The organism is Micromonospora sp. NPDC005257, from assembly GCF_042872445.1.
Taxonomy (GTDB): Bacteria; Actinomycetota; Actinomycetes; order Mycobacteriales; family Micromonosporaceae; genus Micromonospora.
The window spans coordinates 168234-222896 of sequence record NZ_JBIAKL010000002.1 but is presented as its reverse complement, the minus strand read 5'-3'; the positions used below and the strand labels follow the sequence as shown (position 1 = coordinate 222896).

Below are 54663 nucleotides of genomic sequence, written 5' to 3'. Positions count from 1 at the left end.
CGGTGCGCTGCTGATCGGCCTGGCGGCCGCCCTGATCGGAGTCACCTCATGACGTTCGGGCAGGTCCTGCTGGTCGCCGTGGTAGCGATCCCGGCGCTCGGCGCGCTGGCCACCGCCGCCGTGCCGGGTGACCGGGCCGGCCGGGTGGTCGGCACCGTCGCCGCCGCGCTGACGCTGCTGGCGACGCTGCCGCTGGTGGGCGGCGAGCACGGCTGGTTCGGGTACGGTCCCCGCCCGGCGGTGCAGCCGTGGCACCAGGTCGACCGGCAGTGGGTGCCCGGGCTCGACCTGCGCTTCCACCTCGGCGTGGACGGCATCTCCTGGCCGCTGGTGGTGCTGACCGCGCTGCTCACGCTTCTCTGCTGCGCGTACACGCTGTGGCGGGTGCCGCCCGGCGGCGGCAGCGGGCGGGCGCTCGTGGCGCTGCTGCTGGTGGTCGAGGTGGGCATCCTCGGCACGTTCCTCGCGCTCGACCTGGTGCTGTTCTTCCTGTTCTTCGAGGTCGTCCTGTTGCCGATGTACGCGGTGATCGCCGGCTGGGGCGGAGCGGACCGGCGGCGGGCGGCCCGCAAGTTCGCGCTCTACACGCTGTTCGGCTCGGTGCTGCTGCTCGTCGGCGTCTACGTGGTGGTGGCCGCCGCGGGCACCGCCGACCTGGTCGCGCTGACCGGCGGCGCCGGGCTGTCCCGGGGCACCCAGCTCGCCGCGTTCACGCTGCTGGCGCTCGCGTTCGCGGTGAAGAGCCCGCTCTGGCCGCTGCACTCGTGGCTGCCCGACGCGCACACCCAGGCGCCCACTGTCGGCAGCGTGATCCTCGCCGGGGTGCTGCTCAAGATGGGCACGTACGGGCTGATCCGGGTGGCCGTGGGGGTGGCCCCGGAGGGTGCCCGCTGGGCCGCGCCGGCGCTCGGCGTGCTCGCCGTCGCCGCGATCGGAATCGGCGGCCTGGTCTGCCTGGCGCAGGACGACCTGAAGCGGCTGATCGCCTATTCGAGCGTCGGGCACATGGGCTTCGTGCTGCTCGGGGTCGCCACGCTCACCGCCACCGGGCTCCAGGCCGCGCTGATCGGCAACATCGCCCACGGGGTCATCACCGGCCTGCTGTTCTTCCTGGCCGGAGCGGTGAAGGACCGCGCGCACACCGGGTCGCTGGCCGAACTGTCCGGGCTGCGGGAGACCGCGCCCCGGCTTGCCGGGCTGCTCGGCTTCGCGGCCGTCGCCTCGCTGGGGCTGCCCGGCCTGGCCGGCTTCTGGGGCGAGGCGTTCGCCGTGGTGGCCGCCGTGCAGCGGGGCGGCCCGCTCTGGCTCACGCTCGCCGTGCTGGCCGCGCTGGGCGGGGCGCTGACCGCCGCGTACTTCCTGCGGTTGCTGCGCCGGGTCACCCACGGGCGGCCCAGCCCGGCCGTGGCCGGGCTCGCACCCGGGCTGGCCGGGGCGGAACTGACCGCGTGGGCGCCGCTGGTGCTGCTCGCGCTCGCGGTCGGCCTGGCCCCGGCGCTGGTCCTGTCCTACGCCTCCGGCCCGGTGGAGGCGCTGCTGGGGGTCGTCCCATGAGCCTGGTGCAGCCTGTCGACAACCTGGCGATGCTGCCCGCGTACCTGGCCGCCGGCACGGCCGTGCTGGTGCTCCTGTTCGACCTGCTGGTGGCCCGGCCCGCCGTCACGGTGGCGGTGGCGGCGCTCGGCGCGGCCGGCACCGCGGCCGGCGCGGCACTGGTCGGGGCGGCCGGTGAGCGGCGCACGTTCTGCGTGGGCGCGGACTGCTCCTGGGTGTGGAACGGGCGTGCGGCACTGGTCGGGGCGGTGATCGCCCTGCTCACGCTCGGCGTGCTGGCGCTGTCCGGCCCGCTGCTGCGCGCCGGCCGTACCCCGGTCGGCGAGTACTGCTTCCTGCTCGCCTGCGCGATGACCGGTGGCGTGGTGCTCGGCGCCGCGGGTGACCTGATCACGCTGATCGTGGCGCTGGAGACGCTGACGCTGCCGCTGTACGTGCTGGTCGGCCTGCGCCGGGGCAGCCTCGCCGGCGCCGAGGCGGCGGTGACGTTCTTCGTGGTGAGCGTGGTCGCCACCACTGTGACGCTGCTCGGCGCGGCGCTGCTCTACGCGGTCACCGGCACGCTGCACCTGGACCGGCTCGGCGCCACCCTGGCCGCCCGCGCCGACCTGACCGATCTGCCGCTGACCGGCGTCGCGGTGGCGCTCGTGGTGGCCGGGCTGGCGTTCAAGGTCGCCGCCGTGCCGTTCCACGCCTGGGCCCCCGCCACGTACGACGGCGCGCCGCTGCCGGTGGCCGCGTACCTGTCCACCGCCTCGAAGCTCGGTGGCGTGGTGGCGCTGCTGGCGGTGGTGCAGCGGGCGCTGCCGGGCGACGTGACCGGCCCGGTGCTGGCCGTGCTGGCGGTGCTGACCATGACCGTCGGCAACCTGGTGGCGCTGCGTCAACGGCGTACCGTGCGGTTGCTGGCCTGGTCGTCGGTGGCCCAGGCGGGGTACATCCTGGCGCCGCTGGGCGCGCTGGCGCTGGCCGCGGGCCGCACCGGCGACGCGCGGGCGGGCGCGTACGCGGCAGCCGTCGCGTACGCGATCTTCTTCGTGCTGCTGGAGCTGGCCGCGTTCGCCGCTGTGGTGGCGTTGCGTCCGGCGGACGGCGACGGCGGCACGCTGGCCGACCTGCGCGGCGCGGCGCGGCGGCACCCGTGGGTGGGCGGCGCGTTCGCGCTGGCGCTGATCGGGCTGGCCGGGCTGCCGCCGGGCCTGGCCGGGCTGTTCGCCAAGGTGACAGTGGTACGCGCGCTGCTGGCCGGGCACGCGGGCTGGCTGGCACTCGTGGTGGCGCTGAACGCGGTGGTCGGCCTGGCCTACTACCTGCGGGTCACCGCCTCGCTCTACGCGACGCCGACCGGCGCGGCGGCGGTCCGGCCCGCCCGGGCCGTGGCGCTGGCGCTCGGCGTGGTCACCGTGGCGGCGGTAGTGATCGGTTTCGCACCCCAGCTCGTGCTGGACGTCGCGGCGCGCTGACCGGTTCCTGCCCGGATGGGCGACCGCTTCAGCCTGCGCACAGCCACATCCAGCCAACTCTCAGCCATGAGCCGGATGGTTGACGGGTACCGGTGTGTTGAACCGGTCAGCGGGCTCCCGCAAGGGCCCGTGCACCGAAGGAGAGATCGTGCATTCCAACCGTCTCAAGACCGCAGCGCTGCTCGGCCTGTTGACCTCGCTGATCCTCGCGGTCGGCTACTGGTTCGGCGGTAGCGGCGGTCTCGTCATCGCCGTCGTCGTCTCGCTGCTGATGAACGGCGTCACCTACTTCTACTCCGACAAGCTCGCACTGCGCTCGATGAAGGCGCAACCGGTCACCGAGGCACAGTTCCCCGAGCTGTACCAGATGGTGCGGGAGCTCTCCACGCTGGCCGGCAAGCCGATGCCCCGGCTCTACGTGAGCCCGACCTCGCAGCCCAACGCGTTCGCCACCGGTCGTAACCCGCAGAACGCGGCGGTCTGCGTCACCCAGGGCATCGTGGAGGTCCTGGACTACCGGGAGTTGCGTGGCGTGATCGGCCACGAGCTGTCCCACGTCTACAACCGGGACATCCTGATCTCCAGCGTGGCCGCCGGCCTGGCCGGCATCATCACCATGCTGGCGAACCTCGCCTGGTTCATCCCGCTCGGCTCCTCGGACGACGAGGACGGCCCGAACCCGGCCGTGCTGCTGCTCACGCTGATCCTCGGCCCGATCGCCGCCACGGTGATCCAGCTCGCGATCAGCCGGAGCCGGGAGTTCCAGGCCGACAAGTCCGGCGCCGAGCTGAGCCGCGACCCGCTGGCCCTGGCCAGCGCCCTCCGCAAGATCCACCTGGGTACGCAGGCGCGTCCGCTGGCGCCGCAGGGCCAGCTCACCAGCACCGCCCACCTGATGATCGACAACCCGTTCAAGCGGGGCGGCGGCATCGCTGCGATGTTCGCCACCCACCCGCCGATGGAGCAGCGGGTGGCCCGCCTGGAGCAGATGGCCCGCAACTCCGGGCCGGTGCGGTTCCAGCGCTGACCCGCCGTACGCCCGCACCGCGCCCGCGTCCTCGACGCGGGCGCGGTGGTGTGTCCGGGCACAATTGTTTCCCCCCGATCAGGCCGCGCCGTTAGGGTCGAAACGTCTCCCACTCATTACCCTCCTGGAGGTCGACCGTGGCCGCACTGCGCCAGTACCAGGGCGTCTGGCGGATCCCCGGCGGCCCGATGCTGCTGGTCCTCGGCGTCGTCGGGCGGCTCGGGATCGGCATGACCCCGCTGGCGCTGCTGCTCGTCGTCGAGCAGGTCACCGGCCGGTACTCCCTGGCCGCCGTCGCCGGCGGCATCTACGCGCTCTCCGGCGCCGCGCTCAGCCCGGTCGCCGGCCGGATCGCCGACCGGGTCGGACCCGCCCCCGTCCTGCTGGCCACCGCGCTGGCCCACCCGTTCGCGCTGATCGGGCTGCTCGTCGCCACCCGCTCCGACAGCGGCAACCTCGCGCTGATCTACCTGGCCGCGGGCCTCGCCGGCGCCACGTACCCGCCGCTGACCGCCGCGATCCGGGGCGCCTGGAACGACCTCACCGCCCCCGCCACCGGCCGGGCGCACCTGCGCAACACCGCGCTCGCCGCCGAGACCACCCTCTTCGAGGTCGTGTTCGTGATCGGCCCGCTGCTGGTGGCGGGCTTCGTGCTGTTCGCCGACGCCTCCGCCGCGCTCGTCGGCGCCGCGGTGGTCACGCTGGTCGGCACCGGCGCGGTCGCGCTCGGCCGGGTCATGCGCGGCTGGCGCCCGCACGCGCGCGAGCACCACGCCCGGGGCCTCGGCCCGCTGCGCCTCGGCGGCTTCCCCGCGCTGCTGCTCTGCGTGGCCAGCCTCGGCATCGCCTTCGGCGCCTCCGGCGTCATCGTCCCGGCCTTCGCCGGGAACTCCGGCGCCGACGACCCGGAGAGCCTGGCCGGCGTGCTGCTCGCCGTCTGGGGCGTCGGCAGCGCCATCGGTGGTTTCTGGTTCGGCGTACGCAAGCCCGCCGCCAACATGACCCGCCAGTTCGCCTGGCTGCTCGGCACCGTCGCGGCCAGCTTCGCCGTCTTCGCGGTGATGCCCGGCCCGGCCGCGCTCGGCGTCGCGCTGGTGCTCGGCGGCGCGGCCATCGCCCCCGCCCTCACCCTGGAGAACACACTCGTCGGGCGGATCACCCCGGCCGGCATGCTGAACGAGGCGTACACCTGGGTGGTGACCATGTCGATCGCGGCGAGCGCCGCCGGCGGCTCGATCGCGGGCCTGATCATCGACCTCGCCGGCGGCGTCTCCTGGGCGTTCGTCTTCGCCGGGGTGGCGGTCGCCGTCGGGGCCGCGGTCGCCGCGCTGCCCGGCGGCCCGATCGCCCGGGCCGAGGCCACAGCGGTACGCGCCGAGCAGACGCTCGTCGCCTGACCGCTCACCCGCCGACGGTCACCACCCGCTCCACCCCGGGCAGCTTCTCCACGGCGGCCCGGATCGGCGCCGGGTCCTCACCCTGCGCCAGCAGCACCGACAGGACGACCCGGCCGTCGCCGTCCGGCCGGGCCGCGACCGTGTTGCCGCCGCAGCGCAGCCCGGTGTCGCCGCGCGCCTGCCCCATCCGGTAGTCGACCTCCCCGATCTGCCGCGCGCCGGCTCCCGGCCGGAAGACGACGTCCAGCCGTGCGGGCGGGTCGGCCTGACACGCGGCGGCCGGGGTGGCCGTGCTGCCGGCGGCCGGCACCGGCCCGGACAGCGTCGCCATGGTCGCCGCGCCGCCGGTCACCGTCACCGCGGCCACCCCCGCACGACCGCGGCCCGTCGCCGGCTCCGGGCACGCCCCGTGCGCGCACCTCGGCCGCCGGGCTCAGCCGCAGCCCGGTCATGTCCTGCTCCAGCTCCCGCAAGGCCTCACCAATGCGTGCCGACATCGACTTCCTCCTTCTCGTCGGTCAGTAGAACGGCGAGCGCGGCACGTCCCCGGGACAGGTGGTCCCTGCCCGGCGGTGGCCAGGAGATCGGCGAGCCGGTGGCAGAGACGGCAGTCCGGGAGACCCAGGAGGAGACCGGCGTCAGGGTCGAGGTCACCGGGATGGTCGGGGTTTACTCGGACCCTGATCACGTCATCTCGGCCACGTATCCGGGAGATCGGACCGCTGGTCCAATCCATCCCCTGACAGTGGCTGCCACCGCGGCCCGTGGCGGTTTGACTGGGACGATGTGGCGGCCCTTCGACCAGACCAGCAGCATTCCTTCAGTGGTGCTGATCCTGGTGGTGACCATGGTGATTCGTCGGCCCTTCTGATCCCAGGTGTGCCACAACGCCCACCCCTGCGGCCGTGCCTCAACGCCCAGCCGCTCGCAGATGTCGATGTACTCCTGCTCGCTCGTAACGGTCGTGGGACGGACCAGGAGTGCTCCGGCCAGGCCGACGAGCGGGGCGTCCGGATCGACACAGCCGTCATGTTCGAAGTGGTAGTCCTGGAGCTGGCGTCCCAGCGCGTTGACGGCACGCTGCAAGGGCGTTGCATCGTCAGGATCGGGATCAAAGCTTAGCCAGCCCTCGTCCAGCGCCCGATTGACGACGTCATTGGCAAGGAGCTCTATCTCGCGGAGGTACTCCGCCTCAGTGGGGTCGATATCCGGCACCAGCTCACACTGCCAGGCCTTGCCTACGGTCGTCCTCTGCATTACGTGAACAGGCGCAGTGTCGCGCCCGTCCTGATGCCGAGGAGCTGGGGGATGCGGGGGCGGCTCGGCCGTTGGTTGAGCGGGCGTTGGCCATCGGCGAGGCGGTGTACGGGCCGGACCACCCGGTCGTCGCGACCAGGCTGAACAAACTCGGCTTGATCATGCAGGATCTGGAGTAGCCCGGTCCAGATGCCTCGATCAATGACTCCGAGCATGGTCGACGAGGACCAGCACCAGGCCGTCACCAGGCCGTCGAAGGCCGATTGTCGGCGACCAACGACGACCACTGGTGACGACGTCTGCCCAGGTAACAAGGCGTGGCAAGCCCGATCTGCAGGTCGGACGAACTTTGCTTACCTGTAGTTGGTGAACTGGAGCGCCAGTCCGAAGTCCTCGCCCTTGAGCAGCGCGATGACGGCCTGGAGGTCGTCCTTCTTCTTGCCGGTGACGCGGAGCTGGTCGCCCTGGATCTGCGCCTGCACGCCCTTCGGGCCCTCGTCGCGGATCTTCTTGCTGATCGCCTTGGCCTTGTCCGAGTCGATGCCCTGCACCACCTTGGCGTCGATCTTGAAGATCTTGCCCGACTGCCGGGGCTCACCGGCGTCGAGCGACTTCAGCGAGATGTTCCGCTTGACCAGCTTCTCCTTGAAGACGTCCAGCGCGGCCCGGAGCCGCTCCTCGGTCTCCGCCTGGAGGCTGATCGCCTCCTCACCCGACCAGGAGATCTCGGCGCCGGTGCCGCGGAAGTCGAACCGCGTCGAGAGCTCCTTCTCCGACTGGCGGACGGCGTTGTCGACCTCCTGCCGGTCGACCTTGCTCACGATGTCGAACGACGGGTTCGCTGCCATGCTCATGCTCCTGCTGTCCGGCGGTCTGTCCTGGTCCGTCCCGCACTGACCAGCGTGGGACCTCCTGACGGTACCCGGTTGCGGTAGGGCCGGGGACAACCGCTATCCTTGCTTCCGCTGCCGCGTTGCGACGCGGTGGTGTGCCCTGGCGGGTTGCCCGAGCGGCCAATGGGAGCGGACTGTAAATCCGTCGCGAAAGCTTCAGAGGTTCGAATCCTCTACCCGCCACCAGGCGCAAAAGGCCCCTGACCAGCGAGAACGCCGGCCAGGGGCCTTTTCGCGTGAGTGGGGGTCCTGCTCCAGCCCGCTCGATGTCGCCGGCCGTGTCACCGAGAACATCGGTGCCGGAAGCCGCCGGGCGGGTCACGTCAGCGGCGGGGGCCGGTAGACCGGCTCGGCTGCGACCAGCTTGGACGGCGCCTGTCGGCATGCGAGGAGATCGGTGTCATGGCCGAGCCGGAGGGCCGCTGACTGATGATTGACATGGTTCGCCCGACATGAAACCTTGCCTCAGGTATCGATGATGGTAGAGGCTGTCCGGGGAGCGGGAGGCCGAGGCGCGTGAGCCGTCACTGTGGCTGCGCGTGAGCGGTGGAGGGCCCTGATGAGGGAATCAGACGATACGGTGCGCTTTACGCTGGAAGTCGCTGTGCGCGCCTTTCGGGGTGGCGGCCAGGCTGATCGTGACCTCATCCTGGGCCGGAGGGTCGAGGCACGCCTGACGAACGGATGATTCCTCTGTTCGAGGCGTCACGGAGACACGCGCACCGCTTTTGCGGGTGCGCGCCGTGTGGCACGATCGTGGAACCTCCACCCTCTCTGAAATTCTCTCGACAGGAGCAATCATGTCTGGTCGAAGGCTGGGCCGGCTGCTTGGCTCACTTCTTGTGCTCGCCGCTCTCATGGGCGGCGGTGTCGGTGGCGTCGATTTCGACGGCATCAACGGGGGCCTCCAGACCCTGGACATCATCTGGCAGTGACCGGCTTCTCCGGTCTGCCGTCAGGCACGACTTCCACGCATCAGTCGGGCGACTGTCGGGGTCGATGACGGGGGCGGCACGCCGCCAATCCGAAGGAGCGGCATGATCCGTCGCGATCAGTCACGACGCAGGTCCTCCGAGGACGCCTGGATCATCACGGCGCCGATGGCGCTCGTCGCGGTGGCGTGCGCCACGATGACCGGCCTGCTCGCCGACGATCCCTTCGGTCGCTGGCCGCAGGCCGGGCTCTTTCTCATCCTCATGATCGGCGCCGGGCTGCCGCTGCTGAGCCTGGTGGTCCGCCGCCAGACGCTCGGCGTCACCCTCACCGAGCTTCCGCTGGTCCTTGCCCTCTACTTCCTGCCGCCGCTCACGGTGGTGGTCATCTACACGCTGACGGCTCTCATCACGCACATCCGGCACCGGTTGTCGTCGCCGAAGGTCTGGTTCAACGTCGCGCGGGCCGCCGCCGGCACCTCGCTCGGGGTGCTGGTCCTCCAGGCGTTGCCGCCCATTCAGGGGGTCGGGCCACGCACCTGGGTGAGCATCGCCGCGGCGATCAGCATGGTGCTGTTGGTGAGCATCGTCAGCGTGGTCGCGGTCCACACCCTCCTGCACGGCTGGCAGACCGGGCGGGGCGCGCTGCGCAGCGCCAAGGCGGGTCTGCTGACGGCGGCGATCAACGTGTCCGTCGGCTTGATCGTGCTGATCCTGGTCCGCAGCAACTGGTGGTCGCTGCTGCTGCTGTCCGCGCTCGGCGCGGGGCTGGTCCTGGTCTACCGGTCGTACGCCCAGTTCTTCCGGCAGCACCGCACCCTGAGTGACCTCTACGAGCTGACCCGCGCGGTGGTGGAGAGCGGGCAGAGCGGAACGCTCGCCGACGCACTGCTCGGCCGGGTGCGGTCCCTCATGCAGGCCGAGTACGCCACACTCTGGCTCCCGGCCCAGGGCCGGCACCCGGAGACGCTGCTGACCGCACGGGTCGACGACCCCGGCCTGCTGGACGAGGCGCGTACGCCGCAGGCGTTGCGGGAGAAGGTGCGGTCGGCCCGGCGTACGGTGGCTGTCGGGCACGGCGTGACGACGGACGACGAGTTCCGCGCGGACCTCGCGGAGCGGCGGATCAAGGACGCGGTGGCCGTGCCGCTGCGGTCCGGGCCGGTGGTGATCGGCACGCTGGAGGTGGCCAACCGCCTCGGCGACGGCAACCACTTCACACCGGCCGACATCGCGGTCTTCGAGACGGTGGCCGCACACGCCGCGGTGGCCCTGGAGAACACCCGCCTGGTCGACCGGCTGCGGCACGACGCCGAGCACGACCTGCTCACCAAGTTGCCCAACCGCCGGCGGATGACGGCGGCGGTGGCGGAGGCGGTCCGGATCGCGGCGCCCGGCGAGGTGGTGGCGCTGCTGCTCTTCGACGTCGACCGGCTCCGCCAGGTGAACGAGTCGCTGGGCCACGCCGCGGGAGACAAGGTGCTGGTCGAGGTGGCCGAGCGGCTGCGCGCCTGCGCGCCTTCCTCGGCGCTCGTCGGCCGGGCCGGCGGGGACGAGTTCCTGGTGACGCTCCGGCTGGAGAGCACCGAGGCGGCCCTGGAACTGGCGGCCCAGCTCCGGGAGCAGACCCGCGACGAGATGGTCTTCGACGCGCTCACCCTGGACGTGGACACCGTCGTCGGCGTGGCCGTCCACCCCGACCACGGCAGTGACGCGGTGGCGCTGCTGCAACGCGTCGACCTGGCCGCCACGGCGGCCAAGTCGGTGCCGGGCAGCGTGCAGCTCTACAGCCCCGCGCTGGAGTCCCGGTCGCTGCGCCGGCTCGGCCTCGCCGGCGACCTGCAACGGGCGCTGGACGGGGGCGAGCTGGAGGTCTACTTCCAGCCCAAGGTCACGCTGCGGGACCGCCGCCTGGTGGGTGTGGAGTGCCTGGCCCGCTGGGAGCACCCGGCGCACGGCTCGGTGGCGCCGGACGACTTCGTGGCGGTGGCCGAGCACACCGGCCAGCTCGGCCGGCTCACCGAGTTCGTGCTCCGGGAGAGCCTGCGGCGCAGCCGCGACTGGAGCCACGGCGACCAGCCGCTGTCCGTCGCGGTCAACCTCGCCGGGCGTACGCTCACCGACCAGCACTTCCCGGCGCTGGTACGCGACCTGCTGACCGAGTACGGCGTACCGCCGCAGCGGCTGACGCTTGAGGTCACCGAGGCGGGCGTCCTGGACGGCACCGAACGTCCCATCCCCATCCTGCGCAGCCTGCGTGACCTCGGTGTCCGACTCTCCGTGGACGACTTCGGCACCGGTAACTCGTCGCTGGCGCAACTGCGCCGGCTGCCGGTGCACGAGGTGAAGGTGGACCGGTCGTTCGTGCAGGGCATGGCGACCGATCCGGGCGACCTGGCGATCGTCAACGCGGTGGTGACGCTCTCCCAGCAGTTCGGCCTGGCCGTGGTGGCCGAGGGTGTGGAGAGCGAGCTGACGCTGGAGCTGCTCCAGGACATCGGCTGCGAGATCGGCCAGGGCTTCCTGTTCAGCCGCCCTCTGCCGTACGAGCGGCTGGAGGCCTGGTTCGGCGCCCAGGTCGACCCGGAGACGGTGGTCGCGGGGGAGCTGCCGCGCCTGCGAGTGGTGCCCTGACCAGGGCGGACACTCACCTGGGGGATCCGATTTCACCTGCGCGACGCGGTCGTGTACTGTTTCCCCTGCGCGACACCCCCCGGGGGTGATCGGGCAGGCCCCCTTAGCTCAGTCGGCAGAGCGTCTCCATGGTAAGGAGAAGGTCTACGGTTCGATTCCGTAAGGGGGCTCAGAGGGTCCGGCTGGACCCACACGGCGGTGTAGCTCAGATGGTAGAGCAAGCGGCTCATAATCGCTGTGTCGCCGGTTCAAGTCCGGCCACCGCTACTCTCGTCCTCCGGGCTTCAGCCCGGTGGCCGGTGGGATGGGCGCCACAGGCGCCCACTTTGCATGTCCGCGTCGTCAGTGCGTAGGCTGACACGCCGTAGTTGTTATCCGTGAGCAGGAAGGCACTCCGCCGTGGCGAAGGCGACCGATGTCCGGCCGAAGATCACTTTGGCGTGTGTGGAGTGCAAGGAGCGCAACTACATCACGCGCAAGAACCGTCGTAACGACCCGGACCGCATCGAGCTGAAGAAGTTCTGTCCCCGGGACGGCAAGCACACCGCCCACCGCGAGACCCGCTGACCGCGGCCGGCGCAGCCGGCACCGCAGCAGCTTCTCGAACGCCGATCCACCTGACGGGTGGCCTCCGGGCTGCCCGACCGGGCGGATCGGCGTTCGTGCTTTCCGTGTAGGTTCGGCGGCATGTCCCTGGACCCGTCCTTCGTCGGCCGGACGTACCCGCCGACCGCCCCCTACCAGGTGGGCCGAGAAAAGATCCGCGAGTTCGCCGCCGCTGTCGGCGCGACCGAGCCGGCCCATCACGACCCGGAGGCGGCCCGCGCGCTCGGCCACCCCGACGTGGTGGCGCCGCCGACGTTCCCGGTGGTCGTCACCATGGCGGCCAGCCGGCAGATCGTCGAGGACCCGGCGCTCGGCGTCGACTACAGCCGCGTGGTGCACGGCGACCAGCGCTTCGCGTACACCCGGCCGGTGGTGGCCGGGGACGAGCTGGTGTGCGTGAGCACCATCGAGGAGGTCACCAGCCGGGGCGGGCACGGCTTCCTGACCACCCGCACGGATGTGAGCACTGTGGAGGGCGAACCGGTGGTCGCTGTCTGGTCCAAGATCGTCGTACGCGGGGAGGCCTGAGGACATGGAGCTGCCCACCCAGACGTACCGGGTGACCCGCGCGGATCTGGTCCGCTACGCGGGCGCCTCGGGCGACTTCAACCCGATCCACTGGAACGACCGCACCGCCACCGGCGTCGGGCTGCCGGGCGTCATCGCCCACGGCATGTTCACCATGGCCCTGGTCGGCCGGGCGGTGGCCGGCTGGGCCGGCGCGCCGGACGCGGTGGTCGACTTCGGCGTCCGGTTCACCCGCCCGGTGGTCGTCCCGGACACCGACGAGGGCACCGAGATCGAAGTGTCCGCGGTGGTCAAGGAGGTCACCGAAGAGGGCCTGACCAGGCTCGACATCACCGCCACCTGCCAGGGTGACAAGGTGTTGTCGCAGGCCCGGGCACTGGTCCGCGCGATGCGCTGACGGTCCGCCCGACGCGCGAGGGGCAGACCGGTTGGGAAAGTCGCACGACTACCCGTACACTGGTCCGCCGTGGGGCAAGTGACCCCCGCTCGGCACAGCGTGCCCGGGTGGAGGTGAGTTGCCGCACAGGGGTGTAGCTCAATTGGCAGAGCAGCGGTCTCCAAAACCGCAGGCTGCAGGTTCAAGTCCTGTCACCCCTGCGCCTCAGGCCTGACCGTTCCGTGGGTCGCGCCGCCCTCACCGGCGGCGCTCGGCCCGTGGTGGTGGCATCGGTGGGGTGGCTCCGAGGCGTTCGGGACCTCCCGGCCGTTCCGCCGGCCGCGGCCCGTCGCGGGACGGTTGGTCCGGCCGGCGTGACCAACACGCTGCGCACGCCGCCCGGCGTGCGACCCCATATCCCGCACGGAGGGCGAAGTGGCCAAGAGCAAGCGCCGCGGCGAGGACGACGGCGACGAGCGTCTGAACGAGGACGCGACCGTCGACGGCGTGGCCGACGACGACGTGGCCGACGACGACGCCACCGACGCGGACGAGCCGGTATCCCGGGGTGGCACCGCGACCCGTAAGCGGGCGCAGGCCGAGCCGGCCGAGGGCCGGAAGACCCGCAAGGACACCGAGCGGATCGGGCTGTTCGCCCGCATCGCGCGGTTCTTCCGCGAGGTCGTGGCAGAGCTGCGTAAGGTCATCTGGCCGACCCGCAAGGAGCTGCTGACCTACACGGCCGTGGTGGTCACGTTCGTCGCGGTGATGCTGGCGATCGTGGCCGGCCTGGACTACGGCTTCGCCAAGGCGGTGCTGTGGGTCTTCGGCGAGCCAAGCTGACCTGCGGACAGCGATACTGACGGAAGTGAGCGAGCGTGCCTGAGTACGACGAGACCGCCGGAACCCCGGACGAGCAGTCCACGGTGGCGACGGCGGCCAACAACGAGTCGGTCGAGGCCGCCAGCGAGCCGGAGTTCCCGACCACCGAGCCGGCCCCGGACGAGGACTTCGACCCGGTCGCCGAGCTGCGCCAGAAGCTGCGCTACGCGCCCGGCGACTGGTACGTGGTGCACTCGTACGCCGGCTACGAGAACAAGGTCAAGACCAACCTCGAGACCCGGATCACCTCCCTCGACATGGAGGACTTCATCTACCAGGTCGAGGTGCCGACCCGGGAAGAGATCGAGGTCAAGAACGGCAAGCGGTCGCAGGTCCAGGCGAAGGTCTTCCCGGGCTACATCCTGGTCCGGATGGAGCTGACTGCCGAGTCCTACTCCTGCGTCCGGAACACCCCGGGGGTCACCGGCTTCGTCGGCGCGACCGACCGGGCCGACCGGCCGGCGCCGCTGAGCCTCGACGAGGTGCTCAAGTGGCTGGCGCCGGCGATCGAGACCGAGCAGAAGAAGGCCAAGCCCGAGGTCAAGGTCCTCGACTTCGAGGTCGGCGACTCGGTCACCGTCACCGACGGCGCGTTCGCGTCGCTGCCGGCGACGATCAGCGAGATCAACGCCGATCAGCAGAAGCTCAAGGTGCTGGTGTCGATCTTCGGCCGGGAGACGCCGGTCGAGCTGAACTTCAACCAGGTCGCCAAGATCTGACGTACGTCGGCACCGGCGGCCCGCCCTCCCGAGGGTGGCCGCCGGTGCGCCGTTTCGCCGCCGGCCGACCTCGGCGCGGAGGGCGGGCCGCGGCTGCGCTACCCTAGAACGTCGGCTTGTCCGCACCGTGCTGACCGTGCGCGCCCGCGGACCGGCGAGAATCCCAGTTCCAAGCCCCAGGAAGAGACATGCCTCCGAAGAAGAAGCTCGTCAAGACGTTCACGCTTCAGCTCCCGGCGGGCCAGGCCACCCCGGCGCCGCCGGTCGGCCCCGCGCTCGGCCAGCACGGCGTGAACATCATGGAGTTCTGCAAGTCCTACAACGCGCAGACCGAGTCCCAGCGGGGCGACGTCGTCCCCGCCGAGATCAGCGTCTACGAGGACCGCACGTTCACCTTCGTGCTGAAGACCCCGCCCGCCGCCCGGCTGCTGATCAAGGCTGCCGGTGTGCAGAAGGGCTCGGGCGTCCCGCACAAGGAGAAGGTCGGCTCGGTCACCCGCGCCCAGCTGCGCGAGATCGCCGAGAAGAAGATGGCGGACCTCAACGCCAACGACATCGACCAGGCCGAGAAGATCATCGCCGGCACCGCCCGGTCGATGGGCCTGACCGTCGCCGACTGATCTCGCTCCACCGCTCCACCCGATCTTTCTGTTCGTGGGAGGGCCGCGAATGCCGCGTGCCCGCCAGAGACCACAGGAGTCACCAGAAATGCAGCGCAGCAAGAGCTACCGCAAGGCCGCCGATGTCATCGACCGGTCGAAGCTCTACACCCCGGTCGAGGCCGTCAAGCTGGCCAAGGACACCACCAACACCAAGTTCGACGCCACGGTCGAGGTCGCGATGCGCCTCGGCGTCGACCCCCGCAAGGCGGACCAGATGGTCCGCGGCACGGTCAACCTGCCGCACGGCACCGGTAAGACCGCCCGCGTGATCGTCTTCGCCGCCGGCGCGAAGGCCGAGGAGGCCGTCGCCGCGGGTGCGGACGAGGTGGGCACCGACGAGCTGGTCGCCCGTATCCAGGGTGGTTGGCTGGACTTCGACGCGGCGATCGCCACGCCCGACCAGATGGCCAAGATCGGCCGGATCGCGCGGATCCTGGGCCCGCGCGGTCTGATGCCGAACCCGAAGACCGGCACCGTGACCATGGACGTCACCAAGGCCGTCTCGGACATCAAGGGCGGCAAGATCACCTTCCGGGTGGACAAGCACTCCAACCTGCACCTGATCATCGGCAAGGCCTCCTTCTCCGAGAACCAGCTGGTGGACAACTACGCCGCGGTGCTGGACGAGGTGCTGAGGGCCAAGCCGTCCGCGGCCAAGGGCACGTACCTCAGGAAGGTCACCCTCACGACCACCATGGGCCCGGGCGTCCCGGTCGACCCGAAGGTCGTGAAGAACTTCCAGGAGGCCTCGGCCGAGGGCTGAGCACGCGAACTCCCGAACGGGGCCCCGCCACCACGCTGTGGCGGGGCCCCGTTCGTCCGTCCGGTGTGGCACTGTCGGCCGCATGAGGTTCGATGGCGTCTGGCTCCGCTACCACCGGCGGGGTCCGTGGGTGCTGCGGCAGGTCGACGTCGCGATCGGCCCGGGTGAGGCGGCGGTGGTGCTGGGCCGCAACGGCGCCGGCAAGTCCACGTTCCTCCAGCTCGCCGCCGGGGTGCTGCGCCCGGGCCGGGGCCGGGTCACCGACCGGCCGGCGGTGGTCGGCTGGGTGCCGGAGCGCTTCCCCGCCGACCAGCCGTTCACCGTCGGGGCCTACCTGTCCGGGATGGGCCGCGTCGCCGGCCTGCCCGGCCCCGCCGCCGACCGGGCGGTGCGCCACTGGGTCGAGCGGCTGGGCCTGACCCGCTTCCACGACGTGCGCCTGCCGCGGCTCTCCAAGGGCACCGCGCAGAAGGTCGGCCTGGCGCAGGCGCTGCTGCGCCCGCCCGGCCTGCTGGTGCTCGACGAGCCGTGGGAGGGGCTGGACGCCACCGCCCGCGAGTCGGTCCCCGAGATCATCGGCGAGGTGCTGGCCGGCGGCGGCACGGTGCTGGTCAGCGATCACCGCGGCGAGACGGTCCGGCTGCCCGGCGCCCGGCACCTGTCGGTCGCCGACGGCACGGTGGCCGAGGAGGCTTCGTCGGGCGGCGCGGCCGTCGCCGTGGTCGAGCTGGCGGTGCCGGCCGCCGGGCTGGCCGCCGCCGTCGCCCGCCTGCGCGCCGACGGCCACCAGATCCTTCGGGTACGCGAACACGCCGTCCCGCCTCCGGCCACGCCCCCGGTGCCCGCCTCCGCCGGCCCGCCGGGCACCGGCCGTCCGGCCCCGGCGCCGGAGGTGGACCGGTGATCGCGCTGGCCCGGCTGCGGCTGACCGGCTTCGTGCGTACCGGACGGGCGCTGGCGCCGGTGCTGGCCGGCCTGCTCGTCCTCGCCGTCCTCTACGGCGGCGGCCGGTCCAAGCCGGCGGAGGCGTACGGCGTCTCCGCAGTCGTGCTGTTCCCGGTGCTGGCGTGGCAGACCAAGATCCTGCTGGACGTGGAACCCGACGTGCAGCGCCGGTTGGCCCGGGTGGTGGCCGGGCCGACCCGGGAACGGGCCGCCGGGCTGCTCGCGTCGCTGGTGGCGGGGCTCGTGGTGGTGTTCGTCGCGCTGGTGCTGCCGTGGCCGCTCGGTGGCGTGACCGCGGCAGTCGAGCCGGGGGAGCGGCCGGTGCTCGTCGGGGTGGCACTCGGGCTCTGGGCGCACCTGCTCGCGCTGCCGGCGGCGGTGGCGCTCGGCGCGCTCGCCAGCCGGGCCGTGACCCGCAGCGCCGGCTACGGGGTGGCCGTGCTGGTCACCGGCGCGGTCGGGGTAGTGGTGCTGGGGCTCTCCGGCTCGGTCGCGCCGTGGCTGGTCCCGCCGGTCATGGCGACCGCGCGGGCGGTCACCGGGCCGGTAGCGGCCGGCGAGGGCCTGCTGCTCACCGGTTGGGCGGTGATCTGGGCGGCGGTGGCGCTGACCGGCTACGCCTGGGCGCGGCGCACCCGCGCCTGAGCCGGGGTGACCGGGAGCACGCCGGGCGATTTGGTGCTGCGGCGCACGTCGCGTAATCTGATGCGGTAGTTCCACCCAAAGACCGCTGGTCACCGTGCTCCGGCACGGTCGAAGGTCCCGCGACGACGGGCGACCCGCGCAGGGCGGTAAGCGAAATTCGGTGTCACGCACGGTCCGCCGACTGTGCCAGTGCTGCCAGCCCTCGCCCCGCGCGCCCTGCGCCGGGGCTTTTTCGTTGTCGTGATGCCTCCGCCGCCGTCGTCGAGCCCCGGCTCGCCGTCGGCGTACCAGCTCCGAGCAACGAGAGAGGAGGGACATGGCGGACAAGCCGATCCGGGCCGACAAGGCCACGGCCGTCGCCGAGCTGACCGAGAGCTTCCGTAACGCGGGAGCGACCGTGCTGACCGAGTACCGCGGGCTCACGGTCTCGCAGCTCACCCAGTTGCGGCGCTCGCTCGGCAAGGAGACCAGCTACACGGTCGCGAAGAACACGCTGGCGAAGCGTGCCGCGGCCGATGCGGGCATCTCCGGCCTCGACGAGCTGTTCTCCGGTCCTACCGCGCTGACTTTCGTTTCGGGCGACGTCGTCGAGGCGGCGAAGGGGCTTCGCGACTTCGCGAAGGCCAACCCGAAGCTCGTCATCAAGGGCGGTGTCTTCGAGGGCAGGGCCATTTCCGCGGCCGAGGTCACGAAGCTCGCCGACCTGGAGTCCCGCGAGGTGCTGCTGGCCAAGCTGGCCGGCGCCATGAAGGGCAACCTGAGCAAGGCCGCGGCCCTGTTCCAGGCTCCGCTCTCCAAGGCCGCCCGCGCGGCGGCCGCCCTGGCGGACAAGAAGCGCGAGCAGGAGGGCGCCGAGGCGGCCTGAGGCCCTCCCGGCGCACCACGTCTTAGTTTTCATTGCGAGAAAGGACGCCAGACATGGCGAAGCTCAGCACCGACGAGCTGCTCGACGCGTTCAAGGAGATGACGCTGATCGAGCTCTCCGAGTTCGTGAAGCAGTTCGAGGAGACCTTCGAGGTCACCGCCGCCGCTCCGGTGGCCATGGCCGCGGCCGGCCCGGCCGCCGGCGGTGCCGCCGCCCCGGCCGAGGAGGAGAAGGACGAGTTCGACGTCATCCTCGACGCCGACGGTGGCAAGAAGATCCAGGTCATCAAGGTCGTGCGTGAGCTGACCGGCCTGGGCCTCAAGGAGGCCAAGGACCTGGTCGAGGCCGCGCCGAAGGCCATCCTGGAGAAGGTCAACAAGGAGGCCGCCGAGAAGGCCAAGGCCAAGCTCGAGGGCGAGGGCGCCAAGGTCACCATGAAGTGACCTTGCTCCACCTGACGCGCGTCCGGCTCACGTGAGCCGGGGCACACCGCGTCGCGGCGGGCGGTGATCCGGGAGACCGGGTCGCCGCCCGTCGTGTTGGTGCCACCTGTCGGCGGGCGGCGTGAGCAGGACGTACAGCTTCCTCCCATGGGCCGGTCAGCGACGTCTGTCGGTAGCCCGTCGGTGGGAAAGACACCCCGAGCGGCAACCGGCCCTTGACGCGGCACCGGCCAGGCAGGCACGCTGAACATCAGCAAGACCTTCCGCGCTTGCAACGGCCGCCTCTCGGGTAAGGGCAACGGCAGCACCACCGCCGCGGCACCCGAGCGGACCGGCAGGAGCGTCGCGTTCCGAGCGGCCCGGTCGACCCGGTTTTCCGAGGTCCCAGGGCTTGTTCCGCGACGACCTGCGGGTTGGGCTGGACAGCGGTTAGCCTCTCGGCTACACTGCTAGTTTGCGCTGCCTTCCGACTTGACCCCTGCTCGGAAATGTCCGATTGCGGATATTTCTGGTGGGGTCATTGGAGTGCACGCGTACCAGCCGTTCTGCAGCACCGGTCCTCGGAAGGACGCATCTTGGCAGCTTCCCGCCCTGCGAAGACCAGTCGTACGTCGAGCGCTTTCGCGCCCCGCCGAGTTTCTTTCGGTCGGATCACCGAACACCTCGAGGTCCCCAACCTCCTCGCCATTCAGAACGAGTCCTTCGACTGGCTCGTCGGCAACGAGGCTTGGCAGGGCCGGTCGGCGGACGACCCGCACGCACGCTCGGGTCTCGCGGAGATCCTCGAAGAGATCAGTCCCATTGAGGACTTCTCCGGCACCATGTCGCTCTCCTTCTCGGCTCCGCGCTTCGACGAGGTCAAGGCCTCGATCGAGGAGTGCAAGGAGAAGGACCTGACCTACTGCGCGCCGCTGTTCGTGACCGCGGAGTTCACCAACAACACCACTGGCGAGATCAAGAGCCAGACGGTGTTCATGGGTGACTTCCCGATGATGACGCCGAAGGGCACCTTCATCATCAACGGCACCGAGCGCGTCGTGGTCAGTCAGCTCGTCCGCTCGCCGGGCGTGTACTTCGACAAGCAGCCGGACAAGACCTCCGACCGCGACCTCTCCAGCGTCAAGGTCATCCCGAGTCGGGGTGCCTGGCTGGAGTTCGACATCGACAAGCGCGACACGGTCGGCGTTCGCATCGACCGCAAGCGCCGGCAGGCCGTCACCGTCCTGCTCAAGGCCATCGGATGGTCCGCGGAGCGCATCCGCGAGAAGTTCGGCTGGTCCGAGCTGATGATGACCACGCTCGAGAAGGACCACATCGCCGGGCAGGACGAGGCCCTGCTCGACATCTACCGGAAGCTCCGCCCTGGCGAGCCGCCGACCCGTGAGAACGCCCAGACCCTGCTCGACAACCTCTTCTTCAACCCGAAGCGGTACGACGTCGCCAAGGTCGGGCGCTACAAGTTCAACAAGAAGCTCGAAGTGGACGTGCCGATCACCACCGGCACGCTCACCGAGGACGACATCGTCGCCACCGTGGAGTACCTCTGCCGGCTGCACGCCGGTGAGGAGGGCTACGAGGCCGACGACATCGACCACTTCGGCAACCGTCGCCTGCGTACCGTGGGCGAGCTGATCCAGAACCAGGTCCGGGTGGGTCTCTCCCGGATGGAGCGGGTCGTCCGCGAGCGGATGACCACCCAGGACGTCGAGGCGATCACGCCGCAGACCCTGATCAACATCCGCCCGGTGGTGGCGGCGATCAAGGAGTTCTTCGGTACGTCGCAGCTGTCCCAGTTCATGGACCAGACCAACCCGCTGGCGGGCCTGACCCACCGGCGCCGGCTGAGCGCGCTCGGCCCGGGTGGTCTGTCCCGCGAGCGGGCCGGCTTCGAGGTCCGGGACGTGCACCCGTCCCACTACGGCCGGATGTGCCCGATCGAGACGCCGGAAGGCCCGAACATCGGCCTGATCGGCGCGCTGTCCACGTTCGCCCGGGTCAACCCGTTCGGCTTCATCGAGACGCCGTACCGGAAGGTCATCGACGGCCGGGTCACCGACCAGATCGACTACCTGACCGCGGACGAGGAGGACCGGTTCGTCAAGGCGCAGGCAAACGCCCCGCTGAAGTCGGACGGCACCTTCGCCGAGGACCGCGTCCTGGTCCGCCGTAAGGGCGGCGAGACCGAGGACGTCGCGCCGGGCGCCGTGGACTACATGGACGTGTCGCCGCGGCAGATGACCTCGGTCGCCACCGCGATGATCCCGTTCCTGGAGCACGACGACGCGAACCGCGCGCTCATGGGCGCGAACATGCAGCGTCAGGCGGTGCCGCTGGTCAAGGCCGAGGCCCCGCTGGTCGGTACGGGCATGGAGTACCGCGCCGCGGTCGACGCCGGCGACGTGGTCGTCGCCGAGGTCGGCGGTGTGGTCGAGGACCTGTGCGCGGACTACATCACGGTTCACCAGGACGACGGCCACCGCCGTACGTACCTGCTGCACAAGTTCCGCCGCTCCAACGCCGGCTCCTGCGTCAACCAGAAGCCGGTCGTCTTCGAGGGCGACCGCGTCGAGGCCGGCCAGGTCGTCGCCGACGGTCCGTGCACCGACGAGGGCGAGATGGCGCTCGGACGCAACCTGCTGGTGGCGTTCATGTGCTGGGAGGGCCACAACTACGAGGACGCGATCATCCTGTCGCAGCGCCTCGTGCAGCAGGACGTGCTCACCTCGATCCACATCGAGGAGCACGAGGTCGACGCCCGGGACACCAAGCTCGGCCCGGAGGAGATCACCCGCGACATCCCGAACGTCAGCGAGGAGATGCTCGCCGACCTCGACGAGCGCGGCATCATCCGGATCGGCGCCGAGGTCGTCCCCGGCGACATCCTGGTCGGCAAGGTCACGCCGAAGGGCGAGACCGAGCTGACCCCCGAGGAGCGGCTGCTCCGCGCGATCTTCGGTGAGAAGGCGCGCGAGGTCCGTGACACCTCGCTGAAGGTGCCGCACGGCGAGACCGGCACGGTCATCGGTGTGCGTACCTTCTCCCGCGAGGACGGCGACGAGCTGCCCCCGGGCGTGAACGAGCTGGTCCGGGTCTACGTGGCCCAGAAGCGCAAGATCCAGGACGGTGACAAGCTCGCGGGCCGCCACGGCAACAAGGGCGTCATCTCCAAGATCCTGCCGATCGAGGACATGCCGTTCCTGGAGGACGGCACCCCGGTCGACATCGTGCTGAACCCGCTCGGTGTGCCGTCCCGGATGAACATCGGTCAGGTCCTGGAGACCCACCTCGGGTGGGTGGCCAAGACCGGCTGGAGCGTGGACGGCGACGACGCCGAGTGGAAGCGTCAGCTCCGCTCGATCGACGCGCACGAGTCCGAGCCGGACACCAACGTGGCCACGCCGGTCTTCGACGGTGCCCGCGAGGAGGAGATCTCCGGTCTGCTGGCGTCGACCCTGCCCAACCGGGACGGCAACCAGCTCATCGGTGGCAGCGGCAAGGCGCAGCTGTTCGACGGTCGTTCCGGCGAGCCGCTGCCCGACCCGATCGCGGTCGGCTACGTCTACATCCTGAAGCTCAACCACCTGGTCGACGACAAGATCCACGCCCGGTCGACCGGCCCGTACTCGATGATCACGCAGCAGCCGCTGGGTGGTAAGGCGCAGTTCGGTGGCCAGCGTTTCGGTGAGATGGAGTGCTGGGCCATGCAGGCGTACGGCGCCGCCTACGCCCTGCAGGAGCTGCTGACCATCAAGTCCGACGACGTCCTCGGCCGGGTCAAGGTCTACGAGGCGATCGTCAAGGGCGAGAACATCCCCGAGCCGGGCATCCCGGAGTCGTTCAAGGTGCTGCTCAAGGAGCTGCAGTCGCTGTGCCTCAACGTCGAGGTGCTCTCCAGTGACGGTGTGGCCCTGGAGATGCGCGAGACCGACGACGAGGTGTTCCGGGCGGCGGAGGAGCTGGGCATCGACCTGTCCCGGCGCGAGCCGAGCTCGGTCGAAGAGGTCTGAGGTGGTGATCCGGGGCAGGGTCACCCTGCCCCGGATCCCACCCGTTAGCTAGCAGTACAGACGACGACATAGGGGACATAGTGCTCGACGTCAACTTCTTCGACGAGCTGCGCATCGGCCTCGCCACCGCTGACGACATCCGTCAGTGGTCCCACGGCGAGGTCAAGAAGCCCGAGACCATCAACTACCGCACCCTCAAGCCGGAGAAGGACGGGCTCTTCTGCGAGAAGATCTTCGGTCCGCAGCGGGACTGGGAGTGCTACTGCGGTAAGTACAAGCGGGTCCGCTTCAAGGGCATCATCTGTGAGCGCTGCGGCGTCGAGGTGACCCGCTCCAAGGTTCGCCGGGAGCGGATGGGTCACATCGAGCTTGCCGCTCCGGTGACCCACATCTGGTACTTCAAGGGCGTGCCGAGCCGGCTGGGCTACCTGCTGGACCTCGCCCCGAAGGACCTCGAAAAGATCATCTACTTCGCCTCGTACGTCGTGACGAGCGTGGACGCCGAAGCGCGGCACCGCGACCTCTCGACCATCGAGAACGAGATCCTGGCCGAGAAGCGGCAGGCGGAGAACAGCCGCGACTCGGAGATCGAGAAGCGGGCCGCCAAGCTGGAGGCCGACCTGGCCGAGCTGGAGGCCGAGGGCGCGAAGGCGGACGTCCGGCGCAAGGTCAAGGAGGGCGGAGAGCGCGAGATGCGCCAGATCCGCGACCGGGCCCAGCGCGAGATCGACCGCCTCGACGAGGTTCTCGACACCTTCCGCAAGCTGGAGCCGAAGCAGCTGGTCACCGACGAGCTGCTCTACCGCGAGCTGCGCGACCGCTTCGGTGAGTACTTCACCGGCAGCATGGGCGCCGAGGCGATCAAGGCCCTGGTCCAGAACATGGACCTTGGGGCCGAGGCGGAGAACCTGCGCGAGACCATCCGCTCCGGCAAGGGCCAGCGGAAGATCCGCGCGCTCAAGCGGCTCAAGGTCGTCGCGGCGTTCCAGAACACCCGGAACTCGCCGCTCGGCATGGTGCTGGACTGCGTCCCGGTCATCCCGCCGGACCTGCGCCCGATGGTGCAGCTCGACGGTGGCCGCTTCGCGACCTCCGACCTGAACGACCTGTACCGGCGTGTGATCAACCGGAACAACCGCCTCAAGCGGCTGATCGACCTCGGCGCGCCCGAGATCATCGTCAACAACGAGAAGCGGATGCTCCAGGAGGCCGTCGACGCGCTGTTCGACAACGGCCGTCGCGGTCGTCCGGTCACCGGCCCGGGTAACCGGCCGCTGAAGTCGCTGTCCGACATGCTCAAGGGCAAGCAGGGCCGGTTCCGCCAGAACCTGCTGGGCAAGCGCGTCGACTACTCCGGCCGTTCGGTCATCGTGGTCGGCCCGAAGCTCAAGCTGCACCAGTGCGGCCTGCCCAAGCAGATGGCGCTGGAGCTGTTCAAGCCGTTCGTGATGAAGCGGCTGGTGGACCTCAACCACGCGCAGAACATCAAGTCCGCCAAGCGGATGGTCGAGCGGCAGCGGCCGGTCGTGTGGGACGTGCTGGAAGAGGTCATCGGCGAGCACCCGGTGCTGCTGAACCGCGCGCCGACCCTGCACCGTCTGGGCATCCAGGCATTCGAGCCGCAGCTGGTCGAGGGCAAGGCCATCCAGATCCACCCGCTGGTCTGCACCGCGTTCAACGCCGACTTCGACGGTGACCAGATGGCGGTCCACGTGCCGCTGTCCGCCGAGGCCCAGGCCGAGGCGCGAATCCTGATGCTGTCGTCGAACAACATCCTCAAGCCGGCCGACGGCAAGCCGGTCACCATGCCCACCCAGGACATGGTCATCGGTCTCTACCACCTCACCCACCTCACTGCGGGGGGCAAGGGCGAGGGCCGGGCGTTCAGCTCGGACGCCGAGGCGCGGATGGCGTACGACAACGGCGAGCTGCACCTGCAGACGCCGGTCCGGATCCGGCTGCGCGACGTGGTCGGCGTGGACAACGGCGCCGGCGCCGAGCCGTGGACCGCCCCCGAGGGGTGGACCGAGGGCGAGCCGGTGACCGTGGAGACCACGCTGGGCCGGGTCCTGTTCAACGAGACGCTGCCCCCGGGCTACCGCTTCGTGAACTACGAGATCCGCAAGGGCCAGCTCTCCGCGATCGTCAACGACCTCGCCGAGCGGTTCCCGAAGGTGGCCCTGGCGGCCACCCTGGACGGGCTCAAGGAGGCCGGTTTCCACTGGGCCACCTGGTCCGGCGTCACCATCGGCATGGAGGACGTCATCGCTCCGCCGCGCAAGCGGGAGATCCTGGAGCGGTACGAGAAGGAAGCCGACCGGATCGACAAGCAGTACCAGCGTGGTCTGATGACCGCCGAGGAGCGCCGCGGCGAGCTCATCGAGATCTGGACCAAGGCGACCAACGAGGTCGCCAAGGAGATGGACACCGCGCTGCCGCAGGAGAACCCGCTGTGGAAGATGATCCACTCGGGTGCCCGCGGTAACCTGCTCCAGCTCCGGCAGATCGCGGCGATCCGTGGTCTGGTGGCCAACCCGAAGGGCGAGATCATCCCGCGACCCATCAAGGCGTCGTACCGGGAGGGTCTGTCCGTGCTGGAGTACTTCATCTCCACGCACGGCGCCCGTAAGGGTCTCGCGGACACCGCCCTGCGTACCGCCGACTCGGGTTACCTGACCCGGCGTCTGGTGGACGTCTCGCAGGACGTCATCATCCGCGAGGAGGACTGCGGCACCGACCGCGCCATCCCGATGCAGATCGGCGAGCGCGTCGACGGCAAGCTCGTCGTGCACGAGCACGCCGAGACCAGCGTGCACGCCCGGACGCTGGCCGACGACATCAAGGGGCCGGACGGCACCGTGGTGGCGCACCGCGGCCAGGACCTCAACTCGATCCTGGTGGACGCGATCGTCGCCGCCGGGACCGAGACGGTGCGGGTGCGCAGCGTGCTCACCTGCGAGTCGAAGCTGGGCGTCTGCGGTGCGTGCTACGGCCGCTCGCTGCCGACCGGCAAGACCGTGGACGTCGGCGAGGCGGTCGGCATCATCGCCGCCCAGTCGATCGGTGAGCCGGGTACGCAGCTGACGATGCGTACCTTCCACACCGGTGGTGTCGCGGGTGAGGACATCACCCAGGGTCTGCCCCGTGTCCAGGAGATCTTCGAGGCCCGGGTGCCGAAGGGTAAGGCGCCCATCGCCGACACCCCCGGCCGCATCCGGATCGAGGACGGCGAGCGGTCCCGCAAGATCGTGGTCATCCCGGACGACGGCAGCGACGAGATCGTCTACGACAAGATCTCGAAGCGGGTCCGGCTCCGGGCGCACGACGGCGACCACGTCGAGGTCGGCGAGAAGCTCACCGAGGGCACCATCGACCCGCACGAGCTGCTGCGCATCCTCGGCCCGCGCGCGGTCCAGGTCCACCTGACCCAGGAGGTCCAGGAGGTCTACCGCTCGCAGGGTGTGCTCATCCACGACAAGCACATCGAGATCATCATCCGCCAGATGCTCAAGCGGGTGACGGTCATCGACTCCGGCTCGACCGAGTTCCTGCCGGGTGTGCTGGTCGACCGTGCGCTGTTCGAGTCGGAGAACCGCCGGCTCGTCGGCGAGGGTGGCGAGCCCGCCGCCGGTCGTCCGGTGCTGATGGGTATCACCAAGGCCTCGCTGGCCACGGATTCCTGGCTGTCGGCGGCCTCCTTCCAGGAGACCACCCGGGTGCTGACGGACGCGGCGATCCACGCCCGCAGCGACTCGCTGATCGGCCTCAAGGAGAACGTGATCATCGGTAAGCTCATCCCGGCCGGTACGGGCATCAGCAAGTACCGCAACGTCCGGGTCGAGCCGACCGAGGAGGCGAAGGCCAAGGTCTACTCGATGACCGGCTACCCGGAGACCGACTACGGCTTCGGGCCGGCCAGCGGCCAGGCGGTTCCGCTGGACGACTTCGACTTCGGGTCGTACCGCTAAGCAGTAGGCAACGACGAGGCCCCCGGCATCCGCCGGGGGCCTCGTCGCGTCCGGAGTGCGGGGACCGGCTGCCTTCCGTCGGGACGGACGGCGGGGGCGGGGCATGATGGAGGGCATGACGACAGTGCCCGGGCCGGCGCCTGCCGTGCCGCAGGCGTACCGCCATCCGCACGACCCGGAGCCGGTCCGCTCCACCAAGGCCCGCGCCGTCTTCGCGCTCGGGCTGATCGGCGCGCTCACCGGGTTCTTCATCGGCGGCGCGGTGCCGGCCACCATCGCGCTCATGCTGGCCCGGCAGGCCCGCCGGGAGGCGTACGCCTCGGGTGGTTATCTCACCGGCGCGGACTGGCTGCGGCGCGGCGAGCAGTTGGCGCGGACCGGGCTGGTGCTCACCGCCGCCGCGGTGGTCGCCGCGGTGGTGATCGGTGTGGTCCGGCACGCGGACGCCTCGTTCGGCCACGACTTCGCGCCGACCTTCGACTGACCCGGTGGGGGAGCGGTCCGCGCCCGGCCACCCGGCTGTGATCGGCGACGGTAGCCTGGCCGGTGTCCGCCGCGCGGCGGGCGCGTGTGGACAGGAGGATCCCGTGACGGAACCGGCTGCGCCGGGAGGCGACCCGAACCGCCCCGGGCCGTACCCGCCGGGTCCCGCGTCCGCGCCCGCGCACCAACCGGCGTTCGGGGCGTACCCGGGCAGTCCGCCGGCGCCCGGCGGCGGGTGGCCGGCGCCGGGGAGCGCGCCCGGCCACGGCGGATGGGGTCCGCACGGCGGGCCGGCGCTCCCGCCACCGCCGGCCGAGGCGCCCCGGCCGCCGAAGCGGGTCGACGTGGTGCCGGGTACGCCGTTCGGCGTGGTCCACCTGGACGTTCCGCCGGTCACCTCGGGGCTGGCCATCGGGTCGCTTGTCGCCGGGATCGCCGCGATCGGGGTGTCGCTGCTGGTGTTGTGCTTCGGCCTTGCCGGCCGCGACGTCGGCGGCGCCTGGGCGGCGGGCGCGTTCACGGTGCTCGGCGGTCTGATCGGTGTCGGTGCGGTGGTGGCCGGCCTGCTCGCCCGGCGGCAGGTGCGGCGGCAGCCGCCGCCACCGGCGGTCCGGTTCACCGGCGCCGGGCTGGCCGTGGCCGGGATCTCCTGCGGCGCGGCGGGCCTGCTGTTCGGCCTGCTCGGCCTCGCGCTGGCCCTGGTGGTGCAGATCACCTGAGACTGTGTGCGGGACGCGTGCGGCCGATGACCTGCGTTGAGCGGTATGTCCGGGTCCCCGAGCGCCGGGCGGTCTCGGGGCCGCCGGGTCGCGCGGCGGACGAGCCGGTACACTCGTCACTGTAGGTGCCCATCACCGGCGCGACGGCGACCCGGAGGCCGAGCGGTGGACCGCACAGCGGTCCTTCCCCGACCCATCCGTTTTGACCGGCGCGGCTGTGGTAGGTACTCTTTCCCCTTGTGCCCGGGCGTGCCCGGGCAATGCGTGCGTGCGCTGGAACCGGTCAGCCGGTGATCGCGCGGTCGCACCACCAACACCGAAGATCCGGTACGACGCCTCAGTGGCCGACACCGGGACCGTGACTCGGGCGACACGCCCGACCGCGGGTGCTGGGGAGCCGTCAGGCAGCCCTGGTTGGAATGTAGGAGAGCCGCCCATCCGGGACGGCTAGAGCAGACGGCGCGGTCGCCTCGCAGCGGCCGAAGGGAGCGGAGAAACCCGGTGCCCACCATTCAGCAGTTGGTCCGAAAGGGCCGTCAGGCCAAGACGACCAAGACCAAGACCCCGGCGCTCAAGGGGTCTCCCCAGCGGCGCGGCGTGTGCACCCGCGTGTACACCACCACCCCGAAGAAGCCGAACTCGGCGCTGCGCAAGGTCGCTCGTGTCAAGCTCAGCAGCCAGATCGAGGTGACCGCCTACATCCCGGGCGTCGGCCACAACCTCCAGGAGCACTCGATCGTGCTCGTGCGCGGCGGTCGTGTGAAGGACCTCCCCGGCGTGCGGTACAAGATCGTGCGCGGTTCGCTGGACACCCAGGGTGTCCGCAACCGCAAGCAGGCTCGCAGCCGCTACGGCGCGAAGAAGGAGAAGAGCTGACATGCCGCGTAAGGGACCCGCTCCGCGGAAGCCGCTGGTCGCTGACCCGGTGTACAACTCGCCCCTGGTCACCCAGCTGGTGAACAAGATCCTGATGCGCGGTAAGCGTCAGCTCGCCGAGCGCATCGTGTACGCCGCCCTGGAGGGCTGCCGCGAGAAGTCCGGCACCGACCCGGTCGTCACGCTCAAGCGCGCGATGGACAACGTCAAGCCGACCCTCGAGGTGCGCAGCCGCCGTGTCGGTGGCGCCACCTACCAGGTTCCGGTCGAGGTCCGGCCGTCCCGCGCGACCACCCTCGGTCTGCGCTGGCTGGTGACCTACTCCCGGGCCCGGCGCGAGAAGACCATGGTCGAGCGGCTGATGAACGAGCTGCTGGACGCGAGCAACGGTCTGGGCGCCGCCGTCAAGCGGCGTGAGGACACGCACAAGATGGCCGAGTCCAACAAGGCCTTCGCGCACTACCGCTGGTAACACCTGAGGTTCCGGCGCCCGCCCGGCGCCGGAACCGCCACCAGTTGTGTCGAGACGACGATAAGTAGGGATTGAAGTGGCCGCCGCAGACGCGCTCGCCAACGTACGCAACATTGGCATCATGGCCCACATCGATGCCGGTAAGACCACTACCACCGAGCGAATCCTGTTCTACACCGGCATCACGTACAAGATCGGTGAGGTCCACGAGGGCGCCGCCGTCATGGACTGGATGGAGCAGGAGCAGGAGCGCGGTATCACCATCACTTCCGCCGCCACCAAGTGCGAGTGGAAGGGTCACACGATCCAGATCATCGACACGCCCGGCCACGTCGACTTCACGGTCGAGGTCGAGCGGTCGCTGCGCGTTCTGGACGGTGCGGTCGCGGTCTACGACGGCGTGGCCGGTGTGGAGCCCCAGACCGAGAACGTCTGGCGGCAGGCGGACAAGTACAACGTCCCCCGGATGTGCTTCGTCAACAAGCTCGACCGGACCGGCGCCGACTTCTTCCGCTGCGTGCAGATGATGATCGACCGGCTCAACGCCACCCCGCTGGTCCTCCAGATCCCGATCGGCGCCGAGTCCGACTTCATCGGCGTGGTCGACCTGGTCGAGATGCGGGCGCTGACCTGGCGCGGCGAGACCCAGAAGGGTGAGGACTACGCGGTCGAGGACATCCCGGCCGACCTCGCCGACTCCGCCGCCGAGTGGCGCGAGAAGCTGATGGAGACCCTCGCCGACGTCGACGACTCGGTGATGGAGAAGTACCTCGAGGGCGAGGAGATCTCCGTCGAGGAGATCAAGGCCGCCATCCGCCGGTCCACCATCGCCGGCAAGGCCAACCCGGTCCTCACCGGCACCGCCTTCAAGAACAAGGGCATCCAGCCGATGCTGGACGCGGTCGTCGCGTACCTGCCCTCGCCGCTGGACATCCCGGCGATCGAGGGTACGGCCACCGACGGCGAGACCCCGCTGCAGCGGCAGCCCTCGGTCTCCGAGCCGTTCTCCGGCCTGGCCTTCAAGATCCAGACCGACAAGCACCTCGGCAAGCTGACGTACGTCCGGATCTACTCCGGCACGCTCGAGTCCGGTTCTCAGGTGATCAACTCCACCAAGGACCGTAAGGAGCGGATCGGCAAGATCTACCAGATGCACGCCAACAAGCGTGAGGAGCGCGGCACCGCGCACGCCGGCGACATCATCGCGGTGCAGGGTCTGAAGCAGACCACCACCGGTGACACCCTGAGCGACCCGGCGAACCCGGTCATCCTGGAGTCGATGACCTTCCCGGAGCCGGTCATCGAGGTGGCCATCGAGCCGAAGACCAAGGCCGACCAGGAGAAGCTCAGCACCGCCATCCAGCGGCTGGCCGAGGAGGACCCGACCTTCCGCGTCAAGCTGGACGACCAGACCGGTCAGACGGTCATCTCCGGCATGGGCGAGCTGCACCTGGACATCCTGGTCGACCGGATGCGCCGCGAGTTCAACGTCGAGGCGAACATCGGCAAGCCGCAGGTGGCGTACCGCGAGACCATCCGCCGCAAGGTGGAGAAGATCGAGTACACCCACAAGAAGCAGACCGGTGGTTCCGGCCAGTACGCCCGCGTGATCATCAGCGTGGAGCCGCTGCCGCTCGGCAACGACGCCCCGACCTACGAGTTCGCCAACGCGGTGACCGGTGGCCGCATCCCCCGGGAGTTCATCCCCTCGGTGGACGCGGGCGCGCAGGACGCCATGCAGTACGGCATCCTCGCCGGCTTCCCCCTGGTGGGCGTCAAGCTCACCCTGGTGGACGGCCAGTACCACGAGGTCGACTCGTCGGAGATGGCGTTCAAGATCGCCGGCTCGATGGCGATGAAGGAGGCGGCCCGCAAGGCCGACCCCGCTCTCCTCGAGCCGATGATGGCCGTTGAGGTCACCACTCCTGAGGAGAACATGGGTGACGTCATCGGCGACCTCAACTCCCGGCGTGGCATCATCCAGGCGATGGAGGAGCGCAGCGGCGCTCGCGTCGTCCGGGCCCTGGTGCCGCTGTCGGAGATGTTCGGCTACGTCGGCGACCTGCGGTCGAAGACTCAGGGCCGGGCTAGCTACAGCATGCAGTTCGACTCCTACGCCGAGGTTCCGAACTCGGTGGCCAAGGAGATCATCGCCAAGGCGACGGGTGAGTGACGCTCACCCTCGGCTGATCCGATGACGCGAGGGCGGTCGCGGGAGGGTTCTCCCGCCCGCGGCCACCTCGATCGGGTTGCGTGAGACCGGGCCTGTAGGCTTCATCGCCGCAGAACCCACAAAAGCTCTCCGGCCTTCCGGCCGGAAAGGCTGTCGACAGAGTCCTAAGCGCCGAACCGCGCGCCGGGGCGAACGAACCAAGAAAGTCCACAGGAGGACCCAGTGGCGAAGGCGAAGTTCGAGCGGACTAAGCCGCACGTCAACATCGGCACCATTGGTCACATCGACCACGGTAAGACGACGCTGACGGCGGCCATCACCAAGGTCCTGCACGACCAGTATCCGGACCTGAACCCGTACACGCCGTTCGACGAGATCGACAAGGCGCCGGAGGAGAAGGCCCGCGGCATCACGATCTCCATCGCGCACGTCGAATACCAGACCGAGGCGCGTCACTACGCGCACGTCGACTGCCCCGGTCACGCCGACTACATCAAGAACATGATCACCGGTGCCGCGCAGATGGATGGCGCGATCCTGGTGGTGGCGGCGACCGACGGCCCGATGCCGCAGACCCGCGAGCACGTGCTGCTGGCCCGTCAGGTCGGTGTGCCGTACATCGTCGTGGCGCTCAACAAGAGCGACATGGTCGACGACGAGGAGCTCCTGGAGCTCGTCGAGCTCGAGGTGCGCGAGCTGCTCTCCTCGCAGGAGTACCCGGGTGACGACCTGCCGGTCGTCCAGGTCTCCGCGCTGAAGGCGCTCGAGGGCGACCCGGTGTGGACCGAGAAGCTGCTCGAGCTGATGAGCGCGGTCGACACCGCGATCCCGCAGCCCGAGCGCGAGACCGAGAAGCCGTTCCTCATGCCCGTCGAGGACGTGTTCACGATCACCGGTCGTGGTACCGTCGTCACCGGTCGTGTCGAGCGTGGCGTGCTGCTCCCGAACGAGGACGTCGAGGTCGTCGGCATCCGCGAGAAGGGCTTCAAGACCAAGGTCACCGCGATCGAGATGTTCCGGAAGACCCTGGACGACGCCCGCGCAGGCGAGAACGTCGGCCTGCTGCTGCGTGGCACCAAGCGCGAGGACGTCGAGCGCGGCATGGTGGTCATCAAGCCGGGCACCACGACCCCGCACACGGAGTTCGAGGCGACGGTCTACATCCTCTCCAAGGAGGAGGGCGGCCGGCACACCCCGTTCTTCCAGAACTACCGCCCGCAGTTCTACTTCCGGACCACGGACGTCACCGGCGTCGTCACGCTGCCCGAGGGCACCGAGATGGTCATGCCGGGCGACAACACCTCGATGTCGGTGAAGCTGATCCAGCCCATCGCCATGGAGGAGAACCTGAAGTTCGCGATTCGCGAGGGTGGTCGTACGGTCGGCGCGGGTCGCGTCACCAAGATCATGAAGTGAGCTGGGTAACCCCGATTAGCGTCGCCGCCGGTCGTGCGGCATACTAGTCAGGTTGCGTAACGACAGTCGGTCACCTGCGTCCGGTTGACGCTGGACCTCCGGGAGTCAGGCTGTCTCGCGTGGGGTGGTTGATCGCCATCGGCGGTCAACCACCCTCGCGCGGCGTCCAGGTCGCGGTTCCCGCGATCGGCGCCATGACCCACCGCGTGGTCAGAGAATCGCTCCGGAGGCCCGGGGCGGAGCCTGGCCCACGGGCGCGACACGCCCGACCGCGGGGGTCGGCGGAAGTGGGCCTGTGCCAGCCGGTACAGGCGCCCGCAACACAGCGGCATCGAGAGAAGGAACAGAAGCCACCATGGCGGGACAGAAGATCCGCATCCGGCTCAAGGCCTATGACCACGAGGTCGTCGACTCCTCGGCTCGGAAGATCGTCGAGACGGTGACGCGTACCGGGGCGCAGGTCGCTGGCCCGGTGCCGCTGCCCACGGAGATCAACCGTTTCTGCGTCATCCGCTCGCCGCACAAGTACAAGGACTCGCGCGAGCACTTCGAGATGCGTACGCACAAGCGTCTGATCGACATCATCGACCCGACCCCGAAGACGGTCGACTCGCTCATGCGCCTCGACCTGCCGGCTGGCGTCGACATCGAGATCAAGCTGTAGGGACCGGACAAATGGACAGGCAAGTCAAGGGGATCCTGGGCGCCAAGCTCGGCATGACCCAGGTCTGGGACAACAACAAGGTTGTGCCCGTGACCGTGGTTCAGGCCGGCCCGTGCGTCGTGAGCCAGGTTCGTAGCGCCGACAAGGACGGCTACTCCGCGGTCCAGCTGGCGTACGGGGTCATCGACCCGCGCAAGGTCAAGAAGCCGGTCGCCGGGCACTACGCCAAGGCGGACGTCGCACCGCGCCGGCACATCGTCGAGCTGCGCACCTCCGACGCCGCGGACTACGCGCCGGGCCAGGAGGTCACGGTCGAGGAGTTCCCGGCCGGCGCCGTGATCGACGTGACCGGCAAGACCAAGGGCAAGGGCTACGCCGGCCCGATGAAGCGGCACGGCTTCCACGGTCTGCGCGCCAGCCACGGTGTCGAGCGCAAGCACCGCTCGCCCGGCTCGATCGGCGCCTGCGCGACCCCGGGTCGCGTCTTCAAGGGCACCCGGATGGCGGGCCGGATGGGTGGCGTGCGCTACACCGTCCAGAACCTGACCGTCCAGGCGGTCGACACCGAGAACAACCTCCTGCTCGTCCGCGGCGCCATCCCCGGCCCGAAGGGCGCGCTGGTCCTGGTCCGCACCGCGGCCAAGGCGAGGGTGAAGAAGGGCGGTGTGGCCAAGTGACCACCGTTGACGTCATCAACGTCGAAGGCGCCAAGAGCGGCTCCGTCGAGCTGCCGGCCGACATCTTCGACGCGCAGGCCAACATCGCCCTGATGCACCAGGTCGTGGTGGCCCAGCTTGCGGCGGCCCGCCAGGGTACGCACAAGACGAAGACCCGCGGCGAGGTCTCCGGTGGAGGCAGGAAGCCGTACAAGCAGAAGGGCACCGGTCGTGCCCGCCAGGGCTCGACCCGCGCTCCGCAGTTCGCCGGCGGTGGCGTGGTCCACGGCCCGGTGCCGCGCGACTACAGCCAGCGCACCCCGAAGAAGATGAAGGCCGCCGCCCTGCGTGGCGCCCTCTCCGACCGGGCCCGCGCCGGCCAGGTGCACGTCGTCGAGGCGTTCGTCTCGGGTGAGAAGCCGTCCACCAAGGCGGCCCTGACCACGCTGACCAAGCTGACCGAGGCCCGTCGGGTCCTGGTCGTGCTGAGCAGCACCGACGAGCTGAACTGGGTGTCGCTGCGGAACCTGCGCAACGCGCGGGACAGCCGGGTGCACCTGATCGAGGCCGGCCAGCTCAACACCTACGACGTGCTGGTGGCCGACGACGTGGTCTTCACCAAGGAGGCCCTGGACGAGTTCCTGGGCGTGCCGGCCGAGACCACCGAGGAGGATGGCAAGTGAGCACGATCGCCGATCCGCGTGACGTCATCGTCGCGCCGGTCGTCTCGGAGAAGAGCTACAGCGAGCTGAACCGGAACTGGTACACCTTCCTGGTGCACCCGGACGCCAACAAGACCGAGATCAAGATCGCTATCCAGCAGATCTTCAACGTCCGCGTCCTGACGGTCAACACGCTCAACCGCGAGGGCAAGCGCAAGCGGACCCGTACCGGGTTCGGCAAGCGCAAGGACACCAAGCGCGCGATGGTGAAGCTGGCTGACGGTGACCGTATCGAGGCCTTCGGCGGCCCGGTCAGCTGAGGGGTGTAGACAATGGCTATCCGTAAGTACAAGCCGACGACGCCGGGCCGGCGTGGCTCGAGCGTTGCCGACTTCGCCGAGATCACCCGGTCCACGCCGGAGAAGTCGCTGCTGGCTCCGCTGCCGAAGAAGGGCGGACGCAACGCTCACGGCCGGATCACCACGCGGCACCACGGTGGCGGCCACAAGCGCCAGTACCGTCTGATCGACTTCAAGCGGGTCGACAAGGACGGCGTGCCGGCGAAGGTCGCTCACATCGAGTACGACCCGAACCGCACCGCGCGCATCGCGCTGCTGCACTACGCCGACGGCGAGAAGCGCTACATCATCGCGCCGAAGGACCTGAAGCAGGGCGACCGCGTCGAGTCCGGTCCGGGCGCCGACATCAAGCCGGGTAACAACCTGCCGCTGCGCAACATCCCGGTCGGTACCACCATCCACAACGTGGAGCTGCGTCCGGGGGGCGGCGCCAAGCTGGCCCGCTCGGCCGGCGTCGGCATCCAGCTGCTCGGCCGTGAGGGCGTGTACGCGACCCTGCGTATGCCGTCCGGTGAGATCCGGCGTGTGGACGTGCGCTGCCGCGCCAGCATCGGCGAGATCGGCAACGCCGACCAGTCGAACATCAACTGGGGTAAGGCCGGCCGTATGCGGTGGAAGGGCAAGCGCCCGACCGTCCGTGGTGTCGCCATGAACCCGGTCGACCACCCGCACGGTGGTGGTGAGGGTAAGACCTCCGGTGGTCGCCACCCGGTCAACCCGCAGGGTAAGCCCGAGGGCCGCACCCGTCGTAAGGGCCAGCCGAGCGACCGGCTGATCGTCCGCCGCCGCTACGCCACGCGTAAGCGCGGCTGAGGGAGATAAGACATGCCTCGCAGCCTGAAGAAGGGCCCGTTCGTCGACGACCACCTGCTCAAGAAGGTGGAGACGCAGAACGACAAGGGCTCGAAGAACGTCATCAAGACCTGGTCGCGGCGCTCGACGATCATCCCGGAGATGCTGGGTCACACGATCGCCGTGCACGACGGACGCAAGCACGTCCCGGTCTTCGTGACCGAGGCCATGGTCGGGCACAAGCTCGGCGAGTTCGCGCTGACCCGCACGTTCAAGGGTCACGAGAAGGACGACCGGAAGAGCCGCCGGCGCTGACGCCGCGGGCATACGGATAGAGGAACAAGGGGTTACAGCGATGCCAGGAAAGGGCGACGCTCCGGTGCTTCCGGGCGCGCGGGCGGTTGCGCGGCACGTGCGCATCTCGCCGATGAAGGCGCGCCGGGTGGTCAACCTCGTCCGCGGCCTGCCCGCGAAGGAGGCTCTCACGGTGCTGCAGTTCGCGCCGCAGGCTGCGAGCGAGCAGGTGTACAAGGTGCTCGCTAGCGCGATCGCCAACGCGGAGAACAACGAGCGGCTGGACCCCGACGCGCTGCTCGTCAGCGAGGCGTTCGTCGACGAGGGCCCGACCATGAAGCGGTTCCGGCCGCGGGCGCAGGGCCGGGCGTACCGGATCCGCAAGCGCACGTGCCACATCACCGTGGCGGTCGAGGCGGTCGCGCCGGCCGCGCCGAAGAAGTCGGCGAAGAAGGCCGCTCCGGCCAAGCCGGCCGCTGAGGAGCAGAGCACGACGGAGGGTGCCGAGTAATGGGTCAGAAGGTTCACCCGACCGGGTTCCGGCTCGGCATCTCGACCGACTGGAAGTCCCGCTGGTTCGCGGACAAGCTCTACAAGGACTACATCGGCGAGGACGTCAAGATCCGCCGGATGATGTCCAAGGGCCTTGAGCGTGCCGGCATCTCCAAGGTCGACATCGAGCGCACCCGCGACCGGGTCCGCGTCGACATCCACACCGCCCGGCCGGGCATCGTCATCGGCCGTAAGGGTGCGGAGGCCGACCGGATCCGCGGCGAGCTGGAGAAGCTCACCGGCAAGCAGGTCCAGCTGAACATCATCGAGGTCAAGAACCCCGAGTCGGACGCGCAGCTCGTCGCCCAGGGCGTCGCCGAGCAGCTCTCCAGCCGGGTCAGCTTCCGCCGTGCCATGCGCAAGGCGATGCAGTCCGCGATGAAGAACCCCGCCTGCAAGGGCATCCGGGTTCAGGTCTCGGGCCGTCTCGGCGGCGCCGAGATGAGCCGGACCGAGTTCTACCGCGAGGGCCGGGTTCCGCTGCACACGCTGCGGGCCAACATCGAGTACGGCTTCTTCGAGGCCCGTACCACCTTCGGCCGGATCGGCGTGAAGGTCTGGATCTACAAGGGCGACGCCGTCCCGGGCCGCGAGGCCCCGGCCGAGGCCGCCCCGTCGCGCGGCCCGCGCCGCGACCGTGGCGACCGGCCGGACCGGCCGCGCCGTGGCCGCTCGGGCTCGTCCGGTACGACCGCCGGTGGCACCGAGGCCGGCCGGGCTGCCGCGACCACCATCGCGCAGCAGGCGGAGACGCCGGCCGGTGAGCCGGTCGACAGCAGCGCTGTCGCCGCGGCCGCCTCGGCTCCGGTCGGTAACCAGCCGGCAGAAACGCAGCAGGAGGGCTGACAGATGCTGATGCCGCGCAAGCCCCCGAAGGGCTTCCGCAAGCCGCACCACCCGGACCGCAGTGGCGCGTCCAAGGGTGGTAACCGGGTGGTGTTCGGCGAGTTCGGGATCCAGGCTCTCGAGCCGGCGTACGTGACCAACCGCCAGATCGAGTCGGCGCGTATCGCGATGACCCGCCACATCAAGCGTGGCGGCAAGGTCTGGATCACGATCTTCCCGGACCAGGCCCTCACCAAGAAGCCGGCCGAGACCCGGATGGGTTCCGGTAAGGGTTCGCCCGAGTGGTGGGTCGCCAACGTCAAGCCGGGGCGGGTCCTCTTCGAGATGTCCTTCCCCAACGAGCAGATCGCGCGAGAGGCGATGCGTCGCGCGATCCACAAGCTCCCGATGAAGTGCCGCATTGTTACGCGCGAAGTGGGTGAATCCTGATGGCAGCTGGCGTCAAGCCCTCCGAGCTGCGTGAGCTCTCCGAGGAGGAGCTGGTCACGAAGTTGCGCGAGGCGAAGGCGGAGCTGTTCAACCTCCGCGTGCAGGGCGCGACCGGGCAGCTGGACAACAACCGGCGGCTGCAGGTCATCCGTCGGGAGATCGCCCGGATCTACACGATCATGCGTGAGCGCGAGCTGGGTCTCTCGGCCGCGCCGACTGAGGTGACTGCATCATGAGTGAGAACACCACCGCCCCCGCGCGGTCCCGCCGCAAGGTCCGCGAGGGCCTCGTGGTCAGCGACAAGATGGACAAGACCATCGTGGTCGAGGTCGAGGACCGGGTCAAGCACGCGCTGTACGGCAAGATCATGCGCCGTACGCGCAAGCTGAAGGTGCACGACGAGCAGAACTCGGCCGGCCTCGGCGACCGGGTCCTGATCATGGAGACCCGGCCGCTGTCCGCCACCAAGCGCTGGCGGCTCGTGGAGATCCTCGAGAAGGCCAAGTAGCGAAGGCTCGAGCTCGGCCGGTCTCGGTCGGGCGCAGGTTCCGCCAGGCTCCGGCCGCCCCGAGCGGCCGGAGAACCGGCAGACATAGGAGATAGACGTGATTCAGCAGGAGTCGCGACTGCGCGTCGCCGACAACACGGGTGCCCGGGAGATCCTGTGCATCCGGGTGCTCGGCGGCTCCGGTCGGCGCTACGCGAGCATCGGCGACGTCATCGTGGCCACCGTCAAGGACGCGATCCCCGGTGCCGGTGTGAAGAAGGGCGACGTCGTCAAGGCCGTCGTCGTTCGGACCGCCAAGGAGAGGCGGCGGCCGGACGGGTCGTACATCCGCTTCGACGAGAACGCCGCCGTCATCATCAAGGACGGTGGGGACCCGCGCGGTACCCGTATCTTCGGCCCGGTGGGCCGGGAGCTGCGGGACAAGCGGTTCATGAAGATCATCTCTCTCGCGCCGGAGGTGTTGTGACCGTGAAGGTCAAGAAGGGCGACACGGTCGTCGTCATCGCCGGCAAGGACAAGGGTGCCAAGGGTAAGGTCATCGCGGCCTACCCGCGGCAGGACAAGGTCCTGGTCGAGGGCGTGAACCGGGTCAAGAAGCACACCCGCATCAGCACCACCCAGCGTGGCGCCAAGACCGGTGGCATCGTCACCCAGGAGGCCCCGATCCACGTCTCGAACGTGATGGTCCTGGACTCCGACGGCAAGCCGACCCGCGTCGGCTACCGGATCGACGACAACGGCCAGAAGGTCCGCATCGCGCGTAGCACCGGTAAGGACCTCTGATGACCACGGCTACCGAAACCAAGACCCTGCCGCGCCTCAAGGAGCGGTACCGCAACGAGATCGTGGGCGAGCTGCAGAAGCAGTTCGAGTTCGCCAACCCGATGCAGGTGCCGCGGCTGGTCAAGATCGTCGTCAACATGGGTGTCGGCGAGGCCGCTCGCGACGCCAAGCTGATCGACGGGGCCGTCCGCGACCTGGCCACCATCACCGGCCAGAAGCCGCAGGTCCGGCGGGCCACCAAGTCCATCGCGCAGTTCAAGCTCCGCGAGGGCATGCCGATCGGCGCGAAGGTCACCCTGCGCGGCGACCGGATGTGGGAGTTCCTGGACCGGCTGCTCTCGATCGCGCTGCCGCGTATCCGTGACTTCCGCGGCCTGGACGGGCGCAAGCTCGACGGGCACGGCAACTACACGTTCGGTCTGACCGAGCAGTCGGTGTTCCACGAGATCGATCAGGACAAGATCGATCGCCAGCGGGGCATGGACATCACGGTGGTCACGACCGCCACGACCGACGACGAGGGCCGGGCGCTGCTCAAGTTCCTGGGCTTCCCGTTCAAGGAGAACTGAGATGGCCAAGAAGGCGCTGATCATCAAGGCGGCCGCGAAGCCGAAGTTCTCGGTTCGCGCGTACACCCGCTGCCAGCGGTGCGGGCGTCCGAAGGCGGTCTACCGCAAGTTCGGTCTCTGCCGGGTGTGCATCCGGGAGATGGCCCACCGCGGTGAGCTGCCCGGCGTGTCCAAGGCTTCCTGGTAATAGCCCGGCGCGCTCCGGCGCGTCAGCTGAACTGTCTCTTCGCCGTAGGCCCCGGGCCTGGCCCGGGGAACCCCGGCGAGAAAGGTTGACGAGTTTTCATGACGATGACCGACCCGATCGCAGACATGCTCACGCGTCTGCGTAACGCCAACCAGGCGTACCACGACCGGGTGACGATGCCCTACTCGAAGATCAAGGCGAACATCGCCGAGGTCCTCAAGGCCGAGGGTTACATCGCCACCTGGTTGGTCGAGGAGCCCGAGGAGGGCGCCGTCGGCAAGCGACTGGTCGTCGAGCTGAAGTACGGCCAGAACCGCGAGCGGAGCCTGGCCGGCATCAAGCGCGTGTCCAAGCCCGGTCTCCGGGTGTACGCCAAGTCGGACGGGCTCCCGCGGGTGCTCGGTGGGCTGGGCGTGGCGATCATTTCGACGTCCCAGGGGCTGCTCACCGACCGGCAGGCCCGCAAGCGGAGCGTTGGCGGGGAAGTCCTCGCCTTCGTCTGGTAACGGGAGACAGGTAGAAATGTCGCGTATTGGACGTAAGTCGATCCCGGTGCCTGCCGGCGTCGACATCACGATCGACGGCCGGACCGTCAAGGTCAAGGGCCCCAAGGGCGAGCTGAGCCACGTGCTGGCCGAGCCGATCACGGCGGAGCGGGGCGAGGACGGCGAACTGCACGTCAACCGGCCCAACGACGAGCGCAAGGCCAAGGAGCTGCACGGCCTGAGCCGTACGCTGGTGGCCAACATGATCGTCGGGGTGACCGAGGGCTACCGCAAGAGCCTGGAGATCGCCGGCACCGGTTACCGCGTGACCGCCAAGGGCAAGGACCTGGAGTTCGCGCTCGGGTTCTCGCACCCGGTCCTCGTGCCGGCACCGGACGGCATCACCTTCACTGTCGAGAAGCCGACGCTGTTCCACGTGGCCGGCATCGACAAGCAGCAGGTCGGCGAGGTCGCCGCCAACATCCGGAAGATCCGTCCGCCGGAGCCCTACAAGGGCAAGGGCGTGAAGTACCAGGGCGAGGTCATCCGCCGCAAGGCTGGAAAGGCAGGTAAGAAGTGAGCGCCACGCTGCTCAAGCGCCGCCGCGGCGTCGCCGCCAAGCGTGCCGTCGGGCGTGCGCGTCGGCACTTCCGGGTCCGCAAGAACGTCAGCGGCACCGCCGAGCGCCCTCGCCTGGTCGTCACCCGCTCCCTGCGGCACATGGTGGCCCAGGTCGTGGACGACGCCAAGGGTCACACCCTGGCGTCGGCCTCGACCATGGACGCCTCGCTGCGTGGCGCCGAGGGCGACAAGAGCGCCCTGGCCGGCAAGGTCGGCGCCCTGCTTGCCGAGCGTGCCAAGGCCGCCGGCGTCTCGAAGGTCGTCTTCGACCGTGGTGGCAACCGGTACGCGGGGCGTGTCGCCGCGCTTGCCGACGCCGCCCGCGAAGCCGGGCTCGAGTTCTAGAAACCCCGTCACGAGAGAGAAGGAAGGCTGCTGATGCCAGGTCAACAGCGCCGTGGCGGCGGGTCCGGTGGCAACGAGGGTGGTCGCCGCGACAACCGCCGTGAGGGCGGCCGCGGAAACGCGCCCGTCGAGAAGACCCCGCACCTCGAGCGGGTCGTCGCGATCAACCGCGTCGCCAAGGTCGTGAAGGGTGGTCGTCGCTTCAGCTTCACCGCCCTCGTGATCGTGGGCGACGGCGACGGCACCGTCGGTGTGGGCTACGGAAAGGCCAAGGAGGTGCCCGCGGCGATCGCCAAGGGCGTCGAGGAGGCCAAGAAGCACTTCTTCAAGGTGCCGCGCATCGGCCAGTCGATCCCGCACCCGATCACGGGTGAGGCCGCGGCCGGTGTGGTGCTGCTCAAGCCGGCCTCCGCCGGTACGGGTGTCATCGCCGGTGGTCCGGTGCGTGCCGTGCTGGAGTGCGCGGGTATCCACGACGTGCTCTCCAAGAGCCTCGGCTCGTCCAACCCGATCAACATCGTGCACGCCACTGTGGCGGCTCTGAAGGGGCTCGAGTCCCCGGAGCAGGTCGCGGCTCGTCGTGGTCTGCCGGTCGAGGACGTCGCGCCGGCCGCCATGCTGGCGTCGCGGGCGGGGGTGGCGTCCTGATGGCACGCCTGAAGGTCACCCAGGTCCGGTCCGAGATCGGGACCAAGCGCAACCAGCGTGAGTCGCTGCGTTCGCTCGGTCTCAAGCGGATCAACGACGTGGTGGTCAAGGAGGACCGGCCGGAGATCCGTGGCATGATCTTCACGGTCAACCACCTCGTGAAGGTCGAGGAGGTCGAGTAATGACGATCAAGGTGCACCACCTGCGTCCGGCTCCCGGCGCCAAGACCGACAAGACCCGTGTGGGTCGCGGTGAGGGCTCGAAGGGCAAGACGGCCGGCCGCGGTACCAAGGGTTCCAAGGCCCGGAAGAACATCTCGCCGGCGTTCGAGGGTGGGCAGATGCCCATCCACATGCGCCTGCCGAAGATGAAGGGCTTCAAGAACAAGTTCAAGGTCGTGTTCCAGGTGGTCAACCTGGACCGGCTGGCCGAGCTGTTCCCGAACGGCGGCCAGGTCGGCCCGGTCGAGCTGGTCGAGGCCGGCGCGGTCCGCAAGGGTCACCCGGTCAAGGTGCTCGGCACCGGCGACCTCGGTGGCGTGTCTCTCCAGGTTTCGGCGCACGCGTTCAGCGCGTCGGCCAAGGAGAAGATCACCGCCGCCGGTGGCTCGGTCACGGAGCTGTAAGGCGATGTCCACGGCGCCCGCTCAGTTGTTCGCAACTGGGCGGGCGCCATGGTCTACCGGCGACGTGTGCGCCGGGTAACATCGGATTCGGTTTATGTAGCCGGGCGCATCTGCCCGGACCGGGGCCGGGCTGTTAGAGTCCGTTCCCAGCCATGGATACCGGACACTCCGTCCGGCACCACCCCGCCCCGCCAGGGATTCGTCACCGGCGGCCCGCGTCGCGCAGGAGGAAGAAGTTGCTGTCCGCCTTTCTCAGTGCGTTCCGTACGCCTGACCTGCGCAAGAAGCTGCTGTTCACAGTAGGCATCATCGCGGTCTACCGGCTGGGCGCCACGCTGCCCAGCCCGGGCGTCTCGTACGGAAACGTGCAGAAGTGCCTCGACACGATCCAGGGCGGCAGCACTGGCGTGCTGAACCTGCTGGATCTCTTCTCCGGCGGCGCGCTGCTGCAGCTCTCGGTCTTCGCGCTGGGCATCATGCCCTACATCACCGCGTCGATCATCCTGCAGCTGCTGACGGTGGTGATCCCGCGCCTGGAGCAGCTCCGCAAGGAGGGCCAGGCCGGGCAGGCCAAGATCACGCAGTACACCCGCTACCTGACGCTGGGCCTGGGCATCCTCCAGTCCTCGGCGTTCGTGGCGCTGGCCCGCTCCGGGCAGCTGTTCAACAACCAGTGCGACCAGTTCCCGATCGTGCCCAAGGGCACCGGCATCCCGGACTGGCTGACGCTGACCATCCTGGTCATGACCATGACCGCCGGCACCGGCGTGGTGATGTGGCTGGGTGAGCTGATCACCGACCGGGGCGTCGGCAACGGCATGTCCGTGCTGATCTTCACCTCGATCGCGGCCCGGCTCCCCAGCGAGGGCTGGAAGATCAAGACCACAAAGGGCTGGGGGATGTTCTTCCTCGTCATCGCCCTGGTCCTGCTGGTCATCACCGCTGTCACCTTCATCGAGCAGGCACAGCGCCGGATCCCGGTGCAGTACGCCAAGCGCATGATCGGCCGGCGGATGTACGGCGGCACGTCCACCTACATCCCGCTCAAGGTGAACCAGGCCGGCGTCATCCCGGTCATCTTCGCCTCGTCGCTGCTCTACCTGCCTCAGCTCGCGCTGCAGTTCTTCGATCAGAACGACCCGGGCAAGGTCCAGGCGTGGATCCAGAACCACATCGTGAAGGCGAGCGCGCCGGAGCACATCGCGATCTACTTCCTGCTGATCATCTTCTTCACGTACTTCTACGTGTCGATCACGTTCAACCCGACCGAGGTCGCGGACAACATGAAGAAGTACGGCGGCTTCGTGCCGGGCATCCGCCCCGGCAAGCCGACCGCCGAGTACCTCGACTTCATCCTCAGCCGGATCACCCTGCCGGGTGCGCTCTACCTGGGTATCGTCGCGATCCTGCCGAACTTCTTCTTCATCTGGCTCGACAACCAGCAGTTCCAGAACTTCCCGTTCGGCGGCACCGCTGTGCTCATCATGGTCGGCGTCGGTCTGGAGACCGTGAAGCAGATCGAGAGCCAACTCATGCAGCGGAACTACGAAGGGTTCCTGCGGTAGATGCGACTCGTTCTGGTTGGCCCGCCGGGCGCGGGCAAGGGCACACAGGCGGAGTTCGTCGCCGCGCACCTCTCGGTGCCGAAGATCTCGACCGGTGACATCTTCCGGGCGAACGTCTCCCAGGGCACGCCGCTGGGCGTCGAGGCCAAGCGCTACATGGACGCCGGCAAGCTGGTCCCCGACGAGGTCACCATCAACATGGTGCGGGACCGGCTCGCCGAGCCGGACGCGAGCGAGGGCTTCCTGCTCGACGGCTTCCCACGGACCACGCCGCAGGCCGCCGCGCTGGACAAGCTCCTCGCGGACCTCGGCACCGCACTGGATCTGGTGCTGGAGCTCGTCGTCGACGACGACGAGGTGATCCGGCGGCTGTCCGGCCGGCGTACCTGCCGCGGCTGCGGCAAGATCTGGCACGTCGAGTTCGACGCGACCAGCCGGGAGGACATCTGCGACCGCTGCGGCGCGGAGCTGTTCCAGCGGGACGACGACAAGCCGGAGACCATCGCGGCCCGGCTGCGGGAGTACGCCGAGAAGACCGCGCCGCTGGTCGACTACTACGGCGCTCAGGGCAGGCTGGTCGGCATCGACGCGACCGGCCCGGTGGAGGACGTCACCGTCCGCGCCATCGACGCACTGCGCTCGTACGGCGGCTGAGGTCCCACCCGCCACCCGGCGGATAGAGTGCGAACAGCGGGGTACGCGCGACGTGCCCCGCTGCTCCGCGTACGCGCGACGAAAGGTGAACACCGCCATGCGCCGTCCCCAGCTGGACATCCAGCTGAAGACCCCCGAGCAGATCGAACTGATGCGGGCCGCCGGTCTGGTCGTCGCCCGCGCCCTGCGCCGGATGCGAGAGGCGGTGGCGCCGGGCGTGTCGACGGCCGACCTGGACGCGATCGCCGAGTCGACCATCCGCGAGGCGGGCGCCGTGCCCTCGTTCAAGGGCTACCACGGCTTCCCGGCGTCGATCTGCTCCTCGGTCAACCGGCAGGTGGTGCACGCCATCCCGTCGCCCCAGCAGGTGCTGCGCGAGGGAGACCTGATCTCGATCGACTGCGGCGCGGTGCTGGACGGCTGGCACGGCGACGCGGCGGTCACGGTGCCGGTCGGCGAGGTCGACCCGGCGCTGCTGCGGATGACGGCGGTGGCCGAGGACGCCATGTGGGCCGGAATCGCCGCTGCGGCGCGCGGGGCGGCCTCCGGCAAGGGCCGGCTCACCGACATCTCCCACGCGGTCGAGACCGCGGTCCGCAAGGGCGGCCGGTACGGCATCGTCGACGGCTACGGCGGCCACGGCATCGGCACCGAGATGCACCAGGACCCGCACGTGCTCAACCACGGGCGTCCCGGCAAGGGGCCGCGCCTGGTGCCGGGCATGGCGCTGGCGATCGAGCCGATGATCACGATGGGCTCGCCGCGTACGGTCGAGCTGTCCGACGGCTGGACCGTGGTGACCCGCGACGGGTCGATCGCGGTGCACGTCGAGCACTCGATGGCGCTGCTGGACGACGGCGTGTGGGTGCTGACCGCCGAGGACGGCGGCCGGGCCCGCCTGGGCGATCTGGTGACCGCGCGGCAGACGTCGGTCGGCTCTCCGGCCGTCTGATCGCCGACCGCCGACCGCCCCGATCGGCGGCGCGCACCGTGCCGCCTTGGCGATCGGGTGCCATGCTGGTTCCCATGGATGAGCGCAACCGGATGCGGGCGGCCGACGCGGACCGGGAGGCCACCGCCGAGCGGCTTCGAACGGCACTGGCCGAGGGCCGGCTCGACCTGGACGAGTACGACGATCGGCTGCGTCAGGCGTACGGGGCCAAGACCTACGGCGAGCTGGACGCGCTGCTGACCGACCTGCCCGGCACCGCGCCGGCCGAGCGCTCCCTGCCGGCTCCGCGCGCGACCGGGGGAGAGCGGCGTGGCCGCCCGGGGGCGGTCGGCGCTGAGCGCGCGTAACGCCTGGCTGCTGGAGGTCTGGGGCCCCTGGCTGAAGGTGGCGCTGATACTCACCGCGATCTGGTTCGTCTCCCAGCTCGGTGAGGGTGAGTTCGAGGTCGACGACTACTGGCCGGTCTGGGTGCTCGGCCCGTGGGGCGCCGTGGTGCTCTACCAGACCGTGCAGGGGCTGGCCACCGGGGCGCCGGAGAAGGACGCCGAGCGGCGGCGACGCAAGCAGGTCGAGCGGGAGACCCGCCGGGCGGCGAAGCGGGAGCTGCCGGAGACGTGACCTGCGTCATATCCGCGCCGTCCGGGTGACCGTCGCGCCGGTCGGTTTGGCGAGCGCGTGCGGGTCGGCGTACACTTTCAGATCGGCGCACAGCGTCCACTCCGCCATGCCCACCCTGCGCTTCGGTGGGAGTCGGAGCCGCGGCTGGCGCGGGTTTTCTGATCATGGTCAGTTCACCCGTGTAAGACGTTGTGGGCCGTCCGGAGCAACCGACGTCAGGACAGCGGAGTACATGCCGAAAAAAGACGGAGCAATCGAGATCGAGGGTCGGGTCATCGAGCCCCTGCCGAACGCCATGTTCCGGGTGGAGCTCGCGAACGGCCATAAGGTGCTCGCGCACATCAGCGGCAAGATGCGGCAGCACTACATCCGCATCCTGCCGGAGGACCGGGTCGTCGTCGAACTCTCGCCGTACGACCTGACCCGCGGGCGCATCGTCTACCGCTACAAGTAAGCCTGACGGCGGCCGGGAGACCCGTGTCCGTCTTCGACGTCCGGATCGCGCACCGCCGCGGCTCCGGGCCAGATGGGAAGTAAGGCAACCGTGAAGGTCAAGCCGAGCGTCAAGAGGATCTGCAACAAGTGCCGGGTGATCCGCCGGCACGGCCGGGTCATGGTCATCTGCACCGACCCGCGCCACAAGCAGCGCCAGGGCTGACGCCCCACACATCACCAACTCGTCCCAGCCGCGGTCGGGTGCGCAGCGCGTACCCCCTCGTGGTTGACCCCCGGTCGGAGGCCGGGGCCCGCTCGGGCAGCGACCCATCCCGGTCGCCGGCGTTCGTCGCCGGAAGGACAGGGACGTCGCGTAGCGGGGTGGGACGGGTCCACACCTCCGCCACACATCACGAGGAGTACGCCCGCACATGGCACGTCTAGTCGGCGTGGATCTCCCCCGCGAGAAGCGGATGGAGATCGCGCTCACCTACATCTTCGGGGTCGGTCGCACCCGCGCCCTGGAGACGCTCGCCGCGACCGGCATCTCGCCGGACAAGCGCGTTCGGGACCTCACGGACGAGGAGCTCGTCGAGCTCCGGAACCACATCGAGGGCAACTACAAGGTTGAAGGCGACCTGCGCCGCGAGGTCGCCGCTGACATCCGCCGCAAGGTCGAGATCGGCTGCTACGCCGGTATCCGGCACCGCCGTGGTCTGCCCGTGCGTGGCCAGCGCACCAAGACCAACGCGCGGACCCGGAAGGGCCCGAAGCGGACCGTGGCCGGCAAGAAGAAGCCCGGCAAGAAGTAACTAGGAGCGCACAGACTTATGCCACCGAAGGCTCGTGCCGGAGCCGCCGTCAAGAAGGTCCGGCGCAAGGAACGCAAGAACGTCGCCCACGGGCAGGCGCACATCAAGAGCACCTTCAACAACACCATCGTGTCCATCACGGACCCGACCGGTGCGGTCATCTCCTGGGCCTCCTCCGGCCAGGTGGGCTTCAAGGGCTCCCGCAAGTCGACTCCGTTCGCCGCGCAGCTCGCCGCCGAGGCCGCCGCGCGCCGCGCGATGGAGCACGGCATGCGCAAGGTCGACGTGTTCGTCAAGGGTCCCGGCTCCGGCCGGGAAACCGCCATCCGTTCGCTGCAGGCAGTGGGCCTCGAGGTCGGGCAGATCTCCGACGTCACGCCGCAGCCGCACAACGGGTGCCGTCCGCCGAAGCGTCGCCGGGTCTGAGAGGTTAGAGAGAGATGGCTCGTTACACCGGTGCTGACTGCCGCCGTTGCCGGCGGGAGAAGATGAAGCTGTTCCTCAAGGGCAGCAAGTGCGATGGTCCGAAGTGCCCGTTCGAGTCCCGGCCGTTCCCGCCCGGGCAGCACGGCCGCGGCCGCACGAAGGAGACGGAGTACCTGCTCCAGCTCCGTGAGAAGCAGAAGGCCCGTCGTGTCTACGGCGTGCTGGAGAAGCAGTTCCGCGGCTACTACGAAGAGGCCGTGAGCAAGGAGGCCAAGACCGGCGAGGTCCTGCTGCAGATCCTTGAGTCGCGGCTGGACAACGTGGTCTACCGGGCCGGCTACGCCAAGTCCCGGGACATGGCCCGTCAGCTGGTCAAGCACGGTCACTTCACGGTGAACGGCAAGAAGGTCGACATCCCGTCGTACCGGGTCAAGGAGCACGACATCGTCGAGGTGCGTGCGAAGAGCAAGGAACTCACCCCGTTCCTGGTGGCACAGGGTGAGGCCGGCTCGCGGACCGTCCCGGCGTGGCTGGAGGCGATCCCGAGCCAGATGAAGATCCTCGTGCACTCGCTCCCGGCCCGTCAGGTGATCGACACCCAGGTCCAGGAGCAGCTGATCGTCGAGCTCTACTCCAAGTAAGGGCTCGTTGCGGTGGCCCGCTCTCCGGGGCGGGCCACCGGAACAGTTGTGTCGTGGGCGTCAAATAGCGGGCGCCCCGGAAGAGAAGAGAAAAGATGCTCATCAGCCAGCGACCGTCTCTCTCCGAAGAGTCGATCAACGAGACCCGCTCCCGGTTCACCATCGAGCCGCTGGAGCCCGGCTTCGGCTACACCCTGGGCAACTCGCTGCGGCGTACGTTGCTGTCGTCCATCCCGGGTGCGGCTGTCACCTCGATCAAGATCGACGGTGTGCTGCACGAGTTCACCACGATCCCCGGGGTCAAGGAGGACGTGGTCGAGCTCGTCATGAACATCAAGGAGCTGTGCGTCAGCTCCGAGCACGACGAGCCGGTCAGCATGTACCTGCGCAAGCAGGGCCCGGGCGACGTGACCGCCGGTGACATTCAGCCCCCGGCCGGTGTCTCGGTGCACAACCCGGATCTGAAGCTCGCCACCCTCAACGGCAAGGGCCGGCTCGACATGGAGCTGACCGTCGAGCGGGGTCGCGGCTACGTCACTGCGGCGCAGAACAAGCAGGCGGGCGCCGAGATCGGCCGGATCCCGGTCGACTCGATCTACTCGCCCGTGCTCAAGGTGACGTACCGGGTCGAGGCGACCCGTGTCGAGCAGCGCACCGACTTCGACCGGCTGATCATCGACGTCGAGACCAAGCCGTCGATGGGCCCGCGTACCGCGCTGGCCTCGGCCGGCTCGACGCTGGTGGAGCTGTTCGGGCTCGCCCGCGAGCTGGACGAGACGGCCGAGGGCATCGACATCGGGCCGTCCCCGCAGGACGCCCAGCTGGCTGCGGACCTGGCCCTGCCGATCGAGGAGCTGGACCTGACCGTCCGCTCCTACAACTGCCTCAAGCGCGAGGGCATCAACTCCGTTGGTGAGCTCATCGGGCGTACCGAGGCCGACCTCCTCGACATCCGCAACTTCGGTCAGAAGTCGATCGACGAGGTCAAGATGAAGCTCGCCGGGATGGGCCTGGGGCTGAAGGACTCGGCTCCGAACTTCGACCCGGCGCACGTCGTGGACGCCTTCGGCGAGGCCGACTACGACACCGACGACTACCGCGAGACCGAGCAGCTCTAGTCCGCGCTGCCGCCATACCTGAGGAGCACCAAGCATGCCCACGCCCACCAAGGGCCCCCGCCTCGGCGGCAGCCCCGCGCACGAGCGGCTGATGCTGGCCAACCTGGCCACCGCGCTGTTCCAGCACGGCAAGATCCAGACCACCGAGACGAAGGCCCGGCGGCTGCGTCCGCTGGCCGAGCAGCTCATCACCAAGGCCAAGCGCGGCGACCTCGCCTCGCGCCGCCGGGTGCTGGGCGTCGTCAAGGACAAGGACGTGGTCTACGCCCTGTTCGACCAGATCGCGCCCCGGTACGCCAACCGCAACGGTGGCTACACCCGGATCGTGAAGACCGGTCCGCGCAAGGGTGACGCCGCTCCGATGGCGATCATCGAGCTGGTGGAGGAGCTTCAGGTCGCCGAGCCGAAGGCGAACAAGAAGACCGCCGCCCGCAAGGCCGCGCAGCAGGACAAGGTCGAGGCCCTGGCCCCGGCCGAGGAGACCCCGCGCTCCAGCGCCGACGACCAGGACGCCGAGGCGCCGGTCTCGGCGTCCGGTGACACCGCCGCCGCCCGCGAGGACAGCGACGAGGCCACCGAGAACGACAAGGCCTGAGATCAGGCTCGACCGGGCCCGGCATCCCCTCGGGGGTGCCGGGCCCGTCGCCGTCGACAGGAGGTACGAGGTGGACGAGCGGATCCGGCTGCGGCTGGACGTCTCGTACGACGGCACCGACTTCTCCGGCTGGGCGCCCCAGCCGACCCGGCGCACCGTGGCGGGCGTGCTCATGCAGACGCTGGATCTGGTGCTCGGCGCGGGCACGGCGACCGGGCTGACAGTGGCCGGGCGTACCGACGCCGGGGTGCACGCCGCCGGGCAGGTCTGCCACCTCGATCTCCCGGCTGCGGTGTGGCGGGAGCACGAGGGGCGGTTGCTGCGCCGGCTGGCCCGGCTCCTCCCGCCCGACGCCCGGGTACGCGCGATGACCGAGGTGCCGGCCGACTTCGACGCCCGGTTCTCGGCCACGTTCCGGCGCTACGAGTACCGGGTCACCGACGCCCCGTGGGGCGCCGAGCCGCTGCGCCGCCGGGACACTCTGGCCTGGCCGAAGCCGCTGGACCTGGCGGCGCTGAACGCCTCCGCCGCCGGGCTGGTGGGGGAGCACGACTTCGCCGCGTACTGCCGGCGCAAGGAGAACGCCACCACGCTGCGCGAGGTGACCCGGCTGGACTGGCGGCGTGATCCGGACGGGATCCTGGTCGCCACCGTGCAGGCCGACGCGTTCTGCCAGAACATGGTGCGCAGCCTGGTCGGGGCGATGCTGGTGGCCGGCGACGGTCGGCGGCCGGTGCGGTGGCCGGCCGGGCTGCTGACCCGCCGTGAACGCTCCAGCGAGGTGACCGTGGCGCCGGCGCACGGCCTCGCCCTGGTCGAGGTGGGTTACCCGGCCGACCCGGCCGAGTACGCCCGGCGCGCCGAGGAGACCCGCCGGTTGCGGGTGCCGGTGGCCGAGGGCTGAGCGCGGCTCAGTCGGTGCCCCGCTGACCGGCGCTGTCGTCGGCCGAGTCCGCGTCGGGCTGCCCGGCCGTTCCGGTGGCCACCCGGCGGTCCAGCACACCCCGGTTGAGGTGCAGCTCGACCAGGTCGTACATGATCTCGCGGGCGGTCGCGTCGTCGCTCGGGAGGCGCTCGCCGTCGGCGCGGGTGACCAGGCAGTAGGCGACGTAGTGGCCGCGTACCTGCCAGGCGACCCGGGCCGCGGCCTTCTCCACCGCCTCGGTGCCGTCGCCCGCCGCCATGCCACGGAACCGTCCCTGGCGCGCGTCGAGCAGCGGCCGGATGCGGTCGCGTACCCGCTGGGCGGTGGCCACGTCGGTGAGGTTGAACAGACCGGCGGTGATCAGGTGGTCGCCGTCGGGGGAGCGGAGCGTGCCCCGCACGACCTGGTTGCAGCCGAGCCGGACCAGCAGGTCGGCGATCTCGCCGGTGGCCGCGACCTGGCACTTCGTGCTGGCCTGGGTCTTCAGCACCCGGTAGGCCGGCTTCTCGCCGGCGACCACCACGTCCTTGACCGGGAAGACCTCATTGGCGGTGAGTGACGCCTGGTCGGTGTCCCGGGAGTCCAGGTCGGTGCCGCCGGACGGCGTGCTCGGCTCGGTCGGCTGCGGTGTGGGCTGGGCGGCGGGCGGCGTGGCGGTGCGCTCGTCCAGCAGTGCGGCGACTGCGAGCCCGGTGAGCGAGAGCAGGAGCAGTACGGCGGCGCCGCCGACGAGCGTCTGCCAGAACCGGCCGCCGCCGCGGCGCTCGGTGCGCCGGGTCCGGGACGGCTCGGAGGCGGCGGCGCGGGCGGTCGGGCTGGCTTGGATCGGCACCGTCTGCCGGTTCGCCGCGGCCGGTACGGGCGCCGGCATCGGCGGCGCGGGCTGCGGCACCGGGGAGGGCTCCCGCGGTGGCGCGGGGCGTCCGGGTGTGGGTGCCGGGGCCGGTGGCGCCGGCATCGGGGCGCGGTCGTCGGCCGCCTGCTCGTCGGGGCCGGCCTGTTCGTCGGGGCCGGCCGGCGGCAGCGCCGGTTGCGCGGTGGGGCGCGGCGGCGGGGGCAGCGACGGCGTGGGGAAGCGGGAGCGTGACGGACCCGCGGGCGGGGGCGTCGTGGCTGCGGGCCCGTTCGGGGCCGACCCGGGCTTCGGGTACTCCAGGAAGGCGTCCTCATCGGACTCGTACCGGTACACCATGTGGCATAGAGTAAGACTGATTGTCCCTTTCAGGGGTAATATCGGGAAATTCTGGCGGAGTGGCGTCGGACCCTGCCCGTGACACCGTCGCCGGAACCGCTGCGGCCCGGTGCGAGAATGCGGGCGTGACCGGCGACCACTACTTCACCGCTGAGCCCTCGACCCCGGCCCGCCCGCGCGAGGTCGAGTTCACAGTCGCCGGGCGCGACTACACGCTCGCCTCGGCCGGCGGCGTCTTCTCCGCCGACCGGCTCGACCCGGGCACCGCAGTGCTGCTGCGCAAGGCCGAACTGCCGGCCGCCGACGTCACCGGCGCGCTGCTCGACATCGGCTGCGGCTTCGGCCCGATCACCTGCGTCCTGGCCACCACCGCACCGAAGGCCACCGTCTGGGCGGTGGACGTCAACGAGCGCGCCCGCGCCCTCACCACCGCCAACGCGGCCCGGGTCGGCGCCGCCGAGCGGGTACGCGCCGTCGCGCCGGACGAACTGCCGGACGACGTCACCTTCACCCAGATCTGGTCCAACCCGCCGATCCACATCGGCAAGCCGGAACTGCACGGCCTGCTGCTGCGCTGGCTGCCCCGGCTCGCCCCGGACGGCGTGGCCTGGCTCGTCGTCGCCCGGCACCTCGGCGGCGACTCGCTGCACCGCTGGCTGGCCGAGCAGGGCTGGTCAGTCGAACGGCACGCCAGCCAGAAGGGCTACCGGGTACTGCGCGTCACCCGGTAATCCGGTGTCGCCCACCGGCCCGGCTCGGGCAGGATGCCCGCGTGGGATACGTGGACGTGGCAGGAGTCGGGCACATCCTCCCGGACGGGCGTGAGCTGTTCAGCGACGTGTCGTTCCGGGTCGGTGAGGGCGCCAAGGTGGCGCTCGTCGGTCCGAACGGCGCCGGCAAGACCACGCTGCTGCGGATGGTCGCCGGTGACCTGCCGGTGAAGACCGGCGCGATCGCCCGCTCCGGCGGTCTCGGCGTGATGCGGCAGTTCATCGGCATGATCGGGGACGATTCCACGCTCGCCGACATGGCGCTCTCCCTCGCCCCGCCGGCGCTGCGCGACGCCGGGCTGCGGCTCGCCGAGACCGAGGCGGCCATGCGGGCGGCCGAGGTCCGCGGCAAGTACAGCTCCGCCGCCGGCAAGACCCAGCTCGCGTACGCCGAGGCGCTGGCCGTCTGGGGCGAGACCGGCGGGTACGAAGCGGAGGTCCTCTTCGACACCGTCACCACCATCGTGCTCGGCCTGCCCTGGGACAGCGCCCGGGACCGGCCGGTACGCACGCTCTCTGGCGGCCAGCAGAAGCGCTTCGCGCTGGAGTTGCTGCTGCGCGGCCCGGAAGAGGTGCTGCTGCTCGACGAGCCGGACAACTTCCTCGACGTACCCGGCAAGCGCTGGCTGGAGGCGCGGCTACGCGAGTCGGGCAAGTCCGTGCTCTACGTCTCGCACGACCGGGAACTGCTGGCGCAGACCGCCGACCGGGTGGTCGCGGTGGAGGGCGGCAGCGCCTGGGTGCACCCGGGCGGCTTCGCGAGCTGGCACTCCGCCCGGGTTGCCCGGCACGCCCGCCTCGACGAGCTGGGCAAACGCTGGGACGAGGAGCACCAGAAACTGCGTGAGCTGATGCTGATGTACAAGCAGAAGGCCGCGTACAACGCCGGGATGGCCTCCCGCTACCAGGCCGCGCAGACCCGGTTGCGCAAGTTCGAGGAGGCCGGGCCGCCGCCCGTACCCCCGAAGGACCAGGACATCCGGATGCGCCTGACCGGCGGGCGGACCGGCAAACGCGCGGTGATCGCGGAACAGTTGGAGCTGGACGGCCTGACGTACCCCTTCGACCTGGAACTCTGGTACGGCGACCGGGTCGCGGTGCTCGGCGCGAACGGCACCGGCAAGTCGCACTTCCTGCGCCTGCTGGCCCGGGGCGGCACCGACCCGGAGCCCGGCAACACCCCTGTCGACGGCGCCGCCGCGCTCGCGCCCGTCGCGCACGGCGGCGTGG

General features: G+C 70.0%; 65 protein-coding genes, 4 tRNA genes and 2 pseudogenes (2 of these 71 running past the window's edge). 67 read left to right on the top strand and 4 right to left on the bottom strand.

Annotation, left to right across the window (positions count from 1 at the left end; genetic code table 11):
* The 5 genes from ACFYO8_RS04595 to ACFYO8_RS04575 all read left to right on the top strand — a co-directional run.
* Positions 1-52, top strand: partial view of an NADH-quinone oxidoreductase subunit L gene (locus ACFYO8_RS04595; protein ID WP_387256805.1) — the 3' end only. The gene continues 1874 nt to the left of window position 1, outside the view; the window shows 52 of its 1926 coding nt (coding positions 1875-1926); its start codon lies off the left edge, out of view; it ends in the stop codon at positions 50-52.
* Positions 49-1554 carry an NADH-quinone oxidoreductase subunit M gene (locus ACFYO8_RS04590; protein WP_357707274.1) on the top strand — a complete coding sequence of 502 codons (1506 nt, stop codon included), beginning with the start codon at positions 49-51 and terminating at the stop codon, positions 1552-1554. Before ACFYO8_RS04595 ends, ACFYO8_RS04590 begins: the two co-directional genes overlap by 4 nt.
* Positions 1551-3017: a proton-conducting transporter membrane subunit gene (locus ACFYO8_RS04585; protein WP_354874317.1), complete on the top strand. Its 1467-nt coding sequence runs from the start codon at positions 1551-1553 to the stop codon at positions 3015-3017. The genes ACFYO8_RS04590 and ACFYO8_RS04585 overlap by 4 nt, the downstream gene beginning before the upstream one ends.
* Before the next feature lie 148 nt (positions 3018-3165).
* Positions 3166-4044, top strand: coding sequence for a zinc metalloprotease HtpX (gene htpX, locus ACFYO8_RS04580; RefSeq protein ID WP_354874320.1), 879 nt, complete (start codon positions 3166-3168; stop codon positions 4042-4044).
* A 137-nt stretch (positions 4045-4181) separates the two neighbouring features.
* Positions 4182-5441 (top strand): MFS transporter, encoded by a 1260-nt coding sequence (locus ACFYO8_RS04575; protein ID WP_354874322.1) that lies wholly within the window; start codon positions 4182-4184, stop codon positions 5439-5441.
* A gap of 4 nt (positions 5442-5445) precedes the next feature.
* On the opposite strand, the gene ACFYO8_RS04570 is transcribed toward ACFYO8_RS04575, so the two are convergent.
* Positions 5446-5799, bottom strand: coding sequence for a hypothetical protein (locus tag ACFYO8_RS04570; protein ID WP_354874324.1), 354 nt, complete (start codon positions 5797-5799; stop codon positions 5446-5448).
* A 51-nt stretch (positions 5800-5850) separates the two neighbouring features.
* On the opposite strand from ACFYO8_RS04570, the pseudogene ACFYO8_RS04565 reads away from it, so the two are divergent.
* A pseudogene (locus ACFYO8_RS04565) lies at positions 5851-6120 on the top strand (NUDIX domain-containing protein); the annotation flags it as partial.
* A 5-nt stretch (positions 6121-6125) separates the two neighbouring features.
* On the opposite strand, the gene ACFYO8_RS04560 reads toward ACFYO8_RS04565, so the two are convergent.
* Positions 6126-6656, bottom strand: a complete 531-nt coding sequence (locus ACFYO8_RS04560; RefSeq protein ID WP_354874338.1) for a hypothetical protein — start codon at positions 6654-6656, stop codon at positions 6126-6128.
* An 86-nt stretch (positions 6657-6742) separates the two neighbouring features.
* Between ACFYO8_RS04560 and ACFYO8_RS04555 the strand changes: the two genes are divergently transcribed.
* On the top strand, positions 6743-6877 hold the full coding sequence (locus ACFYO8_RS04555; protein ID WP_354874336.1) for a tetratricopeptide repeat protein: 135 nt from the start codon (positions 6743-6745) through the stop codon (positions 6875-6877).
* A 174-nt stretch (positions 6878-7051) separates the two neighbouring features.
* On the opposite strand, the gene ACFYO8_RS04550 is transcribed toward ACFYO8_RS04555, so the two are convergent.
* Positions 7052-7546 carry a YajQ family cyclic di-GMP-binding protein gene (locus ACFYO8_RS04550; protein ID WP_354874326.1) on the bottom strand — a complete coding sequence of 165 codons (495 nt, stop codon included), beginning with the start codon at positions 7544-7546 and terminating at the stop codon, positions 7052-7054.
* Between the two features lie 147 nt (positions 7547-7693).
* On the opposite strand from ACFYO8_RS04550, the gene ACFYO8_RS04545 reads away from it, so the two are divergent.
* The 58 genes and pseudogenes from ACFYO8_RS04545 to truA all read left to right on the top strand — a co-directional run bounded on the left by ACFYO8_RS04545 (position 7694) and on the right by truA (position 51450).
* Positions 7694-7777, top strand: a tRNA-Tyr gene (locus tag ACFYO8_RS04545).
* Positions 7778-8334: 557 nt separating this feature from the next.
* Positions 8335-8526 (top strand): hypothetical protein, encoded by a 192-nt coding sequence (locus ACFYO8_RS04540; RefSeq protein ID WP_354870341.1) that lies wholly within the window; start codon positions 8335-8337, stop codon positions 8524-8526.
* A gap of 102 nt (positions 8527-8628) precedes the next feature.
* A complete protein-coding gene (locus ACFYO8_RS04535) occupies positions 8629-11157 on the top strand; it encodes a bifunctional diguanylate cyclase/phosphodiesterase (protein WP_355047198.1) in 2529 nt (842 codons plus the stop codon).
* Positions 11158-11254: 97 nt separating this feature from the next.
* Positions 11255-11327 (top strand) — tRNA-Thr (locus ACFYO8_RS04530).
* Between the two features lie 24 nt (positions 11328-11351).
* Positions 11352-11424: transfer RNA gene (locus tag ACFYO8_RS04525), tRNA-Met, on the top strand.
* 132 nt (positions 11425-11556) lie between these two features.
* A complete protein-coding gene (gene rpmG / locus ACFYO8_RS04520) occupies positions 11557-11724 on the top strand; it encodes a 50S ribosomal protein L33 (RefSeq protein ID WP_091242082.1) in 168 nt (55 codons plus the stop codon).
* Between the two features lie 120 nt (positions 11725-11844).
* Positions 11845-12291 carry a MaoC family dehydratase N-terminal domain-containing protein gene (locus ACFYO8_RS04515; protein ID WP_354870345.1) on the top strand — a complete coding sequence of 149 codons (447 nt, stop codon included), beginning with the start codon at positions 11845-11847 and terminating at the stop codon, positions 12289-12291.
* A gap of 4 nt (positions 12292-12295) precedes the next feature.
* Entirely contained in the window at positions 12296-12688 is a 393-nt protein-coding gene (locus tag ACFYO8_RS04510; RefSeq protein WP_355047197.1) for a MaoC family dehydratase, read from the top strand.
* A gap of 127 nt (positions 12689-12815) precedes the next feature.
* Positions 12816-12888 (top strand) — tRNA-Trp (locus ACFYO8_RS04505).
* A 214-nt stretch (positions 12889-13102) separates the two neighbouring features.
* Entirely contained in the window at positions 13103-13510 is a 408-nt protein-coding gene (gene secE / locus ACFYO8_RS04500; protein WP_354870350.1) for a preprotein translocase subunit SecE, read from the top strand.
* A 35-nt stretch (positions 13511-13545) separates the two neighbouring features.
* Positions 13546-14268 (top strand): transcription termination/antitermination protein NusG, encoded by a 723-nt coding sequence (gene nusG / locus ACFYO8_RS04495; protein WP_354870352.1) that lies wholly within the window; start codon positions 13546-13548, stop codon positions 14266-14268.
* Between the two features lie 188 nt (positions 14269-14456).
* Positions 14457-14888 (top strand): 50S ribosomal protein L11, encoded by a 432-nt coding sequence (gene rplK, locus ACFYO8_RS04490; protein WP_091065740.1) that lies wholly within the window; start codon positions 14457-14459, stop codon positions 14886-14888.
* 88 nt (positions 14889-14976) lie between these two features.
* Positions 14977-15693, top strand: coding sequence for a 50S ribosomal protein L1 (rplA, locus tag ACFYO8_RS04485; RefSeq protein WP_354870354.1), 717 nt, complete (start codon positions 14977-14979; stop codon positions 15691-15693).
* Between the two features lie 82 nt (positions 15694-15775).
* On the top strand, positions 15776-16597 hold the full coding sequence (locus ACFYO8_RS04480; protein ID WP_355093703.1) for an ATP-binding cassette domain-containing protein: 822 nt from the start codon (positions 15776-15778) through the stop codon (positions 16595-16597).
* Positions 16594-17283, top strand: a complete 690-nt coding sequence (locus ACFYO8_RS04475) for a hypothetical protein (protein WP_354870359.1) — start codon at positions 16594-16596, stop codon at positions 17281-17283. Before ACFYO8_RS04480 ends, ACFYO8_RS04475 begins: the two co-directional genes overlap by 4 nt.
* 316 nt (positions 17284-17599) lie before the next feature.
* Complete coding sequence (gene rplJ / locus ACFYO8_RS04470; protein WP_354870361.1) at positions 17600-18148, top strand: 50S ribosomal protein L10; 549 nt, start codon at positions 17600-17602, stop codon at positions 18146-18148.
* A 53-nt stretch (positions 18149-18201) separates the two neighbouring features.
* Positions 18202-18591, top strand: a complete 390-nt coding sequence (rplL, locus tag ACFYO8_RS04465; protein ID WP_354870363.1) for a 50S ribosomal protein L7/L12 — start codon at positions 18202-18204, stop codon at positions 18589-18591.
* A gap of 575 nt (positions 18592-19166) precedes the next feature.
* Entirely contained in the window at positions 19167-22598 is a 3432-nt protein-coding gene (locus ACFYO8_RS04460) for a DNA-directed RNA polymerase subunit beta (RefSeq protein ID WP_354870365.1), read from the top strand.
* Positions 22599-22678: 80 nt separating this feature from the next.
* Complete coding sequence (locus ACFYO8_RS04455) at positions 22679-26566, top strand: DNA-directed RNA polymerase subunit beta' (protein WP_354870368.1); 3888 nt, start codon at positions 22679-22681, stop codon at positions 26564-26566.
* 115 nt (positions 26567-26681) lie between these two features.
* On the top strand, positions 26682-27050 hold the full coding sequence (locus tag ACFYO8_RS04450) for a hypothetical protein (RefSeq protein ID WP_354870370.1): 369 nt from the start codon (positions 26682-26684) through the stop codon (positions 27048-27050).
* 346 nt (positions 27051-27396) lie between these two features.
* Positions 27397-27768, top strand: coding sequence for a hypothetical protein (locus ACFYO8_RS04445; protein ID WP_354870787.1), 372 nt, complete (start codon positions 27397-27399; stop codon positions 27766-27768).
* Between the two features lie 501 nt (positions 27769-28269).
* Positions 28270-28644 (top strand): 30S ribosomal protein S12, encoded by a 375-nt coding sequence (gene rpsL, locus ACFYO8_RS04440; RefSeq protein WP_007465318.1) that lies wholly within the window; start codon positions 28270-28272, stop codon positions 28642-28644.
* Between the two features lies 1 nt (position 28645).
* Positions 28646-29116 (top strand): 30S ribosomal protein S7, encoded by a 471-nt coding sequence (rpsG, locus tag ACFYO8_RS04435; RefSeq protein ID WP_073828950.1) that lies wholly within the window; start codon positions 28646-28648, stop codon positions 29114-29116.
* Between the two features lie 76 nt (positions 29117-29192).
* Positions 29193-31289: an elongation factor G gene (gene fusA / locus ACFYO8_RS04430; RefSeq protein ID WP_354870372.1), complete on the top strand. Its 2097-nt coding sequence runs from the start codon at positions 29193-29195 to the stop codon at positions 31287-31289.
* Positions 31290-31511: 222 nt separating this feature from the next.
* A complete protein-coding gene (gene tuf / locus ACFYO8_RS04425; RefSeq protein ID WP_184688631.1) occupies positions 31512-32705 on the top strand; it encodes an elongation factor Tu in 1194 nt (397 codons plus the stop codon).
* 355 nt (positions 32706-33060) lie between these two features.
* Positions 33061-33369, top strand: coding sequence for a 30S ribosomal protein S10 (rpsJ, locus tag ACFYO8_RS04420; RefSeq protein ID WP_007073037.1), 309 nt, complete (start codon positions 33061-33063; stop codon positions 33367-33369).
* 11 nt (positions 33370-33380) lie between these two features.
* Positions 33381-34046, top strand: a complete 666-nt coding sequence (gene rplC, locus ACFYO8_RS04415) for a 50S ribosomal protein L3 (RefSeq protein WP_354870375.1) — start codon at positions 33381-33383, stop codon at positions 34044-34046.
* Positions 34043-34708: a 50S ribosomal protein L4 gene (gene rplD / locus ACFYO8_RS04410; protein ID WP_354870377.1), complete on the top strand. Its 666-nt coding sequence runs from the start codon at positions 34043-34045 to the stop codon at positions 34706-34708. The genes rplC and rplD overlap by 4 nt, the downstream gene beginning before the upstream one ends.
* The gene (rplW, locus tag ACFYO8_RS04405) at positions 34705-35007 is read left to right on the top strand and encodes a 50S ribosomal protein L23 (protein ID WP_013288632.1); all 303 of its coding nucleotides are present in this window, start codon (positions 34705-34707) and stop codon (positions 35005-35007) included. The genes rplD and rplW overlap by 4 nt, the downstream gene beginning before the upstream one ends.
* A 12-nt stretch (positions 35008-35019) precedes the next feature.
* Positions 35020-35859: a 50S ribosomal protein L2 gene (rplB, locus tag ACFYO8_RS04400; RefSeq protein WP_088998353.1), complete on the top strand. Its 840-nt coding sequence runs from the start codon at positions 35020-35022 to the stop codon at positions 35857-35859.
* A gap of 12 nt (positions 35860-35871) precedes the next feature.
* Positions 35872-36153 carry a 30S ribosomal protein S19 gene (gene rpsS / locus ACFYO8_RS04395; RefSeq protein WP_007073032.1) on the top strand — a complete coding sequence of 94 codons (282 nt, stop codon included), beginning with the start codon at positions 35872-35874 and terminating at the stop codon, positions 36151-36153.
* 40 nt (positions 36154-36193) lie between these two features.
* Positions 36194-36643, top strand: coding sequence for a 50S ribosomal protein L22 (gene rplV, locus ACFYO8_RS04390; protein WP_018784552.1), 450 nt, complete (start codon positions 36194-36196; stop codon positions 36641-36643).
* On the top strand, positions 36643-37530 hold the full coding sequence (gene rpsC / locus ACFYO8_RS04385; protein WP_013473694.1) for a 30S ribosomal protein S3: 888 nt from the start codon (positions 36643-36645) through the stop codon (positions 37528-37530). The genes rplV and rpsC overlap by 1 nt, the downstream gene beginning before the upstream one ends.
* Positions 37531-37533: 3 nt before the next feature.
* Positions 37534-37959: a 50S ribosomal protein L16 gene (gene rplP, locus ACFYO8_RS04380; protein ID WP_007465292.1), complete on the top strand. Its 426-nt coding sequence runs from the start codon at positions 37534-37536 to the stop codon at positions 37957-37959.
* Positions 37959-38195 (top strand): 50S ribosomal protein L29, encoded by a 237-nt coding sequence (gene rpmC, locus ACFYO8_RS04375; RefSeq protein WP_354870384.1) that lies wholly within the window; start codon positions 37959-37961, stop codon positions 38193-38195. Before rplP ends, rpmC begins: the two co-directional genes overlap by 1 nt.
* A complete protein-coding gene (gene rpsQ / locus ACFYO8_RS04370) occupies positions 38192-38467 on the top strand; it encodes a 30S ribosomal protein S17 (RefSeq protein WP_354870387.1) in 276 nt (91 codons plus the stop codon). Before rpmC ends, rpsQ begins: the two co-directional genes overlap by 4 nt.
* 97 nt (positions 38468-38564) lie before the next feature.
* Entirely contained in the window at positions 38565-38933 is a 369-nt protein-coding gene (gene rplN, locus ACFYO8_RS04365; RefSeq protein ID WP_007465279.1) for a 50S ribosomal protein L14, read from the top strand.
* On the top strand, positions 38930-39250 hold the full coding sequence (gene rplX, locus ACFYO8_RS04360; RefSeq protein ID WP_013288626.1) for a 50S ribosomal protein L24: 321 nt from the start codon (positions 38930-38932) through the stop codon (positions 39248-39250). The genes rplN and rplX overlap by 4 nt, the downstream gene beginning before the upstream one ends.
* The gene (rplE, locus tag ACFYO8_RS04355) at positions 39250-39819 is read left to right on the top strand and encodes a 50S ribosomal protein L5 (protein WP_354870391.1); all 570 of its coding nucleotides are present in this window, start codon (positions 39250-39252) and stop codon (positions 39817-39819) included. The genes rplX and rplE overlap by 1 nt, the downstream gene beginning before the upstream one ends.
* A 1-nt stretch (position 39820) precedes the next feature.
* Positions 39821-40006 carry a type Z 30S ribosomal protein S14 gene (locus ACFYO8_RS04350; RefSeq protein ID WP_007465272.1) on the top strand — a complete coding sequence of 62 codons (186 nt, stop codon included), beginning with the start codon at positions 39821-39823 and terminating at the stop codon, positions 40004-40006.
* Positions 40007-40104: 98 nt separating this feature from the next.
* Positions 40105-40512 carry a 30S ribosomal protein S8 gene (gene rpsH / locus ACFYO8_RS04345; RefSeq protein WP_067301438.1) on the top strand — a complete coding sequence of 136 codons (408 nt, stop codon included), beginning with the start codon at positions 40105-40107 and terminating at the stop codon, positions 40510-40512.
* Positions 40513-40528: 16 nt separating this feature from the next.
* Complete coding sequence (gene rplF, locus ACFYO8_RS04340) at positions 40529-41071, top strand: 50S ribosomal protein L6 (RefSeq protein ID WP_018784558.1); 543 nt, start codon at positions 40529-40531, stop codon at positions 41069-41071.
* 8 nt (positions 41072-41079) lie between these two features.
* Positions 41080-41457, top strand: coding sequence for a 50S ribosomal protein L18 (rplR, locus tag ACFYO8_RS04335; RefSeq protein WP_354870789.1), 378 nt, complete (start codon positions 41080-41082; stop codon positions 41455-41457).
* Positions 41458-41490: 33 nt separating this feature from the next.
* On the top strand, positions 41491-42105 hold the full coding sequence (gene rpsE, locus ACFYO8_RS04330; protein ID WP_354870395.1) for a 30S ribosomal protein S5: 615 nt from the start codon (positions 41491-41493) through the stop codon (positions 42103-42105).
* On the top strand, positions 42105-42287 hold the full coding sequence (gene rpmD / locus ACFYO8_RS04325) for a 50S ribosomal protein L30 (protein ID WP_018784560.1): 183 nt from the start codon (positions 42105-42107) through the stop codon (positions 42285-42287). The genes rpsE and rpmD overlap by 1 nt, the downstream gene beginning before the upstream one ends.
* The gene (rplO, locus tag ACFYO8_RS04320) at positions 42287-42730 is read left to right on the top strand and encodes a 50S ribosomal protein L15 (RefSeq protein ID WP_018784561.1); all 444 of its coding nucleotides are present in this window, start codon (positions 42287-42289) and stop codon (positions 42728-42730) included. Before rpmD ends, rplO begins: the two co-directional genes overlap by 1 nt.
* Positions 42731-42966: 236 nt before the next feature.
* On the top strand, positions 42967-44295 hold the full coding sequence (secY, locus tag ACFYO8_RS04315) for a preprotein translocase subunit SecY (protein WP_354870399.1): 1329 nt from the start codon (positions 42967-42969) through the stop codon (positions 44293-44295).
* Positions 44296-44949 (top strand): adenylate kinase, encoded by a 654-nt coding sequence (locus ACFYO8_RS04310; RefSeq protein ID WP_354870402.1) that lies wholly within the window; start codon positions 44296-44298, stop codon positions 44947-44949.
* Between the two features lie 97 nt (positions 44950-45046).
* Complete coding sequence (gene map / locus ACFYO8_RS04305; protein WP_355093706.1) at positions 45047-45901, top strand: type I methionyl aminopeptidase; 855 nt, start codon at positions 45047-45049, stop codon at positions 45899-45901.
* Between the two features lie 92 nt (positions 45902-45993).
* Positions 45994-46519: pseudogene (locus ACFYO8_RS04300) on the top strand (DUF1707 domain-containing protein).
* Between the two features lie 232 nt (positions 46520-46751).
* The gene (infA, locus tag ACFYO8_RS04295; protein ID WP_007073013.1) at positions 46752-46973 is read left to right on the top strand and encodes a translation initiation factor IF-1; all 222 of its coding nucleotides are present in this window, start codon (positions 46752-46754) and stop codon (positions 46971-46973) included.
* Between the two features lie 90 nt (positions 46974-47063).
* Positions 47064-47177 carry a 50S ribosomal protein L36 gene (gene rpmJ / locus ACFYO8_RS04290; protein WP_012184307.1) on the top strand — a complete coding sequence of 38 codons (114 nt, stop codon included), beginning with the start codon at positions 47064-47066 and terminating at the stop codon, positions 47175-47177.
* 208 nt (positions 47178-47385) lie between these two features.
* On the top strand, positions 47386-47766 hold the full coding sequence (gene rpsM, locus ACFYO8_RS04285) for a 30S ribosomal protein S13 (RefSeq protein ID WP_013288614.1): 381 nt from the start codon (positions 47386-47388) through the stop codon (positions 47764-47766).
* A gap of 18 nt (positions 47767-47784) precedes the next feature.
* Positions 47785-48192 carry a 30S ribosomal protein S11 gene (rpsK, locus tag ACFYO8_RS04280; protein ID WP_013288613.1) on the top strand — a complete coding sequence of 136 codons (408 nt, stop codon included), beginning with the start codon at positions 47785-47787 and terminating at the stop codon, positions 48190-48192.
* 14 nt (positions 48193-48206) lie between these two features.
* A complete protein-coding gene (gene rpsD, locus ACFYO8_RS04275; protein WP_073828936.1) occupies positions 48207-48833 on the top strand; it encodes a 30S ribosomal protein S4 in 627 nt (208 codons plus the stop codon).
* A gap of 95 nt (positions 48834-48928) precedes the next feature.
* The gene (locus ACFYO8_RS04270; protein ID WP_007073009.1) at positions 48929-49951 is read left to right on the top strand and encodes a DNA-directed RNA polymerase subunit alpha; all 1023 of its coding nucleotides are present in this window, start codon (positions 48929-48931) and stop codon (positions 49949-49951) included.
* Positions 49952-49985: 34 nt separating this feature from the next.
* Entirely contained in the window at positions 49986-50546 is a 561-nt protein-coding gene (gene rplQ / locus ACFYO8_RS04265) for a 50S ribosomal protein L17 (RefSeq protein ID WP_354870412.1), read from the top strand.
* 70 nt (positions 50547-50616) lie between these two features.
* Positions 50617-51450, top strand: a complete 834-nt coding sequence (gene truA, locus ACFYO8_RS04260) for a tRNA pseudouridine(38-40) synthase TruA (RefSeq protein ID WP_354870415.1) — start codon at positions 50617-50619, stop codon at positions 51448-51450.
* A gap of 7 nt (positions 51451-51457) precedes the next feature.
* Here truA and ACFYO8_RS04255 read toward each other — a convergent pair whose 3' ends face one another.
* Complete coding sequence (locus ACFYO8_RS04255; RefSeq protein WP_387256803.1) at positions 51458-52663, bottom strand: hypothetical protein; 1206 nt, start codon at positions 52661-52663, stop codon at positions 51458-51460.
* 125 nt (positions 52664-52788) lie between these two features.
* Here ACFYO8_RS04255 and ACFYO8_RS04250 point away from each other — a divergent pair, with 125 nt between their 5' ends.
* Positions 52789-53394, top strand: a complete 606-nt coding sequence (locus ACFYO8_RS04250; RefSeq protein ID WP_354870421.1) for a methyltransferase — start codon at positions 52789-52791, stop codon at positions 53392-53394.
* Between the two features lie 41 nt (positions 53395-53435).
* A protein-coding gene (locus tag ACFYO8_RS04245; protein ID WP_354870424.1) for an ATP-binding cassette domain-containing protein crosses the window boundary here: on the top strand, positions 53436-54663 show its 5' portion. It continues 452 nt past the right edge of the window; 1228 of the gene's 1680 nt are visible here — the first part of the coding sequence; it begins with the start codon at positions 53436-53438; its stop codon lies beyond the right edge, outside the window.

Excerpts from the sequence above, each read along its gene's own strand:
- rplQ (WP_354870412.1), top strand. The coding sequence starts at position 49,986 with ATGCCCACGCCCACCAAGGGCCCCCGCCTCGGCGGCAGCCCCGCGCAC.
- rpsK (WP_013288613.1), top strand. The coding sequence starts at position 47,785 with ATGCCACCGAAGGCTCGTGCCGGAGCCGCCGTCAAGAAGGTCCGGCGC.
- ACFYO8_RS04270 (WP_007073009.1), top strand. The coding sequence starts at position 48,929 with ATGCTCATCAGCCAGCGACCGTCTCTCTCCGAAGAGTCGATCAACGAG.
- rpsD (WP_073828936.1), top strand. The coding sequence starts at position 48,207 with ATGGCTCGTTACACCGGTGCTGACTGCCGCCGTTGCCGGCGGGAGAAG.
- ACFYO8_RS04510 (WP_355047197.1), top strand. The coding sequence starts at position 12,296 with ATGGAGCTGCCCACCCAGACGTACCGGGTGACCCGCGCGGATCTGGTC.
- rpsG (WP_073828950.1), top strand. The coding sequence starts at position 28,646 with ATGCCGCGTAAGGGACCCGCTCCGCGGAAGCCGCTGGTCGCTGACCCG.
- rpsH (WP_067301438.1), top strand. The coding sequence starts at position 40,105 with ATGACGATGACCGACCCGATCGCAGACATGCTCACGCGTCTGCGTAAC.
- rplO (WP_018784561.1), top strand. The coding sequence starts at position 42,287 with ATGACGATCAAGGTGCACCACCTGCGTCCGGCTCCCGGCGCCAAGACC.
- rpsM (WP_013288614.1), top strand. The coding sequence starts at position 47,386 with ATGGCACGTCTAGTCGGCGTGGATCTCCCCCGCGAGAAGCGGATGGAG.
- rplJ (WP_354870361.1), top strand. The coding sequence starts at position 17,600 with ATGGCGGACAAGCCGATCCGGGCCGACAAGGCCACGGCCGTCGCCGAG.
- ACFYO8_RS04480 (WP_355093703.1), top strand. The coding sequence starts at position 15,776 with ATGAGGTTCGATGGCGTCTGGCTCCGCTACCACCGGCGGGGTCCGTGG.
- infA (WP_007073013.1), top strand. The coding sequence starts at position 46,752 with ATGCCGAAAAAAGACGGAGCAATCGAGATCGAGGGTCGGGTCATCGAG.
- rpmC (WP_354870384.1), top strand. The coding sequence starts at position 37,959 with ATGGCAGCTGGCGTCAAGCCCTCCGAGCTGCGTGAGCTCTCCGAGGAG.
- ACFYO8_RS04450 (WP_354870370.1), top strand. The coding sequence starts at position 26,682 with ATGACGACAGTGCCCGGGCCGGCGCCTGCCGTGCCGCAGGCGTACCGC.
- rplL (WP_354870363.1), top strand. The coding sequence starts at position 18,202 with ATGGCGAAGCTCAGCACCGACGAGCTGCTCGACGCGTTCAAGGAGATG.
- rplK (WP_091065740.1), top strand. The coding sequence starts at position 14,457 with ATGCCTCCGAAGAAGAAGCTCGTCAAGACGTTCACGCTTCAGCTCCCG.
- rpsC (WP_013473694.1), top strand. The coding sequence starts at position 36,643 with ATGGGTCAGAAGGTTCACCCGACCGGGTTCCGGCTCGGCATCTCGACC.
- ACFYO8_RS04585 (WP_354874317.1), top strand. The coding sequence starts at position 1,551 with ATGAGCCTGGTGCAGCCTGTCGACAACCTGGCGATGCTGCCCGCGTAC.
- rplV (WP_018784552.1), top strand. The coding sequence starts at position 36,194 with ATGCCAGGAAAGGGCGACGCTCCGGTGCTTCCGGGCGCGCGGGCGGTT.
- rplA (WP_354870354.1), top strand. The coding sequence starts at position 14,977 with ATGCAGCGCAGCAAGAGCTACCGCAAGGCCGCCGATGTCATCGACCGG.
- rplP (WP_007465292.1), top strand. The coding sequence starts at position 37,534 with ATGCTGATGCCGCGCAAGCCCCCGAAGGGCTTCCGCAAGCCGCACCAC.
- ACFYO8_RS04310 (WP_354870402.1), top strand. The coding sequence starts at position 44,296 with ATGCGACTCGTTCTGGTTGGCCCGCCGGGCGCGGGCAAGGGCACACAG.
- rpsQ (WP_354870387.1), top strand. The coding sequence starts at position 38,192 with ATGAGTGAGAACACCACCGCCCCCGCGCGGTCCCGCCGCAAGGTCCGC.
- rplB (WP_088998353.1), top strand. The coding sequence starts at position 35,020 with ATGGCTATCCGTAAGTACAAGCCGACGACGCCGGGCCGGCGTGGCTCG.
- rpsS (WP_007073032.1), top strand. The coding sequence starts at position 35,872 with ATGCCTCGCAGCCTGAAGAAGGGCCCGTTCGTCGACGACCACCTGCTC.
- rpsJ (WP_007073037.1), top strand. The coding sequence starts at position 33,061 with ATGGCGGGACAGAAGATCCGCATCCGGCTCAAGGCCTATGACCACGAG.
- rplF (WP_018784558.1), top strand. The coding sequence starts at position 40,529 with ATGTCGCGTATTGGACGTAAGTCGATCCCGGTGCCTGCCGGCGTCGAC.
- ACFYO8_RS04535 (WP_355047198.1), top strand. The coding sequence starts at position 8,629 with ATGATCCGTCGCGATCAGTCACGACGCAGGTCCTCCGAGGACGCCTGG.
- ACFYO8_RS04590 (WP_357707274.1), top strand. The coding sequence starts at position 49 with ATGACGTTCGGGCAGGTCCTGCTGGTCGCCGTGGTAGCGATCCCGGCG.
- ACFYO8_RS04550 (WP_354874326.1), bottom strand. The coding sequence starts at position 7,546 with ATGGCAGCGAACCCGTCGTTCGACATCGTGAGCAAGGTCGACCGGCAG.
- ACFYO8_RS04255 (WP_387256803.1), bottom strand. The coding sequence starts at position 52,663 with ATGGTGTACCGGTACGAGTCCGATGAGGACGCCTTCCTGGAGTACCCG.
- rpmD (WP_018784560.1), top strand. The coding sequence starts at position 42,105 with ATGGCACGCCTGAAGGTCACCCAGGTCCGGTCCGAGATCGGGACCAAG.
- map (WP_355093706.1), top strand. The coding sequence starts at position 45,047 with ATGCGCCGTCCCCAGCTGGACATCCAGCTGAAGACCCCCGAGCAGATC.
- rplE (WP_354870391.1), top strand. The coding sequence starts at position 39,250 with ATGACCACGGCTACCGAAACCAAGACCCTGCCGCGCCTCAAGGAGCGG.
- ACFYO8_RS04350 (WP_007465272.1), top strand. The coding sequence starts at position 39,821 with ATGGCCAAGAAGGCGCTGATCATCAAGGCGGCCGCGAAGCCGAAGTTC.
- rplC (WP_354870375.1), top strand. The coding sequence starts at position 33,381 with ATGGACAGGCAAGTCAAGGGGATCCTGGGCGCCAAGCTCGGCATGACC.
- rpsE (WP_354870395.1), top strand. The coding sequence starts at position 41,491 with ATGCCAGGTCAACAGCGCCGTGGCGGCGGGTCCGGTGGCAACGAGGGT.
- ACFYO8_RS04515 (WP_354870345.1), top strand. The coding sequence starts at position 11,845 with ATGTCCCTGGACCCGTCCTTCGTCGGCCGGACGTACCCGCCGACCGCC.